Origin of the sequence: Idiomarina sp. UBA3162 (assembly GCF_002364475.1) — a bacterium.
Lineage (GTDB): Bacteria > Pseudomonadota > Gammaproteobacteria > Enterobacterales > Alteromonadaceae > Idiomarina.
On sequence record NZ_DEYI01000054.1, the window covers coordinates 510 to 53,390 of the forward strand.

General features: G+C 47.3%; 55 protein-coding genes, 1 pseudogene and 1 riboswitch. Of the genes and pseudogenes, 32 read left to right on the forward strand and 24 right to left on the reverse strand.

What is annotated here, in order from left to right:
- Nucleotides 1–673 (forward strand): annotated as a pseudogene (locus B2X00_RS06470) (glutamine--tRNA ligase); the annotation flags it as partial.
- Nucleotides 674–715: 42 nt separating this feature from the next.
- On the opposite strand, the gene B2X00_RS06475 reads toward B2X00_RS06470, so the two are convergent.
- The 6 genes from B2X00_RS06475 to B2X00_RS06500 form a co-directional block, all read right to left on the reverse strand.
- A complete protein-coding gene (locus tag B2X00_RS06475; protein WP_290486594.1) occupies nucleotides 716–1,759 on the reverse strand; it encodes a saccharopine dehydrogenase family protein in 1,044 nt (347 codons plus the stop codon).
- A gap of 2 nt (nucleotides 1,760–1,761) precedes the next feature.
- Nucleotides 1,762–2,205, reverse strand: coding sequence for a ferric iron uptake transcriptional regulator (gene fur / locus B2X00_RS06480; protein ID WP_071462575.1), 444 nt, complete (start codon nucleotides 2,203–2,205; stop codon nucleotides 1,762–1,764).
- A gap of 62 nt (nucleotides 2,206–2,267) precedes the next feature.
- A complete protein-coding gene (gene fldA / locus B2X00_RS06485; protein ID WP_290486595.1) occupies nucleotides 2,268–2,795 on the reverse strand; it encodes a flavodoxin FldA in 528 nt (175 codons plus the stop codon).
- A 3-nt stretch (nucleotides 2,796–2,798) separates the two neighbouring features.
- Complete coding sequence (gene ybfE, locus B2X00_RS06490; RefSeq protein WP_071462577.1) at nucleotides 2,799–3,122, reverse strand: LexA regulated protein; 324 nt, start codon at nucleotides 3,120–3,122, stop codon at nucleotides 2,799–2,801.
- A 15-nt stretch (nucleotides 3,123–3,137) separates the two neighbouring features.
- Nucleotides 3,138–3,353, reverse strand: coding sequence for a DUF2788 domain-containing protein (locus tag B2X00_RS06495; protein WP_071462578.1), 216 nt, complete (start codon nucleotides 3,351–3,353; stop codon nucleotides 3,138–3,140).
- A 59-nt stretch (nucleotides 3,354–3,412) separates the two neighbouring features.
- Nucleotides 3,413–4,201 (reverse strand): alpha/beta fold hydrolase, encoded by a 789-nt coding sequence (locus B2X00_RS06500; RefSeq protein WP_290486596.1) that lies wholly within the window; start codon nucleotides 4,199–4,201, stop codon nucleotides 3,413–3,415.
- A 101-nt stretch (nucleotides 4,202–4,302) separates the two neighbouring features.
- On the opposite strand from B2X00_RS06500, the gene B2X00_RS06505 reads away from it, so the two are divergent.
- Together B2X00_RS06505 and pgm are read left to right on the forward strand one after the other, a co-directional pair.
- A complete protein-coding gene (locus B2X00_RS06505) occupies nucleotides 4,303–4,791 on the forward strand; it encodes a replication initiation regulator SeqA (RefSeq protein ID WP_290486597.1) in 489 nt (162 codons plus the stop codon).
- Nucleotides 4,791–6,422 carry a phosphoglucomutase (alpha-D-glucose-1,6-bisphosphate-dependent) gene (gene pgm, locus B2X00_RS06510; protein ID WP_290486598.1) on the forward strand — a complete coding sequence of 544 codons (1,632 nt, stop codon included), beginning with the start codon at nucleotides 4,791–4,793 and terminating at the stop codon, nucleotides 6,420–6,422. The genes B2X00_RS06505 and pgm overlap by 1 nt, the downstream gene beginning before the upstream one ends.
- Nucleotides 6,423–6,443: 21 nt before the next feature.
- On the opposite strand, the gene B2X00_RS06515 is transcribed toward pgm, so the two are convergent.
- Entirely contained in the window at nucleotides 6,444–7,733 is a 1,290-nt protein-coding gene (locus B2X00_RS06515; protein WP_071462582.1) for an MFS transporter, read from the reverse strand.
- 187 nt (nucleotides 7,734–7,920) lie between these two features.
- Here B2X00_RS06515 and B2X00_RS06520 point away from each other — a divergent pair, with 187 nt between their 5' ends.
- Nucleotides 7,921–9,021 (forward strand): DUF2066 domain-containing protein, encoded by a 1,101-nt coding sequence (locus tag B2X00_RS06520; protein WP_290486599.1) that lies wholly within the window; start codon nucleotides 7,921–7,923, stop codon nucleotides 9,019–9,021.
- Nucleotides 9,021–9,749: a DnaA regulatory inactivator Hda gene (gene hda / locus B2X00_RS06525; RefSeq protein ID WP_290486600.1), complete on the forward strand. Its 729-nt coding sequence runs from the start codon at nucleotides 9,021–9,023 to the stop codon at nucleotides 9,747–9,749. The genes B2X00_RS06520 and hda overlap by 1 nt, the downstream gene beginning before the upstream one ends.
- On the opposite strand, the gene B2X00_RS06530 is transcribed toward hda, so the two are convergent.
- Genes B2X00_RS06530 through arsC form a run of 3 tightly spaced genes read right to left on the reverse strand, consistent with a single transcriptional unit; the run spans nucleotide 9,742 to nucleotide 11,076 of the window.
- Nucleotides 9,742–10,146 carry a DUF2069 domain-containing protein gene (locus tag B2X00_RS06530; protein ID WP_290486601.1) on the reverse strand — a complete coding sequence of 135 codons (405 nt, stop codon included), beginning with the start codon at nucleotides 10,144–10,146 and terminating at the stop codon, nucleotides 9,742–9,744. The genes hda and B2X00_RS06530 overlap by 8 nt on opposite strands.
- Before the next feature lies 1 nt (nucleotide 10,147).
- Entirely contained in the window at nucleotides 10,148–10,729 is a 582-nt protein-coding gene (gene wrbA, locus B2X00_RS06535) for an NAD(P)H:quinone oxidoreductase (protein ID WP_290486602.1), read from the reverse strand.
- Entirely contained in the window at nucleotides 10,726–11,076 is a 351-nt protein-coding gene (gene arsC / locus B2X00_RS06540; RefSeq protein ID WP_290486603.1) for an arsenate reductase (glutaredoxin), read from the reverse strand. Before arsC ends, wrbA begins: the two co-directional genes overlap by 4 nt.
- 57 nt (nucleotides 11,077–11,133) lie before the next feature.
- On the opposite strand from arsC, the gene B2X00_RS06545 reads away from it, so the two are divergent.
- Nucleotides 11,134–11,601: a TlpA family protein disulfide reductase gene (locus B2X00_RS06545; protein ID WP_290486604.1), complete on the forward strand. Its 468-nt coding sequence runs from the start codon at nucleotides 11,134–11,136 to the stop codon at nucleotides 11,599–11,601.
- On the opposite strand, the gene B2X00_RS06550 is transcribed toward B2X00_RS06545, so the two are convergent.
- On the reverse strand, nucleotides 11,593–13,062 hold the full coding sequence (locus tag B2X00_RS06550; RefSeq protein WP_290486605.1) for a M48 family metalloprotease: 1,470 nt from the start codon (nucleotides 13,060–13,062) through the stop codon (nucleotides 11,593–11,595). The genes B2X00_RS06545 and B2X00_RS06550 overlap by 9 nt on opposite strands.
- A gap of 136 nt (nucleotides 13,063–13,198) precedes the next feature.
- On the opposite strand from B2X00_RS06550, the gene B2X00_RS06555 reads away from it, so the two are divergent.
- Nucleotides 13,199–14,275 carry an AI-2E family transporter gene (locus B2X00_RS06555; RefSeq protein ID WP_290486606.1) on the forward strand — a complete coding sequence of 359 codons (1,077 nt, stop codon included), beginning with the start codon at nucleotides 13,199–13,201 and terminating at the stop codon, nucleotides 14,273–14,275.
- Nucleotides 14,276–14,317: 42 nt separating this feature from the next.
- On the opposite strand, the gene bcp is transcribed toward B2X00_RS06555, so the two are convergent.
- The gene (gene bcp / locus B2X00_RS06560) at nucleotides 14,318–14,788 is read right to left on the reverse strand and encodes a thioredoxin-dependent thiol peroxidase (protein WP_290486607.1); all 471 of its coding nucleotides are present in this window, start codon (nucleotides 14,786–14,788) and stop codon (nucleotides 14,318–14,320) included.
- Nucleotides 14,789–14,947: 159 nt separating this feature from the next.
- Between bcp and dapA the strand changes: the two genes are divergently transcribed.
- From dapA to purC, 3 genes are read left to right on the forward strand one after another with little or no spacing between them, the layout of a single operon-like run.
- Nucleotides 14,948–15,826, forward strand: a complete 879-nt coding sequence (gene dapA, locus B2X00_RS06565; protein WP_290486608.1) for a 4-hydroxy-tetrahydrodipicolinate synthase — start codon at nucleotides 14,948–14,950, stop codon at nucleotides 15,824–15,826.
- A gap of 11 nt (nucleotides 15,827–15,837) precedes the next feature.
- Nucleotides 15,838–16,935: an outer membrane protein assembly factor BamC gene (gene bamC, locus B2X00_RS06570; protein ID WP_290486609.1), complete on the forward strand. Its 1,098-nt coding sequence runs from the start codon at nucleotides 15,838–15,840 to the stop codon at nucleotides 16,933–16,935.
- A 14-nt stretch (nucleotides 16,936–16,949) separates the two neighbouring features.
- Nucleotides 16,950–17,663 carry a phosphoribosylaminoimidazolesuccinocarboxamide synthase gene (purC, locus tag B2X00_RS06575; RefSeq protein ID WP_290486610.1) on the forward strand — a complete coding sequence of 238 codons (714 nt, stop codon included), beginning with the start codon at nucleotides 16,950–16,952 and terminating at the stop codon, nucleotides 17,661–17,663.
- Nucleotides 17,664–17,683: 20 nt separating this feature from the next.
- On the opposite strand, the gene B2X00_RS06580 is transcribed toward purC, so the two are convergent.
- The 5 genes from B2X00_RS06580 to B2X00_RS06600 are packed head-to-tail and all read right to left on the reverse strand — an operon-like array spanning nucleotide 17,684 to nucleotide 20,475.
- Nucleotides 17,684–17,836, reverse strand: coding sequence for a DUF2897 family protein (locus B2X00_RS06580; protein ID WP_290486611.1), 153 nt, complete (start codon nucleotides 17,834–17,836; stop codon nucleotides 17,684–17,686).
- A 2-nt stretch (nucleotides 17,837–17,838) separates the two neighbouring features.
- On the reverse strand, nucleotides 17,839–18,528 hold the full coding sequence (locus B2X00_RS06585; RefSeq protein WP_290486612.1) for a M15 family metallopeptidase: 690 nt from the start codon (nucleotides 18,526–18,528) through the stop codon (nucleotides 17,839–17,841).
- A complete protein-coding gene (dapE, locus tag B2X00_RS06590) occupies nucleotides 18,525–19,676 on the reverse strand; it encodes a succinyl-diaminopimelate desuccinylase (protein ID WP_414653706.1) in 1,152 nt (383 codons plus the stop codon). Before dapE ends, B2X00_RS06585 begins: the two co-directional genes overlap by 4 nt.
- Nucleotides 19,664–20,008 (reverse strand): Spx/MgsR family RNA polymerase-binding regulatory protein, encoded by a 345-nt coding sequence (locus tag B2X00_RS06595; protein WP_290486614.1) that lies wholly within the window; start codon nucleotides 20,006–20,008, stop codon nucleotides 19,664–19,666. Before B2X00_RS06595 ends, dapE begins: the two co-directional genes overlap by 13 nt.
- Nucleotides 20,005–20,475 carry a PTS glucose transporter subunit IIA gene (locus tag B2X00_RS06600; RefSeq protein ID WP_290486615.1) on the reverse strand — a complete coding sequence of 157 codons (471 nt, stop codon included), beginning with the start codon at nucleotides 20,473–20,475 and terminating at the stop codon, nucleotides 20,005–20,007. Before B2X00_RS06600 ends, B2X00_RS06595 begins: the two co-directional genes overlap by 4 nt.
- Before the next feature lie 214 nt (nucleotides 20,476–20,689).
- On the opposite strand from B2X00_RS06600, the gene yfbV reads away from it, so the two are divergent.
- Nucleotides 20,690–21,121 carry a terminus macrodomain insulation protein YfbV gene (gene yfbV, locus B2X00_RS06605; RefSeq protein WP_290486616.1) on the forward strand — a complete coding sequence of 144 codons (432 nt, stop codon included), beginning with the start codon at nucleotides 20,690–20,692 and terminating at the stop codon, nucleotides 21,119–21,121.
- Here yfbV and B2X00_RS06610 read toward each other — a convergent pair.
- Both B2X00_RS06610 and xthA read right to left on the reverse strand, forming a co-directional pair.
- Complete coding sequence (locus B2X00_RS06610; RefSeq protein ID WP_290486617.1) at nucleotides 21,118–21,753, reverse strand: energy-coupling factor ABC transporter permease; 636 nt, start codon at nucleotides 21,751–21,753, stop codon at nucleotides 21,118–21,120. The genes yfbV and B2X00_RS06610 overlap by 4 nt on opposite strands.
- A gap of 25 nt (nucleotides 21,754–21,778) precedes the next feature.
- On the reverse strand, nucleotides 21,779–22,588 hold the full coding sequence (xthA, locus tag B2X00_RS06615; RefSeq protein WP_290486618.1) for an exodeoxyribonuclease III: 810 nt from the start codon (nucleotides 22,586–22,588) through the stop codon (nucleotides 21,779–21,781).
- A 147-nt stretch (nucleotides 22,589–22,735) separates the two neighbouring features.
- Here xthA and B2X00_RS06620 point away from each other — a divergent pair, with 147 nt between their 5' ends.
- Nucleotides 22,736–23,059: a DUF3392 domain-containing protein gene (locus B2X00_RS06620; RefSeq protein ID WP_290486619.1), complete on the forward strand. Its 324-nt coding sequence runs from the start codon at nucleotides 22,736–22,738 to the stop codon at nucleotides 23,057–23,059.
- A gap of 18 nt (nucleotides 23,060–23,077) precedes the next feature.
- Nucleotides 23,078–24,145, forward strand: coding sequence for an alpha/beta hydrolase (locus tag B2X00_RS06625; protein WP_290486620.1), 1,068 nt, complete (start codon nucleotides 23,078–23,080; stop codon nucleotides 24,143–24,145).
- 1 nt (nucleotide 24,146) lies between these two features.
- Here the strand turns inward: B2X00_RS06625 and B2X00_RS06630 are convergent, their stop codons facing one another.
- Entirely contained in the window at nucleotides 24,147–24,608 is a 462-nt protein-coding gene (locus B2X00_RS06630) for a tetratricopeptide repeat protein (RefSeq protein ID WP_290486621.1), read from the reverse strand.
- A gap of 65 nt (nucleotides 24,609–24,673) precedes the next feature.
- Here B2X00_RS06630 and B2X00_RS06635 point away from each other — a divergent pair, with 65 nt between their 5' ends.
- The 5 genes from B2X00_RS06635 to B2X00_RS06655 are packed head-to-tail and all read left to right on the forward strand — an operon-like array spanning nucleotide 24,674 to nucleotide 30,166.
- Complete coding sequence (locus B2X00_RS06635; protein ID WP_290486622.1) at nucleotides 24,674–26,641, forward strand: PAS domain-containing sensor histidine kinase; 1,968 nt, start codon at nucleotides 24,674–24,676, stop codon at nucleotides 26,639–26,641.
- On the forward strand, nucleotides 26,641–27,471 hold the full coding sequence (locus B2X00_RS06640; RefSeq protein WP_290486623.1) for an AAA family ATPase: 831 nt from the start codon (nucleotides 26,641–26,643) through the stop codon (nucleotides 27,469–27,471). Before B2X00_RS06635 ends, B2X00_RS06640 begins: the two co-directional genes overlap by 1 nt.
- The gene (locus tag B2X00_RS06645; RefSeq protein WP_290486624.1) at nucleotides 27,461–28,630 is read left to right on the forward strand and encodes a vWA domain-containing protein; all 1,170 of its coding nucleotides are present in this window, start codon (nucleotides 27,461–27,463) and stop codon (nucleotides 28,628–28,630) included. Before B2X00_RS06640 ends, B2X00_RS06645 begins: the two co-directional genes overlap by 11 nt.
- A complete protein-coding gene (locus B2X00_RS06650) occupies nucleotides 28,627–29,997 on the forward strand; it encodes a phospholipase D family protein (protein WP_290486625.1) in 1,371 nt (456 codons plus the stop codon). The genes B2X00_RS06645 and B2X00_RS06650 overlap by 4 nt, the downstream gene beginning before the upstream one ends.
- Nucleotide 29,998: 1 nt before the next feature.
- Nucleotides 29,999–30,166, forward strand: coding sequence for a DUF2256 domain-containing protein (locus tag B2X00_RS06655; protein ID WP_290486626.1), 168 nt, complete (start codon nucleotides 29,999–30,001; stop codon nucleotides 30,164–30,166).
- On the opposite strand, the gene B2X00_RS06660 is transcribed toward B2X00_RS06655, so the two are convergent.
- Together B2X00_RS06660 and B2X00_RS06665 are read right to left on the reverse strand one after the other, a co-directional pair.
- Nucleotides 30,163–31,971, reverse strand: a complete 1,809-nt coding sequence (locus B2X00_RS06660; protein ID WP_290486627.1) for a DUF885 domain-containing protein — start codon at nucleotides 31,969–31,971, stop codon at nucleotides 30,163–30,165. The two genes, B2X00_RS06655 and B2X00_RS06660, sit on opposite strands and share 4 nt — an antisense overlap.
- A 2-nt stretch (nucleotides 31,972–31,973) precedes the next feature.
- Nucleotides 31,974–34,886, reverse strand: coding sequence for a ligand-binding sensor domain-containing diguanylate cyclase (locus B2X00_RS06665; RefSeq protein ID WP_290486628.1), 2,913 nt, complete (start codon nucleotides 34,884–34,886; stop codon nucleotides 31,974–31,976).
- A gap of 144 nt (nucleotides 34,887–35,030) precedes the next feature.
- Between B2X00_RS06665 and B2X00_RS06670 the strand changes: the two genes are divergently transcribed.
- The 11 genes from B2X00_RS06670 (at nucleotide 35,031) to B2X00_RS06720 (ending at nucleotide 47,584) form a co-directional block, all read left to right on the forward strand.
- Nucleotides 35,031–36,083 (forward strand): NAD(P)-dependent alcohol dehydrogenase, encoded by a 1,053-nt coding sequence (locus B2X00_RS06670; RefSeq protein WP_290486629.1) that lies wholly within the window; start codon nucleotides 35,031–35,033, stop codon nucleotides 36,081–36,083.
- A gap of 83 nt (nucleotides 36,084–36,166) precedes the next feature.
- The gene (locus B2X00_RS06675; protein WP_290486630.1) at nucleotides 36,167–37,258 is read left to right on the forward strand and encodes a GGDEF domain-containing protein; all 1,092 of its coding nucleotides are present in this window, start codon (nucleotides 36,167–36,169) and stop codon (nucleotides 37,256–37,258) included.
- A riboswitch (Lysine riboswitch) is annotated at nucleotides 37,252–37,421 on the forward strand. (Overlaps the previous gene by 7 nt.)
- A gap of 66 nt (nucleotides 37,422–37,487) precedes the next feature.
- Nucleotides 37,488–38,870: a lysine-sensitive aspartokinase 3 gene (gene lysC, locus B2X00_RS06680; RefSeq protein ID WP_290486631.1), complete on the forward strand. Its 1,383-nt coding sequence runs from the start codon at nucleotides 37,488–37,490 to the stop codon at nucleotides 38,868–38,870.
- Between the two features lie 95 nt (nucleotides 38,871–38,965).
- The gene (locus B2X00_RS06685; RefSeq protein WP_290486632.1) at nucleotides 38,966–39,766 is read left to right on the forward strand and encodes an undecaprenyl-diphosphate phosphatase; all 801 of its coding nucleotides are present in this window, start codon (nucleotides 38,966–38,968) and stop codon (nucleotides 39,764–39,766) included.
- A 32-nt stretch (nucleotides 39,767–39,798) separates the two neighbouring features.
- On the forward strand, nucleotides 39,799–40,644 hold the full coding sequence (locus tag B2X00_RS06690; RefSeq protein WP_290486633.1) for an ion transporter: 846 nt from the start codon (nucleotides 39,799–39,801) through the stop codon (nucleotides 40,642–40,644).
- On the forward strand, nucleotides 40,619–41,320 hold the full coding sequence (locus B2X00_RS06695; protein ID WP_290486634.1) for a M48 family metallopeptidase: 702 nt from the start codon (nucleotides 40,619–40,621) through the stop codon (nucleotides 41,318–41,320). Before B2X00_RS06690 ends, B2X00_RS06695 begins: the two co-directional genes overlap by 26 nt.
- Nucleotides 41,289–42,464, forward strand: coding sequence for an alpha-hydroxy acid oxidase (locus B2X00_RS06700; protein ID WP_290486635.1), 1,176 nt, complete (start codon nucleotides 41,289–41,291; stop codon nucleotides 42,462–42,464). Before B2X00_RS06695 ends, B2X00_RS06700 begins: the two co-directional genes overlap by 32 nt.
- Before the next feature lie 12 nt (nucleotides 42,465–42,476).
- Nucleotides 42,477–44,213 carry a thiamine pyrophosphate-binding protein gene (locus tag B2X00_RS06705; protein WP_290486636.1) on the forward strand — a complete coding sequence of 579 codons (1,737 nt, stop codon included), beginning with the start codon at nucleotides 42,477–42,479 and terminating at the stop codon, nucleotides 44,211–44,213.
- Between the two features lie 78 nt (nucleotides 44,214–44,291).
- The gene (gene gloA, locus B2X00_RS06710) at nucleotides 44,292–44,732 is read left to right on the forward strand and encodes a lactoylglutathione lyase (protein ID WP_290486637.1); all 441 of its coding nucleotides are present in this window, start codon (nucleotides 44,292–44,294) and stop codon (nucleotides 44,730–44,732) included.
- Nucleotides 44,733–44,805: 73 nt separating this feature from the next.
- The gene (locus tag B2X00_RS06715; RefSeq protein WP_290486638.1) at nucleotides 44,806–47,031 is read left to right on the forward strand and encodes an NADP-dependent isocitrate dehydrogenase; all 2,226 of its coding nucleotides are present in this window, start codon (nucleotides 44,806–44,808) and stop codon (nucleotides 47,029–47,031) included.
- Nucleotides 47,032–47,104: 73 nt separating this feature from the next.
- The gene (locus tag B2X00_RS06720; protein ID WP_290486639.1) at nucleotides 47,105–47,584 is read left to right on the forward strand and encodes a hotdog fold domain-containing protein; all 480 of its coding nucleotides are present in this window, start codon (nucleotides 47,105–47,107) and stop codon (nucleotides 47,582–47,584) included.
- 53 nt (nucleotides 47,585–47,637) lie between these two features.
- Here the strand turns inward: B2X00_RS06720 and B2X00_RS06725 are convergent, their stop codons facing one another.
- Nucleotides 47,638–49,200 carry a peptide MFS transporter gene (locus B2X00_RS06725; RefSeq protein WP_071462620.1) on the reverse strand — a complete coding sequence of 521 codons (1,563 nt, stop codon included), beginning with the start codon at nucleotides 49,198–49,200 and terminating at the stop codon, nucleotides 47,638–47,640.
- Between the two features lie 117 nt (nucleotides 49,201–49,317).
- Nucleotides 49,318–50,088 carry a TerC family protein gene (locus B2X00_RS06730; RefSeq protein ID WP_290486640.1) on the reverse strand — a complete coding sequence of 257 codons (771 nt, stop codon included), beginning with the start codon at nucleotides 50,086–50,088 and terminating at the stop codon, nucleotides 49,318–49,320.
- 142 nt (nucleotides 50,089–50,230) lie between these two features.
- On the opposite strand from B2X00_RS06730, the gene B2X00_RS06735 reads away from it, so the two are divergent.
- The 3 genes from B2X00_RS06735 to B2X00_RS06745 form a co-directional block, all read left to right on the forward strand.
- The gene (locus B2X00_RS06735; RefSeq protein WP_414653707.1) at nucleotides 50,231–50,929 is read left to right on the forward strand and encodes a GntR family transcriptional regulator; all 699 of its coding nucleotides are present in this window, start codon (nucleotides 50,231–50,233) and stop codon (nucleotides 50,927–50,929) included.
- A 2-nt stretch (nucleotides 50,930–50,931) separates the two neighbouring features.
- On the forward strand, nucleotides 50,932–51,813 hold the full coding sequence (gene prpB, locus B2X00_RS06740; RefSeq protein WP_006955443.1) for a methylisocitrate lyase: 882 nt from the start codon (nucleotides 50,932–50,934) through the stop codon (nucleotides 51,811–51,813).
- Nucleotides 51,814–51,906: 93 nt separating this feature from the next.
- The coding region (locus B2X00_RS06745) for a citrate/2-methylcitrate synthase (protein WP_290486641.1) at nucleotides 51,907–52,881 on the forward strand (975 nt) is incomplete at its 3' end.

The window sequence follows — 52,881 nt, forward strand, 5'->3', positions numbered from 1 at the left end:
CGAAAATGCACCGCGTGCGATGGCGGTAATGGACCCCATTAAACTGGTTATCGAAAACTATCCAGAAGGTCAGCAGGAGCTACTGGATGCGCCTAATCATCCGAATAACCCGGATATGGGGAGCCGCCAAGTGACTTTCTCACGTGAAGTCTACATTGAACGTGAAGACTTCCGTGAATCGGCGAACAAGAAGTTTAAGCGATTGGTATTAGACAAAGAAGTCCGCCTTCGAAATGGCTATGTAGTTAAAGCTGAACGCTGTGATGTTGATAGTGACGGGCAGGTGACCACCGTGTACTGTACCTATGACCCTGATACTTTAGGCAAAGATCCAGCCGATGGTCGTAAGGTGAAAGGTGTTATCCACTGGGTCTCCGCAGACACAGCGAAAAAAGCTGAGTTTCGTATCTATGACCGCCTATTCCGTGTGCCGAATCCTGCCGCGGAAGACGACTTGTTTGCTGCGCTAAACCCTGACTCACTGGTAGTTAAGCACGGCTTTGTTGAAGCCAACTTAGCCGAGGCGAAAGTTGAGCAACCGTACCAGTTTGAACGTTTAGGTTATTATGTATTGGATAGTGACGCTGAGAAAGAACAGCGCCTTATCTTTAACCAAACGGTTGGTCTACGTGATAGCTGGGCTAAAATCGAGCGGCAGGGCGACGCTGCATAAGTGTGTTTATCAATAAAAAAGCCGGCTCATAAGCCGGCTTTTTTAATGTTCAATGAACTGATCAAGTAGTTTAGCGCCACATAGACGGGATGGCGTGTAGTAGCCACCCGGTTGCGCCTCGTGTTGCAGAACATAAAGGGCGACCTCAACGGCTCCTTCGGCAGTGACGGTGTATCCATTTCGGATTTTGAAGCGCATCGACTTCGTGTCACCGCGTTTATTTTTGACCTCTCCCCAAATATAGGTTGGATTGGCTTTTCGTGCGTCTTCATCTGGACCCGCGCTACTGCGTTGATCGACTTTTGCTTTCAGTTGGTTCTGTACCCAGCGTGACTTAAACAACCAACGTAACCAGTTCACTCTACGAAGTCGTTTAATTAACTTAGGTGGGGCTGGAATATAAACTTCAATGTTGGGTATCGACGTGGTGTAAAATGCGGTCGCCACATCGCCCCATGGAATGGTCATCGCCGACTTAACACCGTTGCCAAAGTCAATACGGCGCTCTTTCCATGCTAATGGCACTGAGCTGACAATACCATCGATACGCGCTGCGCCTCCATGTCCCAACCGTTCAATACTTGTTTTGGCGGTACCGCGGCTCATTCTTGAGGTCGAATCAAACCCCAACGCGAGATGTGTTGCGTCAGGCATTTGTGCATACAGACGAGCTGCCAAGCAGTCCGTAGGAATGACATCAAAACCTACACCTGGACACAACACGACACCTGCCTTTTTGGCGGCCTCAGACTGCGAATGTGCATATTCAAACACGTCGATCTCGCCTGTAATGTCGAGATAATGCGTAGTGGTGCTTATACACGCCTGAATAAGCGGCGCGGCGGTTTTGCTAAAGGGACCCGCGCAATTAATCACGAGGTCGACGTCGTGCAGCTGTTGTTTGACGTGAGAGGGATCTGAAAGAGAGAAAATGCGATGCTGGAGCTCAAGTGCTCCAGCAATATGTTCGATTTCCGACTTATTACGTCCTGCTAGAACAGGATGATAACCGCGGGCGACTGCTTTACGGGCAATGAGTTTACCGGAGTATCCATTGGCACCATATATCAGCCAGCGCAGCGCCATAATCAGGCTTCCTCAGCTGCTTTATACTCGCAGTCTTCACCTCGTTGACATTCACCGTACAGATATAAACTGTGGTTAGTCAGCTTGATTTTATTCTGCTCAGCAATACGCACCTGACGTTCTTCGATAACATCATCTTCGAACTCAAATACATGACCACAAGTCAAACAGACAAGGTGATCATGATGTTCTTTAGCGCTCAGCTCAAAGACCGAGCGACCGCCTTCAAAATGGTGACGGGTGATTATGCCCGCATCATCGAATTGGTTTAACACGCGGTAAACCGTGGCGAGACCGATTTCATCTTTTTGCTCGAGCAAAATTTTATAGACGTCCTCGGCACTAATGTGCTGATTCTCTGGTTGCTTAAGAATCTCCAGAATTTTTACGCGTGGAGACGTCACTTTAAGACCAGCTTTTTTCAATTGTTCATCATTTGTCGCCATGGTGCTCTTCGCTTTCTTGTTTAGTTGTTCAGTAGCTTTGCTCAAAATAGCGCAAAACTATCCTAGTTGGCTAGCTCTGCGAGACACATCTCTTCATAAACCTGCTTACACCATTGTGTAACTCGGTCTTTAGTTAGTTCAGGTTGACGGTCTTCGTCAATGCCTAAACCTACAAAATGGCTCTCATCGACTAAGCCTTTTGAAGCTTCAAAATTGTAGCTCTCGGTTGGCCAGTGACCGACAATGATTGCACCCCGTGCTTCAACGATATCGCGCACCATACCCATCGCATCTAAGAAGTACTCAGCGTAGTCTTCTTGGTCACCACACCCAAAAATAGCTACTAGCTTATCGGTAAAGTCGATCTCTTCTAACTCGGGAAAGAAGTCATCCCAATCGCACTGAGCTTCACCATAATACCAAGTGGGAATTCCGAATAAGAGAAGGTCGTAGCTCGCGATATCTTCTTTACTCGATTTTGCGATATCTTTGACCTCAACAAGCTTCTTGCCCAGTTCTTTCTCGATCATGTGGGCGACCGCTTCGGTATTACCCGTATCACTTCCAAAGAAAATTCCAACAGTTGCCATAAATCAACTTTCACCTGATTTTACTAAATTAACGACAGCTGGCAGCAATTGTTCTGGGTTTGCCAGCGAGATTTTAATCATCGCCTCGACTAAATCGCTACGGTTACAGCCGGAGGATGACGCGACCTCATTCAAATGCTCGTGCACCGATTGGTCGACTTTTAATTCAATACGCTTTCTACCTTGGCGTCGGTCTCTTTGCAATTGCCGACGTTTGTTAATTTTTAACTGCTCATTACGCGGTAGCGGATTTGTTCGGGGTCGTCCTTTGCGAGGCTGATCAACGAACAAATCGATTGTTACTTTATCCGTGTTTTCTTTTGCCATGTGTTTTCGGTCGATTTAGACACCGACCTCCCAAACTACTTGGATGATACCTTTGGCAATAAAGCCAAAACAGCCCAAAAATAAAACCATCCACACGATGACGCGTCCAAATTTGGGAACCGACGAACGCTTGAGTACGTCACGAATGGCTAAGCCTATTAATAAGAAAAGTATACCTAGCGTAATATTAGTAACGAGTACTTCTATTTGCTCATAATATTCAGCCAACATCCTTAAGATACCACCTTATAGGCCGATAGAAACGCTGCTTATAATAGCACAGTCGACGGTTAAAGACGACCTTGGCTCGCTAGAAAATCCTTGACCAAACGGTTAAAAATACGTGGTTTTTCAGCGTGTAACCAATGGCCTGTGTTTTCAACAACTTTGACCTGTGTATTGCTAAAACGCTGAGTCACTTGCGCTCTGTGCTGTTCGGTTAGGTAGTCTGAATTTCCGCCCTTAATAAACAAACAGGGGCCTGAATAATGACCATCGCTCACACCGTCAGCGATCTGTTGGTATCGCTCAGTAATCGCAGTTAAGTTGAGCCGCCACGCGAAATGGTCACCGTCCTTGCGGAGGTTCTTCAGTAAAAATTGGCGTACGCCTTTTTCTTTTATAGCTGAACTCAGTTGTTTATCGGCTTCGGTGCGGCTGCCTATTTGGTCTAGGTCCAAACCTGCTAGGGCATCTAGAATGCCATTGTGATGGGCAGGATAAGCGACGGGCGCAATATCAGCGAAAACAGCTGCTTGTACGCGATCTTCATAGCGCATAGCCACTTCCATGGCGATTTTGCCGCCCATGGAATGACCAACTAATGAAAAGTGTTCTAAAGCTAATTCATCAGCAAGGGCCACGATATCGTCTGCCATTTCCGTGTAAGTCATACTTTCACGATGAGGAGATTCACCGTGATTGCGTGCATCGGGGAGTACGCAGAAATAGTCAGGCGTTAAATCGCGAGCAAGACTCTTTAGGTTATCTCCATCTCCGAACAAACCGTGAATGATAATAACGGCGGGGTTCTGCTTGTCACCCATGGTTTCGTAATGCAGTAATTCTGACTCTGCCATCGTTGTGCCTTTAGTGTTAAACTTTGCTAATATTTTCCGAGCTTTAGTGGTCGGTTGCAAGTCAACCCCGCGAATCGATAACAATGAGGAATTAAAAACCGATGAAACGCATCGAAGTTGAAGACGATTTATACGCGTATATCGCGAGCCACACGCAGCAAATCGGTGAGAGCGCATCAGATATTTTGCGCCGTTTATTGGGCTTCGACAGTGTAGCTCAGGTTGAACCGGTTCAGGTCGAAGAGAGCGCTACTGACTCTGTGTTTAACCGTTTAAATCAGCAAGATGTTAATGTGCAGAAAAGCGTAGTGGCACGCTTTCTCTACATTTTGAGTATGCTGTATAAGACTCACCCTGAACAGTTTGAAACCGTGTTGACTATTCGTGGCCGTGATCGTCAATATTTTGCCCGATCGGAAGAAGCGCTGCTGACCAGTGGTAATAGTACGAATCCAAAGGCGATTCCTTCGTCACCATTTTGGGTGGTGACGAACAATAACACAACCAAGAAGAAATCGATGTTGACCCAGGTTGCGCAAAAGCTTGGATACAGCAAACCTGAAGTCGAGCAAATTAGGGACTTTTTATAATGACGGTGCATGAACGCGCGGGGCAGCCCGCCACCGCTAAAGATAGCGTAAACATCGCGCAATTGGTCAGTGCATATTATGTATATGAGCCGGACCCACGTAAAGCTCATCAAAAAGTGAGTTTTGGAACGTCGGGCCATCGCGGTTCCGCGCTGGCGCGAAGTTTCAATGAAGCACATATTTTAGCGATTGCCCAAGCTATTTGTGCCTACCGCGAAGAGCAGGGCATTGACGGACCGATTTTACTTGGCAAGGATACCCACGCGCTATCAGAGTCGGCTTACATCTCGGCACTCGATGTGTTTCTAGGTAATGGGTTAGAAGTGCATGTGCAAACAGAGCATGGGTATACGCCCACACCTGCATTGAGTCACGCTATTTTGACGCACAACGCTAAACAGCAAAAGCAATGTGACGGAGTGGTGATCACGCCCTCACATAATCCGCCTCAGGATGGTGGCTTCAAATATAATCCGCCTCACGGTGGACCGGCCGATTCTGATGCCACACGGGTGATTGAAAAATACGCGAATGCGTTACTGTCGTCTGGGCTACAAGGTGTTAATACCTGTGAACGCGAAGACGTGTTATCACATCCAAAGTTAGTTTTTGTCGATTGGCGTAAACAATATATAGACGATTTGCCGCGCTGCATTGATATGCAACGCATTAAAGCGGCTGATCTGCGACTTGCGATTGACGCAATGGGTGGCGCAGGTGCTGACTATTGGCACCAAATCGCTGAGACTTATGAGCTCAATATCGATATTTTCAACGATCACGTCGATCCAGGTTTTCAGTTTATGAGCCTCGATAAAGACGGCAAGATACGCATGGATTGCTCTTCGCCTTATGCGATGGCAGGCCTTTTGGCTTATAAGGACCGATATGACTTAGCCGGCGGAAACGACCCTGATTACGACCGTCACGGTATCGTTACGCCGGATGGCCTAATGAATCCTAATCACTATCTTGCCGTTGCTATCGATTATTTGTGTAAGTCGCGGGAATGGGGAGCTGATGTTGCTATTGGTAAGACACTCGTTTCCAGCCAAATGATTGATCGCGTTGTACAAGATAATCAACGTAAGGTTTATGAAGTGCCTGTTGGCTTCAAATGGTTCGCTCAGCAGCTACGTGCGGGCGATATTGGTTTTGCAGGAGAGGAGAGTGCCGGCGCCACTTTGCTCGATCGCCACGGCGATGTTTGGACCACTGATAAAGACGGCATCGTGATGGTATTGTTGGCTGCCGAAATACAAGCTGCCACCGGTAAATCCCCGAGTGATTACTACAAAGAGTTATGTGCACAGCACGGCGAAGCCTTTTATCAGCGAGTCGATACGGCATCGTCTTTAGAGCAGAACGCGCGCTTCAAAGATATTCGAGCTTATAAATTGAAATTGGCCACGTTAGCTGAAAGTAAAGTTGTCGATATCTTCACAAAAGCGCCGGGTAATGACGCTCAATTTGGCGGTGTTAAGGTCGTGTTAGAAGATGGCTGGTTTGCCGCACGACCCTCAGGCACTGAGCCGGTTTATAAAATCTATGCGGAAAGCTTTAAATCAGCCGCACACCTCGAGCAAATCATTGCTGAAGCGCGCGACTGGGTCGCTGAGCTCATTCAGTAATTGTTAAAGTACTGGAGCGCGTTAGCGCTTCAGTACCGCCGTACCATCCACCTCTTCTTCGGTATCGTCCTCTTCATCTGGCGCTTCTTCCGCCATGGAAGTTAATAGCTCATCAGAGGTTTGCGACGGTGCTAGAATAGCAAAGTTACTATGTAACTGTTCCTCCGCTTTAGCACGACGCGTGATGCGGTACAGTGCGTAACAACCCACAAAAGCGGTGAGGCCGCCAAGCAGTAGAAAGAAGTAATTAATCGCACCGAACTGCATTAAAGCAGCGACCGCGGGCGCACCGATGATACTACCTGCACCACCGATTTTGATGATAGCGCCAGTGGCACCAACCATCTGGTCTTTCTCGAGGTAATCGTTGGTGTGTGCCATGCCAAGCGAGTAGAGTGGCAGAATGAAGGCACCGAGCACTGCAACGACCAGATAAATTAATAAAGCATTACCTGCACCGAGTTGTGCCAATACGATAGCGGCTGCTGTTCCGCCTGCCGCACAAATTGCGATGACGATACGTCGATCGATACGATCGGATAGCAAGCCAAACGGTGTCTGTGAGAGTAGCCCACCGACAATGAAGGCCGACATAAAGAATGTAATTTGCAATACGGAGAGACCGATATAGGATGCGTACATTGGGCCGATACCGTAAAACATGGCGTAACATGCCTGCATTACGAACGCGTTAATAACACCCAAAGGTACTGTATTGAGTAGCATTTTTACGGGTACTTTGCGATTTTCATGCGTGGTCGGCTCAACGGTGACGCTTACCAATATGGGGATGAGTGCTAAATTGATAAGCAGTACCACAATGGCAAAGGCGATAAAGCCACCGGGATCTGCGACACCGAGTATTAACTGACCGGCAATCAGACCACTGTAAATAATAACGAGGTAGATGGATAACAAGGTGCCACGGCTCTTGTTATCAGCCATGGTATTTAGCCAACTTTCAACAATGACGAAGATACCTGAAATAGCGAAACCGGTAATAAAACGCATGACAAACCAGACCACCGGGTCAATCCAAATGGCTTGCACCAAAACGCTGGCAGCGGCGAGGGCGGCCAGTCCGCCAAACGAGCGTATATAGCCGACTCGACGAATATCTTTGGGCGCGCGAGTCGAGCCAAATAAATAGCCAATGAAGTAGGCCGACATAATAAAGCCAGTGACCAGGGTGCCAAAATCTTCAATCGTGGCGCGTAAACTGAGTAACGTACTGGTCATACCGACACAGACGCCAATCAAACTGATACTCGATAATAACGAGCTAATGCCACGTAATTGTTTTTTAAGCATAATGTTCCTGATCACGAAGTTTGCTTTATTCTAGCGATATGACCCGATTTTGACTAGGTTATCGGCGAATTACTTCAATTTGTGTTGTTGAATGCATTCCCACAAGGTTATCCACAAGTTGTCACTTGCCGTGTTGCGCTTGGGTGTTTAACATGCATTTTATGACCGATTTTTTTAAGGCTAACTTATGACGCGCGCAATAGTTCGACAGATGATCTGTGTAGTCAGCTTATTACTTTGTTTCTCAGCTCAAGGTCGACTTATCGATGACCTGTTTTCGGCAGAAATAGAGGTGGCATCACAGACTTCAAGTCAGCGTGATGATGCCTTGCGCGCGGCCTTTGAACAAGTAGTGATGAAAATATCGGGCACCGCAGAGACCTTAAACAATAGTGCTGTCCGTAATGCCATGAGACAACTACAGGACTATCTGTTGCAGTACGGCTACCGTCGCGATGGCGGGACGTTGTATCTCACTGCCAATTTTGATGGTCGTAAACTTGCTGAATTATTTAAAGTTAATCAATTGCCCTACTGGGGCAGTCGCAGACCTGAACTACTGATGTGGATCGCGAATAGCGACGAACGGGGCAGGCGAAACATTTTGGCGGCTAACGACGAATCCATTTTCATTCAGCAAGTTCGCCATCTAGCGCGTCAACGTGGGTTGCCTTTACAATTTCCTCTAATGGACTTAACCGACGCAACCTCAGTTTCTGTTTCTGATATTTGGGGTCGATTTCTTACGCCGATTGCTAATGCTTCGCAACGCTATCGCGCGGATGGTTATCTTGTAGCCAAGGTCGTCGATCTTGGCGTCCCAGACGACGAAACACAGCAACAAGAAGGTCGCTGGCGCCTTGATTGGGTGGCACGTGTCGGTGATATGCGTAAATCGGGTGAGGTGTATGCTAACTCAAAAGATTTTTTAGCAACCCCGTTCATAGAGCAACTCCACGAAACACTCGCCAGTGAGTTCGCACTCGTGGCCTCGGGCGAAAGTAAAGCCATTCAATTTCCGATTCGCATCGAGGGTATCGAGGGTTGGCAAAGTATTTTGGATGTGCAACGTTTTTTCGGCAGTGTGACTTCGGTGCAACACGTCAAGCTGACCGACTACAGTCCGACGTTCAGTCGTTTTGAAGTGACGCTTACCGATACGCCGGATCATCTATTACAAGCTATTGAGCTTGATGGTCGCTTACAGCAAAAACACCGAGACCCTTTCGCAGCTGTTAAACAAGATACCGATGATGAAACGATTTATCGGTGGGTGGCAAATCAATAATGACACTGGGAAAGCAGCAACCACAGCAACTAACGCTCGCCGTCCAGTTGCCCGATGACGAGAACTTTACAACGTATCTTGAACAGCAGAACGATAGTGTGGTGCGTTGGTTGAAACGTATTGCGGATAAAGACGTTGATGAAACTCAAGGTGTGCGACTGACCTTATTGTCGGGCCCCTCAGGTGCAGGTAAAAGCCATTTGTTACACGCAGTGGTATCGCAAGGTAGTGAAAATACGCATGTTATGTACCTGCCGTTGGCTGAGTTAAAACAAAGTGATGCAGAACAGGTGCTCGCCGGGTTAGATGCGTTTGATATTATTTGTTTGGACGACATTGACGCTGTGCTGACCAGTCCCGACTGGTGTTATGAACTGTTTAAATTGATCAACCGAGTTACTGACGAGGGACGCTGTCGTCTGGTGATGACGGCGTCAGCAAGTGCCAGTCAACTGGATATCGACCTGCCGGATCTGCGATCTCGTTTGCAATGGGCAACCGCATTTCAGTTAAGTCCATTGGACGACGATGGAAAGGCAAAAGCGTTAACGTTAAGAGCCCAATGGCGAGGGTTACAGTTACCACATGACGTCGCAATGTTTATGTTACACCGACTAGGGCGAGATACGGGAAATCTGTTGGCGCACCTCGATCAGCTTGATAAGGCATCTATCGCACACCAACGTAAACTGACTATCCCTTTTATTAAGCAAGTCTTAGCTATTTAGCGTTCTTTTGCTTTTTAAGACCCAATCCCAACTCACGTCCTCTATGACGTGCAAACCCCGTTGCACCAATAAAGGCAATAGTCGTAAAGATAATCTCTAACACCGACCACAGACGCTCATCTGGGTGCGTATACACTGTTGTCAGACCATGCAAGAAATAGAACATCAGAATAAAGTTAAACCAAGCGTGGGTGTATGGCTTTCCCTTAACAAGCCCGAATAGTGGGAAAAGCATCGGAAGTACCCAGAAAATTAATGATAAATAGGTCGGTAGAGCCGCCTCGTCAGTTTCTGGCATGACGCCATGCCAAATAACCAATAGCGCCAACAATAACCAGTAGCCCAGTTGAGTCGCGATCCGGAAAAAACGTGTTTTAGGTGCCATGTCGGCTGCCATATTATGCATCCTTGGTTGATTTCAACTGTTGCGCAACTTTCGCCACACGCTGGCCTAACGCTACTGCGCTGGCGCGTTCGTTAGCTGTGAGCTTGCCATTCGGCGTTTCATTTAGCGCACCTGCGCCATAGGGGGACCCGCCCGCGTCTGCATGGTGGAGACTGGGCTGGTCATATGGAATACCCGTCAGCAACATCCCGTGATGAAGTAGCGGCAACGCCATATTGAGCAGGGTACTTTCCTGTCCTCCGTGCAGCGAGCTTGAGGTAGTAAACACTGCGGCAGGTTTGTCGATGAGTTGGCCATTGAGCCATTCGCGACTCGTTGATTCCCAGAACTTCTGTAGTGTAGCGCTCATATGACCAAACCGCGTAGGGCTACCCATAATGAGCCCATCGCAGTCGATCAATTCCTCTTTGCTTAGCGGTAAGTCTCGCATACTCGCGGCGTCGTTATCGGTCTCGACTGTACGCATGAGTACTTCAGCTCCAGTCGCTTGCACGCCCTCGGCGATAGCATCGGCGAGCGCTCGTGTATGACCGCCCCGACTAAAGTAGAAAATAATCAGAGTACAGGCGCTCACTTGATGAGCTCCAATACATTTTCTGGCGGACGGCCTAACACGGCTTTATCGCCTTTAACCACAATCGGGCGCTCAATCAGCTTTGGGTTGTTAACCATGGCTGTCAGCAAAACGTCATGATCTGATTCATCTGCCAAATTCAGTTCTTTATAGACCGCTTCTTTAGTGCGCATCAGTTGACGGGGGCTAAGGTCAAGCTTTTGAAGTAAGTTGCTGAGTTCAGCTTGGCTTGGCGGTGTATCTAAATATTTAATGATGGTCGGTTCAATACCTTCGTTTTGCAGTAGCTCTAGGGTTTGGCGCGACTTTGAACAACGAGGATTATGGTATATGGTAACTGCAGTCATCTCAGTTCACTCTATTAGTCAAACGATGAAACTTATAATAACGAATACGGGGCAAATATGAAATTGTCATTGCTAATTGCAAGTGTTTTAACGTTGAGTTTAGTTGCCTGTTCCAAGGCACCCGATATTCAACTGAATGATGGAAGTGAGATCGATTGGCAAGGCAGCCAAGGCAATACGGTTGTTGTGAACTACTTTGCAGAGTGGTGCGCGCCGTGTTTACGTGAATTGCCGGAGCTCAATGAGTTCCACCACGACGTTGTGAGCAATGACAGTCAACTGACGTTAGTGGGTATTAGCTTTGACCCGATGAATAATCAACAAATTAACGCGTTGGCAGAAAAGCATGGCATCGATTTTCCACTGGCGTTGAGTCAACCTGCACCTCAGTTGCCATTCGATAAGCCCAAAATGTTACCCGCAACTTACATTGTTGGCCCGGACGGCAAGGTCACAGGACCATTGCTCGGTGAGCAAACTCAAGCGACACTTAACAAAGCAGTCGCAGAGGCGCGCTCAGAGTAGCCTTTTTAAGCGCTCTTTCTCCGCCCTAAGTTGATCAATACGCGCGTTAAGACGTTTTTCCGTTAACTTGTTTTGTGTGTGGTTTTGCGCGGTTTGTAGTTGATCGATTGCTAAATCAAAACGGCCACGCAAGGCCAGTGCTTCAGCTCGTGTTTCGTACATGGCAGCGCGATCCGCTGTTCGCTGATAGGCGTCTGTCAGAAGATCCATAGCAGTTACAGAATCAGGTTCAGTCAACAGGTAGTTGCGGAGCAATTTCACGCCGAGTTCCGCTTCGCCCGAGCGGATAGCTGCGTTGGCATAGTTCAGAGTGATGACTGGGTCATCAGGGCTCCGCGTGTACTCACGTTTGAGCATGTCCAGTGCCTTTTCATTTTCATCCAGTGCAAGGTAGATGTCGGTTTGTACGTCAATATAAAAACGATTTCGTGGGTTGCGTTCAATTAAAGGCGCCAGCCATTGTTGTGCCGTTGCTGGATTACTTGAGTCAAGGGCTCTTATGGCCAAGGCATAGCCACCTGCTTGCTGGTTTATTACGTTCTCGCTCTGGGCCATTTTGACAAACTCACTATTGGGCGTTGTGCGGGTATAGCGTGCGTCAATACGAGCCTTTGCCAGTTCAAAATCTAAACTTTGTGGTACGTCGCGACGGCCCATGGCTTCGGCACGGGTACGTGTATCCGCAATACGTGACTCGGGGACAGGGTGCGTCAACAACATTTCAGGGGGCTTAGATACATAACGATACTGATCGGCTAGGCGACCAAAAAAGTTGGGCGCACCCATGGGATCAAAGCCGGCATTAGCCAACGTTGTGATGCCGATGCGATCGGCCTCTTGTTCAAACAAGCGGGTGTAGTTTATTTGTGCTTGGCCAGTAGCGCCGAGCGTCGTGTAAAGACCTGCGGCTCCTGCTTCTGGGTTGGCGAGCCCCAACAAAATCGAACCAACAACACCGGCAATGGTAAGTGGCATATTCTGCTGTTGTTCTTCCATGCTTCGCACAATGTGTCGCTGTGTAACGTGCGCAATTTCGTGTCCCAACACGGCAGCCAGCTCAGACTCGTTGCGAGCTTGTTGAATCAGCCCGGTGTGCACACCGACGTAGCCCCCCATAAAAGCAAAGGCGTTTATTTCGTTGATGTTGAGCCAAAAAAAAGAAAACGGATACCGTACGTTATCGGCATTACGGATAAGGCGTTGCCCGACATCCTTCAAGTAACTATTTAATACCGGGTCTTGAATGATAGGCGCAGAAGCGCGCAGCTGGCGCATGTAATAATCGCCAACCACTTTTTCGCGCTCAATACTCATAAACCCAGCACCCGTGGTACCAATTTCTGGTAGGTTCCGTTGTTGAGCGTATGCTTTAGGTACTTCGAACGCGGTTGGCAGCGCCATCATGAGCGCTAGGGTAATACCACTTGTCATTGAGCGCTGAAATTTTTTTAGGTACAACATTCGCATTAACCGCTGTTATGACGCAATATGCTACGTAGAGTCATTAATTTACAATAAGTTCCTTTTCTACTCTATGGTGTTACCGTAAGATTGCAAGCATCGTGAGTCATTAATCACACCGAACAGGAAGCTCGGCATGTTCCAATATATTCAGCAGTGGTATCGGAATAAGTTTTCAGATCCGAATGCGGTTACATTATTTTTGTTACTGGTCGTTTCGGTTTTACTGATTGTATTTTTCGGTGGGATTTTAGCGCCCATATTAGCGGCGATTGCCCTGGCGTATCTGCTCGATTGGCCCGTTAATCGCTTAATCGATGCCGGCGTTGGGCGATTACCAGCGACCATTATCGTGATGAGCTTCACCGTCTGTATAGCAACCTTGTGCCTACTCACCTTAGTACCCGTGGTATGGCAACAAAGTACTACACTGATACGCGAGATGCCAGATATGCTTGCCAACCTGCAGGTCTGGCTACATAAGCTGCCAGAGCTGTTCCCTTCAGTCATCGATGAGGCGCAAATTACTGAATTGATGCAAACCGTCAAACGGCGTGTTGTCGGGCTCGGTGAGCAGCTATTAACGAGTTCATTGACTTCACTCGTCAATGTAATGGCGATGCTGGTGTACTTAATCGTTGTACCGTTGCTGGTGTTCTTTATGTTGAAAGACAGAGACGTACTGTTAGCTCATGTCAGCCGCGTGTTACCGACCAACCGCCGTCTAATCACGCAGGTCGGTCAAGAGATGAACTTGCAGATCATGAATTACATTCGAGGTAAGGCGATTGAAGTGATCGTGGTCGCCGTGACTTCTTTTGCTGTATTTTTCGCATTCGATTTACGTTACACCACATTGCTCTCGATTCTGGTTGGGTTGTCAGTACTGATTCCCTATATCGGTGCTGTTGTGGTGACTATTCCAGTCGCTTTAGTCGCGTTATTCCAGTTTGGTGCTACGGGGCCATTCGTCTATGTGATGATAGGTTATCTTATCATTCAAGCGCTCGACGGAAACGTATTGGTGCCATTGTTGTTCTCTGAAGCGGTCAGTCTAAACCCGGTGTATATCATTGCAGCTGTACTGGTTTTCGGCGGTATTTGGGGATTTTGGGGTGTGTTCTTTGCGATACCGCTAGCCAGCTTGGTGAAGGCTGTGATTACCGCGTGGTCGAGTCGCGATGCGTTATTTCAGCACGATGAGGTGCAGTAGAATTGCAGGCAAAACGCTGGTTGCGTCTTGCCTGCACCGAATTTAGCTTTGCTCTAAATGGTCAAGTACGACTTGGTGGTGCTCTTTAGTTTTGAATTTATCAAATACGTGGCTGACGGTACCATCTTGCTCAACTAAAAAGCTAATGCGGTGGATGCCATCGTACTCTTTACCCATAAACTTTTTCGGTCCCCAGACGCCGAACTGATCAGCAACGGCGTGATCCTCGTCACTGAGTAAGGTGAAGTTAAGTTCATCACGCTCGGTAAACTTGGCCAAACGTTTCGGTGCATCAGGACTGATACCGATTGATACGACATTGTGCTTGAGTAGACTTTCTTTCTCATCGCGCAGATTTTGCGCTTGCACAGTGCAGCCCGGTGTCATTGCCTTGGGATAGAAATACACCAACACGCGATGCTCTTTCAGCAAGTCGTGTAGAGATACTTTTTCTTCATTTTTATCTAAAAGTTCAAAGTTAGGTGCTTTGTCACCTGCTTGCAATCGTTCCATTTTCGACTCCTGCGAATGAATATCCAGTGTATATATGATAGCGAAGCTAAGTTTGGATTAAAATGAAGGGAACAAATTGCTTGCTATGTGTTCCTAGTCTTGTGTTTATTTGGGGCTACCAGTAACATTAGGCCCCATGATTAGGAATTTGGAGCCTATATGTTAACAGGTAGTATTGTTGCCTTGGTGACGCCGCTAACTAAGCATGGAAATATTGACTATAACGAACTCGAAGAACTCGTCAATTTCCATGTAGAGTCTGGTACAGATGCGATCGTGGCGGTTGGGACGACAGGAGAGTCAACGACACTTAGCCATGAAGAACATATTGATGTGGTTGCAGCGATGGTTGAACTTGCCGATGGCCGCATTAAAGTGATTGGTGGAAATGGTTCGAACTCAACCTCGGAAGCCGTTCAACTCACAGAAAAAATGACTCACTTTGGCGTTGATGGGTTTCTCAACGTTACACCTTACTATAACAAACCCTCAGTAGAAGGCCTTATTGCGCATTATACAGCGTGCGCTGAGGCATCCGATAAACCACAAATTTTATATAATGTCCCAGGCCGAACGGCTTTAGATATGCCCCCAGAAGTGGTTGAAAGATTAGCTGAGATTGATAATGTCATTGGCATTAAAGAAGCAACGGGCGATGTAACGCGCGTTGAGGAATTGAAACGCCGTTGTGGCAATCAGTTTATCTTGTTGAGTGGGGATGATCCGACTGCGTGTGAATTTATGTTACGCGGAGGCCATGGTGTTATTAGCGTAACGGCTAACGTCGTTCCCTCACAGATAAAAGCCTTAGTTGATGCGGCAACGCGCGGTGAGCGCGAAAAAGCGGAGCAGATTGATGCCCAGCTGCGTGACCTAAATAACGCGTTGTTTATTGAGTCCAACCCTATTCCAGTAAAGTGGGCTTTGGCTTTGATGGGAAAATGCAGCGCCAATTACCGCTTGCCATTGACCCCACCAAGCGAAGATAGCCAGCTTGTTATAGAACGCTCACTGAATCAATTACACCTACTTAAGTAGCAGGAGTGGAAATGAATTTTCGCCGTACAGCCATCGTGACGTCGTTGGCGACGATAACCCTCGCATCGTGTAGCTCGATCGAAAAAGAGCAGCCGAATGGCGACTTTGAATACGTAGAGCTTAACCAACGCCAAGAGTTGACGGTGCCGTCTAACTTAGAGACTCCAGATTACAGCAACACGTATAACATTCCACCTGCTGACGTTGCGGGTCCAGTAGGCGAGGATGTTCGTGTGGTATCGCCTCGACAGGTTCATCCAGTGGCTTTAGGTAGCCGTGTTTTAGAAAATGAAGACGAGCCTCGTGTCTATTTCGACCTCGTTGAAGGCATGCCTGATACCGTCGCAAATACAGTGTGGAAGGCGGCAGACCAAGTATTGCAGCGCAAAGGGTTAACCTATACGCAAACCGGCGAGAATCAATGGACGACAGAATCGCTCACGATTCAAGATGAATACGAAGTTGAAGGTGAGGATAGCTCTTGGTTTTTTGGTGATGACGAAACAACAGTATCGTTACAACAAAGTTTCCGTTATGTGCTGACACAAGCACCTGAGAGTCACGGAAGAACGACTGCGTTGGAAGTGGCGTTGGATGATGTGTCGCAAACGGTCAATGGCGAGAGCGTCGATATGTCAGAGCTGACGCAACATAACTTAGCAGTTGATTTAGTGAACAAGGTTGTATCTCAAGTCAACCGTGTGCACCAACAGTCAATCCAGCAGATTCGAGAGGCGGGTGTGCCTATTTCGGTAGGAAGCAATGCGAAACAGCAGCCTGCTTATATTGTTGAGTTGGACTTTGACGATGCATGGGTATTAACAGGTCAAGCGTTGGAGCAAATTGGCTTAGCGATTGATGACTTGAACCGTGAAGCGGGTACGTATTTCGTTGAATATTCAGAACCTGATTCAGGCTTCCTATTCATCGGGGGCGATGATTATGATTCGCTGAATATCCCAGAGGGTGAATATGAAGTTCGATTAGTCGAGTTTGGTGACGATACCGCAATCACCGTTTGGTCAAACGATGAAGTAGTCGATCAAGCGTGGCTCGAGTCGGTCAAGCCAGCTTTTGAGAAAGCATTAAAAGTAGCAAGTCAACAGTAAAGGCGACACAACCTATGGAAAAACGTAACGAGCTGTATCGTGGTAAGGCAAAAACCGTTTATACAACGGACGACCCATCACGGTTGGTGTTGGAGTTCCGCAATGACACGTCCGCATTTGATGGGGAAAAAGTGGAACAACTTGAAGATAAAGGAATGGTTAATAATCGTTTCAACCATTTCATCATGACGCAATTGGAAAACGCAGGCATTCCAACACAGCTGGATGAATTACTAAGCGATACGGAATCTCTGGTCAAGAAACTCGATATGATTCCGGTCGAGTGCGTTGTTCGTAATGTTGCCGCGGGCTCGTTGGTTCGTCGCTTAGGTGTGGAAGAGGGCAAAATCTTAAACCCGCCGACTTTTGAGTTCTTTTTGAAAAACGACGCTTTGCATGATCCGATGGTCAACGAATACCACATCGAAGCATTTGGTTGGGCAACCAAGGCACAAATCGAGCAAATGAAAGCACTGACGTTTAAGGTCAACTCGGTACTGAAGTCACTGTTCGAGCAAGCTGGTCTTTTGTTAGTTGACTACAAACTTGAGTTCGGCGTATTCGATGGTGAACTGGTGTTAGGTGACGAGTTTACTCCAGACGGGTGTCGACTGTGGGACGCTGAAACTCGAGAAAAACTAGATAAAGACCGTTTCCGTCAAGGGCTCGGCGGTGTCGTTGAGGCCTACAAAGAAGTCGGTCAGCGTTTGGGTGTCCAGTTCTCATAGGTTAGACCGCTGACCCGAATTTACTGTTTAGATGAGTCGTCCTTAGAATCTTCTTTGGGCGACTCTTTTTTGGTCGGCCACTTAAATTTACTGCTGTACTTGAGTACCATGAGGTTACTCAGTACAACGCCAACAACTAATAAGATAATTAACCACACCCAATGGTCTTGCATAATTAGCCTCCCTGACTACTCTCACAGATGGTATCAAAATAACGCCGCTTAATGGTTTCTAGGTGCGTAAGGATGATTGTTTTTCCCTCAATATCAGCGCGTTCTATGGCTTCCGCAAGCTCGCCTACTGTAAGTAGGTCCTGTAATTGTTGAGCCAGTGGTTGATAGCTAAGATGCCACGGCTCGCGTGCAACGCCCCCTTGATATACTCGGTATGGGAAGAAAAAGCCATAGTCATGGGCGTGTGCTTTCAACCAACTCCAGAGCTGATAACACGGCGCATTGATATCTTCGTATTCTGCCGGAATTAACTGCAACGGACTATCCTCTGTAAAACCCGATGGATCCCATATGTCTATATCAGTCCCCCAGTGGTGTCGACTTGCACCTGGTAAAGCGGACCAATGCAAAATCGCATGGAGCTTTTCTTCGTCATTCAGTTTGTCAGTCTTTAAGGGCTGACCGTCGATATCGTTGATGACGCGTTCACCGCGCCATTTTCGGTTCCAAATCATGCGTTGACGGTCAAAGCTACGGAAGGCCGAGGCAATCGCTAAGCTAATGCCGTCGTGCTTAGCAGCAGCCTGCATATTTAAAAAAGCCTGTGCGGCTAATGGATGTAGCAAATGACCCTCGGGCATTCTCTGCAAATGGTCTTCCATCAAACCAAGACGCTGCATCACAGTCATCATAAGGCGCTTCCCATTCTTTTTAAAATCGCTTGATACACATCAGTTAATTTCTCCAAGTCGCTGATCTTAACGCACTCATCGATCTTATGAATGGTGGCATTAACCGGACCGAGTTCAACCAGTTGTGCACCTGTTGGAGCAATAAAGCGGCCATCGGAGGTACCTCCCGCTGTCGACAGCTGAGTTGAATATCCGCAGATTTCCGTGATTGCATACTGTACGGTATCAATTAATGAACCTTTTTCGGTTAAAAATGCGGGACCGTTCAGTTTCCAGTTGAGTCGATAGTTAAGGTGGTGCGCTTCGAGTATCGCTTCCACTCGTTGCTTTAATTGTTCAGCAGTCGACTCAGTCGAAAAACGAAAGTTAAACTCAACATCTAACCGATCGGGGATCACATTGCCTGCGCCGGTGCCCGCATTAATATTAGAAACCTGAAAGGTAGTGGGGGGAAAATAGTCGTTGCCATCATCCCAGTGTGTTTGCACCAATTCTGCCAGTGCACTAGAAGCCTTGTGAACGGGGTTTTCAGCGAGGTGTGGGTAAGCCACATGACCTTGCACACCGATAACGCTGAGTGAGCCTGACAGACTCCCTCTGCGACCATTTTTAACGACATCACCCAGTTTTTCAGTGCTTGAGGGCTCGCCGACGATACACCATGTGATTTTTTCGTTACGTGCCTCGAGCGTTTCCATGACACGTTTAGTGCCATTAATAAATGGACCTTCCTCATCACTTGTAATTAAAAATGCAAGATCAAACGGCGGCTCATCAACCGCTTTTAGATAACGTTCAACAGCAACAATCATTGCTGCCAGACTGCCTTTCATATCCGCAGCGCCGCGACCATATAGGTAACCCTGATGTTCAGTTGGTTCGAATGGTGGAAACAACCAATCATTAGGATCGCCCGGCGGCACAACGTCAGTATGGCCAGCGAAGCATAGCACGGGTTTGCCTTGACCGTATCGAGCCCATAAGTTGGTGGTATCATCAAATACCATCGTTTCGAGTTCGAACCCGAGTGCCTTTAGCCGATCACCTAATAGTACTTGGCAGCCCTCATCGGCAGGCGTAATCGATGGACGCTCCAATAACGATTTGGCCAGTTGTAACGTTTCGCTGCTAGACATTAGGCTAACCATGCCTCCCACTGTTGCGCATTAAATCCAACTTGCATCTCGTCGTCTGCTTCAACGAGTGGGCGCTTAAATAGCGTGGGTTGCTCGACGATAAGTTGACTGACGGCATTGTGGTTACTCAGGTCGCGTTGCGATTCATCGAGTTGGCGCCAACTTGTACTGCGTTTATTAACTAGTTGCTCAGCGGGGATCTTTGCCAACCAGCTTTCCACCTCTTCGGTGCTCAGGGGAGTTTCACGAACATCACGAAACTGATATGCGATGTGATTTTGTTCAAGCCACTTTAATGCTTTTTTTACCGTGTCACAGTTTTTAATGCCATGCACTTTGATCATGATACGTCCTTTTGAATAACTAACTCTGATTCTAACGCGGTGACAGCACCACTATTACGTAACGCAAGTGTATCGAATTCGATGTTGGGCTGCAGTATAACGGCCATTAAATTGTATAAGTTTGCCTGTTGTCTTAGTAACGTTTGATTAAGCGATAAGAGTGGTGCGCCACGCTCAACTTCATCGCCACTACTAATATGACGCTGAATAGCGGGTATTTTTGTTGACTGCTCATGTGCGCCGAGGAACAACATGATCCGTCCATGCTGAGTACTGAGAAGGTGAATAAAGTTTCCCGCCGGCGAAACGTAGTCGACTTTCGCAGCCGTTGGAGCAAGCAACTGATTGCTCGATACATCGATACAGGTGGTATGCCCTAGCCAATGCGAACGAATAAGTGGGCTTGGGTGGTGGCTTGAGTCAACTACACGACCCGAGCAGGGTGCAAGTAAAGAGAAAGCGGGCATGAACTCTCCAATGAACTATGATATCTGGTAGCTTATCTGAATTCGCCGGACAGGTGCAAAACAAACCTCAAGTTGATTATAATACGTCCAGTAAGCAAAAGCGTATATAGCTAGGGCGGTGTGAGTTAATGAGTACACCCTATCAACAAAGTTATCCACAGAAAACGTTGATAACTTGAATAACTGCAGCGCAGTTGCAACTAAGGAATAAAGTGTGAAAGTCAGTGTATTCCGATTATTTAAAGACGGACATCAATATGCCAAACGTTGGCCTCGGCATGCAGTTGTTGCTGCATTCCGTGAGACACGCTTGGTGCCTTTACTGCGCTTAATGGAAAAGTGGGTGCCCGCGATTGCAGTAGTCAACGCCGTTTTGCATTGGCAGTTTTTACATGCTTACTGGCAACAAGGATTGATGACTTCTTTGGTGATTCTCAGTATGCCACTGCAGTTAATGGCTTGGTTTGGTTGGCGCGCCAATCAACCGTTGCCGATACGGTTGAGAAGCTGGTACTGGGAGCTACGCGATAAACTTAAACAAAGTCGTGCTGTGTTAGAGCGGCCTTCGACAGGCGGGCCCACGTATATGGATTTAGCCACAGTGCTCCAAAAAGCACTCGCCGTTCTCCCACCTGAACAGCATTAATTCGGGTCAATATATTGTTTGTCATTAAACGTCACTAACCAATTAGGACGGTAGACAACCATTAAGGTAACGGCCATACCGTTGAGAAGCGCTTCTGGGAACATCACTAATGGCGTTATCATTAAGTAATTTTCCCATACTTGCTTTGGGGTTAACATTGCTGTGGTGAGTGCCCACGCGGCATGAGCCAAATGAGTGGCGGCAATAGCAACCGCTGCGGCAATAAATGCATTTAAAAAAATGTAGATGAATGGATGTCTCGGTAGCCGGTGATAGATTACCGCATAAGCGACATAGGTCACTGCCGCGGGTATCACGATATGGCTCAGGTAAAGTGCACCGACGCTAGCGATAGGGTAGTTACTGTGCAAACTATTAACAGCGACAATAGCGACACCTGCGAGCAGCGCGTAGCGAAAGCCAAGCATCAGTGTGATGGTGGTGATTAGCAGAAAATGAATGCTTAACCCTTGTTCCAGCTTGGCTGAGAATAACCAGATAAACGAAATGATGGCCGCCGAGCCAAATAGCAGGTGCTGTAGAAGGCGGCTGCGTCTCAACATTCGCCAATTGTCGTTCATCCATGTGGCGATGAGTATACATAGAGCGACAATGTTAAGAAGCAGCGCCATGATTGCGATCCTCTATATTAATTAACTAAACCGAAAACCGACTCCAGATCGGAGCGTGATCAGAGGGTTTCTCAATACCGCGCAGTGCGTAGTCGATACCGCTTTCTTGGCACTGCTCGGCCAACTGTTGAGTCGCAAGAATAAGGTCGATACGAAGGCCTCGATTGTCATCAAACCCGCGTGAACGGTAGTCAAACCAGCTGAACTCATTGTTCTGCTCTGGGTTCAATTGGCGATAGGTATCCACCAGTCCCCAGTCTAACACTTCGTTCAACCAATCACGCTCCTCGGGTAAGAAGCTGCATTTGCCAGTGCGCAGCCAGCGTTTAGCATTTGCGTCACCGATGCCAATATCGCAATCTTGATGTGAGATATTCATATCACCCATGACAATAACAGGTTGATCTGGGGATAAGTCATTATTCAGATAATCGATCAAGTCACGATAAAACTGTTCTTTCATCGGGAATTTGGTGGGGTGGTCACGGCTCTCGCCTTGTGGGAAATACCCATTTAAGACACGCACTGACGAACCATTCGATAATGGATAGTCACCCATGATCATGCGACGCTGGGCATCTTCAGGTTCGTTTGGAAAACCTTTCTGCACATTCGCCAGTGGTTTTTTGCTCAGCAGTGCGACACCATAATGGCCTTTCTGACCAAAGAAGTTTACGTGATAGCCCATGTCTTCGACCGCTTGCTGCGGAAATTGGTCATCGTGAACCTTCGTTTCTTGTAAACCGATCACGTCTGGCTGATGTTTGTCTATCATAGCCTGCAACTGGTGCAGACGTGCTCTGATTCCATTGATATTAAATGATATGAATTTCATGGATTACCATAGTTTACTGTGATTGATGATAGTTTGAGGATACCAAAGTTGACGCGGAGCTGCGAGAGGGAAAGGGGCTTCGGGGGATGTTTGAGAAAGTAAAAATCGGTATACTCTTGAGTTACGAAAAGCTTGAGGAGAATTCGATTGCTGCAATTGATGAATCAACTAGGCATGATGCTTCGGCAACATACCTATGAAATTGCCATGATGATTATGGCAACATTGCTTGTTATTTATGGTGACGAAGTAAACCGACTGGTAAAAAAGATGGTTGGAAAATACCCGTTTATCGTTCGAGCACTGGTATTTGTTGCTTTGTGCGCATTTGGGTATGGCTATCTGTTGATTGGCTTCACGCCACTGTTGGCAAGCTGGATTCATCTTATTCCGCTTCACCTGCTTGGACCGGCTGTACTTATTACACTAGTAGTACTGGGTGTGTTGGCAGAACGAAAAAAACAATTATAAGAAAAAGGATAGGGTGCCATGACACAATCTTTTGTCTCGCTCCGAGCCGGTCATTCCGCGTTGTCGCATATTCAGAATAACGGGTTGAAAGCCGATGACGTAGGCTTACTGATGGGCGCTTCGGGAGGACCTAAATGGTTTGTACTTCAAGGTATCGATGAATGGCTATTCGGCGAGTTTTTTGCCAATAAAAAGGCTCCCCTTAATACTCTAGGGACCTCTGCTGGCGCATGGCGGTTCGCGTCGTTAGGGCAAAACGATCCCGTTGCTGCGAGTCGTCTGTTCGCCCAACTTTATAGCCATCAGACGTACAGTGCAAAGCCTGACCAACGCGAGATCACGTCGGAGGCAGAAAAGCTATTGCACAAATATGTACCTGAGTCTGCAGTATCAGACATTTTGTCGCAAACCCGAGTACATCATCATTTTATTGCCGTACGTTGTTTGCGCTCAACGGCGTCGGAAGGGCGTCGACAAGCGTTAGGTCTGCTGTCTTCAGCGCTGGCTAATAGTGTCAATCGACGCTGGTTAGGGCGCTATTATGAGCGTGTGGTTTTTCACCATCCTGCATCCGACTTGAAGATATCAAAGCATTGGTCAGACTTGCCGACACGCCATGTGGCGTTGACCGAACAAAACTTTCAGCCCGCGCTGTTAGCAACGGGCTCCATTCCTCTGGTGCTTGAAGGTGTGCGCGACATTCCCGGCGCGCCTAAAGGTGTTTATCGAGATGGTGGAATCACTGATTATCATTTTGATATCGATTTATCGCGCGTAAACGGACTGACACTCTATCCGCACTTCCATCATCAAGCGATCCCAGGTTGGTTCGATAAGCGTTTGAAGTGGCGACGCAGTACCGGGCGTGACTGGCCGAATACGTTATTTATTAGCCCGACCGATGCATTTTTGCAGAAATTGCCGTATCAGAAAATTCCAGACCGTAAAGACTTCGCGCAGCTTGATGCGCCGCAGCGTATTGATTATTGGCAGAAGGCAATCGATGCGGGTCGTTGGATGGCTGATGAATTGCAGACATTGATAGCCAATGGACGTTTGGGTGAACGTACTCAGTTGTGGGACTGAGTTAATCGATATCACACATTTGTTCAAACCGCTCAGCGGCCAATCGCGCCGCTGCAATGATTAACACGGTTGTTAAACGCTGTTTAAGCGCATCGAGCATGTCACTTGCGTGGCTATCGCCCGCTTTGCTGGCAAGCAGCATCCATGCGAATGCGTGAAAATCACTCTGTGGCAAATGCTCTCCTGACTGATACATCTGACCTAAGAAGCGCATGGATTTACTGTGACCGAGCATCGCCGCGCGCCTAAAATGCTTGGCGGCTCTAAATGGTGCATCCTGATAACATCCCGCTGCTTTGACGTAGTGATATTTAGCGCGTTTAGCAACCGTCGGACGTTTAGCCGGACGCGTATCGTCGACAGACTCAACCGCCAGAGCAGGCTGTTGCTGTAAGGTGGCTATTAGGGAGTCGACCCGAGCGAGCAAGTCAGTCTGCCATTGGTTAATGTCGTTGCGGCTCATAGGCTGTCAGTCACGCTTTTTTATGGTTAGAATGAAACGCATGTTTCTATGTTATGCGTAAATCAATGAAAAACCAATTAAGTGTTCCAAACCCCAAACAAATTGGCAACCAAAACTTTGCTGAACTGCTCGCGGCGGGTAATAGTATGTGCTTGTTTGTTTGGCAAGACACTGACCTCTGGCCTGTTCGTTATGTTTCTGAAAACGTCGAATCAATTTTTGGCTATACAAAGCAGCAATTCCTCGATAGAGACGTTCATTTCAAATTCCTCGTTCATGAGGATGATTTACCGCGTGTTAATGAAGAGGTTAAGCGGTTAAAAAGTGGCGAAACTGGCTATCGCATAACTCACAACGACTATCGTATCCGACACAAAAATGGTCGCCATGTATGGGTTTCGGATACGTCAATTATCAAAATGGATACCGAAGATGGCGTGCCGTTGCTGTTTGGCTATTTGATTGACATTACCGAGCGGAAAGAGCTTGAGATAAAGTTAGAGACGGAACGTAATCGCCTACAACTACTGCTGGATGCAACGCGCTTGGGTACATGGGAATGGAACCCTCAGTCAAACTTAACGGTGTTTAATGACCGCTGGGCGCAAATTTTTGGTTGGTCAAGGGAGGAGCTGGAGCAGAGTCCTTACAGTTGGTCGAGCCGACTTCACCCAGACGACTACGATCGCGTCTGGCGTGCGGTAAAGGATCATCTTGATGGCATCACTCCCTTTTATGAGAGCCAGCACCGTATCCGTCATCGTGACGGACATTATGTTTATGTGCTTGATCGCGGTCGCGTTATCGAACGTGATGAGCATGGCAATGCGACGCGCTATGCTGGCACGGTGACTGACGTAACCGAACAAAAACAAGCGGAAATCAATGCTAGGCGGGCGGCCAGCGCTAAGAACGTTTTTCTGGCTAATATGTCGCATGAGGTGAGAACGCCACTGCACGGGATACTTGGGCTGGTTGGTGTATTAGAAGGAACCGAACTCAATGAACATCAGCGACAATTGTTGCTCACGGTAAAAGAGAGCGGTGACCACTTATTACAAATGTTGAATGACTTATTGGATCTTACGCGGGCTGAAGAGGGACAACTTAAGCTCAATAAAGATGTCTTGTTGTTGCCGCGGATAATGCAACATATTGAGGCAATGTATCGACCTGCTATCGAAGATAAAGGTGTTAACTTCGTTATTAGACAAAGCAAGCAATTGCCGGAGCGCATATTCAGTGATCGCGCGCGCATTGTCCAGATACTGACTAATTTACTTAACAACGCGGTCAAATTCACTGATACGGGAACCATCACGCTAAAAGTCGATTGGCAAGCTGTGGAACAGGGTGAACAACCCGCCAGAGAACAGGGTAATTTGCTCATTGAAGTCCGTGATACAGGCTCAGGTATTCGAGACACACAGCGTATTTGGCAACTGTTTGAGCAGGAGCAGCAAGGCTTAAGTAAAAAGCAGAGTGGTAGCGGGCTCGGCTTAGCGATAGTGCGAAACCTCGTGCAATTATTGAATGGTTCAATTTACGTTGAGAGTGAACCCGAACAGGGCGCATGCTTTAGTTTAAGACTGCCTATGTACGCGGTGTATACTGACCAAGTTAATCCGGAAGCGCTCGATAAGCCGAAACTACCCGAGTTAGCGCCACGGCGAATATTAGTCGTGGATGACAATCCGATTAACCAATTGATTGTCAGTGAAATGCTCACTTCACTCGATCAGCAGGTGATAAAGGTGTCGAGCGGGCAAGAGGCGGTTGAAGTTTTGAAACGCAATGCCGTCGAAGTGGTTTTTATGGATCTCCATATGCCGACAATGGATGGTATGGAGACAACGCAGCGTATCCGCGACCTACCTGTTAACCAACCTCATATTGTGGCTTTGACTGCGAATGCGTATCCTGAAACTCGTACACAGGCATTGAGGTCAGGAATGGATGACTACCTGACGAAACCTTTCGTCAAAGCGGACTTAGCCCGAATTTTAAACCGACTGGATAAGGTAAAAAGTTAATGAGTTTTAAAAGCACAGAGCGTTATATTGTATCTGATGGTTTGTCGCAGGCGGTTAACGCTGCGGTAACATTAGAAAAGCCGCTACTATTGAAAGGCGAACCCGGCACCGGTAAAACACGACTGGCGATGGAACTTGCTGAAACACTGGAGGCGCCTTTTTTACAGTGGAATATCAAGTCGACGACCAAAGCACAGCAGGGGCTTTATGAATATGATGCGGTTTCGCGCTTACGTGACAGCCAACTCGGTAGTGAGAAAGTCCATGATATTTCAAACTATATTAAGCCAGGAAAGCTTTGGCAGGCATTTACCGCGGATAAGCGACCTGTATTACTCATTGATGAAATAGATAAAGCCGATATTGAGTTTCCTAATGACTTGCTGCAAGAACTCGATCAAATGGCATTTCACGTCTACGAGACGGGCGAGCAAGTTGAGGCAAAGCAACGCCCCATTGTCATTATTACCTCGAATAACGAGAAGACACTCCCTGACGCCTTTTTGCGTCGTTGTTTTTTCCATTACATTCAGTTCCCTGACGAAACGACATTGAGTGAAATCGTGCACGTTCATTACCCAAACCTTCAGCCCCGTTTGCTCGATGAGGCTTTAGCGGTATTCTTCGGAGTGCGCTCTATTTCAGGACTCAAGAAAAAGCCATCGACATCTGAACTACTGGACTGGATTCGGTTGTTGCTAACTGAAGATATTTCGCCAGAGCAACTAGCTGAGTATCGCGAGCGACCGTCCATGCTACCGCTCGCTGGAGCGTTGTTAAAACACGAACAAGATATTGAATTAATTGAGCGGGCATCACGTGCTTACTGAGTTTTACTTCACGCTTAGAAAACATGGATTGAAGACGTCGATCACAGAATACTTAACACTGCTAGAAGCGCTAGAGCGCGGTGTTATTTGGGGTAGTATCGATGATTTTTACCAATTATCTAGGGTTATGTTGGTAAAAGACGAGCGCTATTTTGACCGTTTCGATCGTGCATTTGCCGAGTATATCGATAAAGTGTCAGAGGTTGATGTCGCAGAACAAATCCCAGAGGACTGGCTCAATAACCCGCTGATGCGGGAGTTATCTGAGCAAGACAAGCAGAAGTTGAATCAGTTGGGTGGTCTCGATGAGTTGATGAAGGCGTTCAAAGAACGGTTAAAAGAACAACAGTCTCGTCATCAAGGCGGCAACAAATGGATTGGAACAGGCGGTACATCGCCGTTTGGCGCTTATGGCTATCATCCTAACGGTATCCGTATTGGCCAGGATGGGAACCGTAATCGCAGTGCGGCTAAGGTCTGGGACAAACGCCAGTTTCGTGATTTGGATGAAGATGCGGCCCTTGAACAGCGGTCGTATCAATTAGCACTGCGTTCGTTGAGGCAGTTTGCTCGGGCGGGGGCTCAGACCGAACTCGATCTCGACGAAACGATTCGCGCGACGAGTAAGAAGGGAGGGCTCCTCGATTTACAGTGGCAGGCTGAACGTCACAATGCAGTGAACGTATTGCTGTTACTTGATATTGGTGGGTCAATGGATGATCACATCTATCAGGTGGAACAGTTGTTTACCGCACTTAAGGGCGAGTTTCATAACTTAGAACGTTTTTATTTTCATAACTGTGTTTATGAAGGGGTCTGGCATGATAATGCGCGTCGACGTTCGAGTTTTGTAAGTACAGAGTCGCTGATAAAACGTTTTGGTGAAGACTACCGCTTAATTATCGTGGGTGATGCCACCATGGGGCCTTATGAGATCGCGTTCTCAGGAGGTAGCGTAGAGCACTGGAACGAAGAACCCGGGAAGGTATGGCTCGAGCGTCTCCTAGCGCGGTTTGAGCGCGCGGTATGGTTGAACCCCCAAGCGCAACAGCACTGGAAGTACTATCCATCTATTCATTTGATTAAGGAGATCATGTCGAATCGTATGGAAACGCTGACTCTCGCTGGCATACAACAGGCGATTGAGCATCTCCGATGAAATATCAAAATCAGTTTGCCTTGCTAGATGATGCACGGGAAAGCTTGCTGCAGCGTGTTGCGCTTATTCGTATGGCGCAACACAGTATTAAACTTCAGTACTACCTGTGGCGAGATGATGCCAGCGGTTTAACGTTATTAAATGAGTGCAAGCAAGCGATCGAACGAGGCGTCCAGGTTTATTTGCTGTTAGACGACTTTACCAGTAAGCCTACTGAACGCTTATTGCGTGATTTGAGTCAGCATCCAAACTTTCAGGTAAAATTCTTTAATCCGTTGGTTCATCGAAAACTCCGTTGGTTAAACTACTTTACTGATTTTCGTCGAGTGAATCGACGCATGCACAATAAGGCGTTTATTGTTGATGATCAGTATGCCATTGTTGGTGGGCGTAACATCGGTGATGAATACTTTGGCACCCATTCAGGACAGTTATTTTCCGATTTAGATGTTCTCATGAAAGGCCAGGGAGTCAATGAAATAGCCAATGACTGGTTGAGCTACTGGCAGTGTGATCTGGCTGTATCAATTGAAAATATTGCAGGTCGTAGTCTTACTGAGGCATTCATTGAGCGCTGGCAGCAGTTCAGCAAACAAGCGCATGCGGAACAGTTGAATGAATACGTATTTGGCGGTCTGTCAGAAGAGACCCTTGATTTGAGCCGAGTAAATTGGCATGAGGCAGAAGCTCAGTGGATAAGTGATGACCCCTATAAAGCATCGTTGTCGCATAAGCCATCGCGCTTGGTCGTTCAACAAATGGTCAAGGTGTTAAGCAAGGCAACCCAACAAGTCCGCATGGTCTCACCTTATTTTGTGCCGACGCAGAATGGTGTGCAGCAGATTGAGTCGATGCTGGAACGCGGCATTCAGTTTCAAGTGTTGACCAACTCATTAGCCGCTACGGATGTACCGGCTGTACATGCCGGTTATCAACGTCGGCGTCGACGTTTACTAACGGCCGGTGCCAAGCTTTATGAGTTACGGCGTACGCAAGAGTCACCACAAAATCGCGTGCTACCATACTTTCGCAGGTCAGCAACAAGCTTGCATGCCAAGACGGTAACGGTTGATGAGCGTTCAGTCTTCGTCGGCTCATTTAATTTTGATCCTCGTTCAGCACAAATAAACACCGAGGCTGGACTCATCATTGAATCACCTAACTTGGCTCAACGTATTATTGAAATATTTGATCATGAACTACCACTACGCGCGTATCAGGTAAGGTTGAATCGTTTTTATAAGCTCTATTGGGTGGATCGAAGCCATGTACCTGTTAAACGTATATATCGCGAGCCTGATGCTGGGCTCAGACGACGTTTTGTAGTCTGGCTAACAGCTCGCTTACCGGTTGACCATTTACTTTAATATGACGCATAAGAAACCCCACTTACCAACAAAGTGCTGTGCTCATTGTCAGCGTCCCTTTACTTGGCGTAAAAAGTGGGCGCGTGACTGGGAGCATGTTAAATACTGCTCCAAACGTTGCGCTGGGCTGGCACGCCAAGCGGCGCGCCAGCAGCCTGATGGCAATTAAAGTTGTTGAGCTATCCAGAGCCGAACCTTTTTTTCTAGTAAAAACAAGGGTAAGGCTCCGTCCTCGAGTACCACGCGATGAAACCGCTTAATATCGAATTTAGCGCCAAGTTTTTGCTCAGCCATACGACGCAGCTCGGCAATCTTCAACTGACCTATCTTATAGGCCAGTGCTTGACCTGGGAGCGCCATGAAACGCTCAGCCTCGGATACTGCTCGCGCTTCTGCGACCGGCGCGTTGTCATACATGTAATCGAGCACTTGTTGACGTGTCCAGCCTTTATCATGAATACCGGTATCAGTGACTAGACGAATAGATCGCCACAGCTCAGCAGCCAAGGCACCAAAGCGTTGGTACGGGTCTTCATATAATCCTAACTCATCGCCTAATGACTCGGCATATAATCCCCAACCCTCAGTGTAAGCTGTTTCGCGGCCGTACTTACGAAACAACGGTAAGTCTTTGAGTTCTTGCTGAATGCTGATTTGAAAGTGGTGACCAGGAGCCGCCTCGTGAAGAAATAGCGCAGTCTTAGCCCACGTAGGTCGCGAGGATAGATCGTAAGTGTTCAAATAAAATACAGCGGGGCGAGCATTATCTTGAGGGGCTGACTGATAACTGCCTGAACTGGCTGATTGCTCGCGGAAACGTTCGACCGGTCTTACTTCGTAATCTGCTTTAGGAAAAATATTAAACAGTTGCGGTACGCGCTCGTCGACCTTAGCGCGCAGTGAGCGATAGTCCTCTAACATAGCTTGACGGCTCGGATAAATAAACTGTTCATCGTTCGTCATGAAATCGAAAAACGCTTTTAAATCGCCCTCGAAGTTGATTTCTCGCATTATTTTGCGCATCTCGTCATGAATACGAGACACCTCTTGTTTGCCAAGTTGGTGTACTTTATCGGCGCTGATATCGATCGAGGTATTGACCTTGATTTGATGTTGATACCAAGCTTTCCCATTGGGGAGTTGGCCAATACCAAAAGTTTTGGTGCGCGCGTGAGGAAGATAATCTTCTTCTAAGTAGTCAGCCAAACGCTGGTATGCAGGAAGCACCTCGTCACTCAAAATCCGATTATATTGTGCTCTTATAGTTTGTTTTTGTTGCTCTGATAGTGTTTGTGGTAATTCATCAACAGGGCGCCAAAAAATGCTTTCTTTGATATTACTGACTTGTTGCGCTCTAATTTGCGCAATGGCCTTTTCGATAAGAACGTGAGGTTGTACAACACCTTTTTCTACACCATTTTGCATATTTTCAATCGCTTGATCGAAAATGACAGGGATTTGATGCATACGCTCTGCCCAGTTGGCGTAATCTTCGGCATTATTAAAGGGCTGAGCTGAGGTACCCGAGCCCAACATCGCGTACTGGTTAGCAATATTATAAAACTGATTAATCGGTATTAGATGAGAAGGAAACTTGCTACCTTCAATGGCGTCGATGCGGTCTTGACGGAATATTTGGTAACTGATTTTTTGCCTTTCTGTCAGTGAATCGATGTCAATCGAGTCAATCTTATCAAGATATTTTTGCTCTAATTCAAGTTGCTGTTGTCGGTGCGCTGGTGAGAGAAAGTTCGGCAGTTTATCGTTATAACCCGTGCGTCCGATATAGGTGGCTGTCAAAGGGTTTAAACTCAAATTTTCGTCAAAATAATTGCTGTAGAGCTCATCAAGCTTCTGTGATACCGAGACACTTTTAATTGATGAAGATGCCTTTGTACTTTGCGTTTGCTGGGGGGCGTCACCGCAACCAGCCAATACACCTGCTAACGCTAATACAATTAAAGAATGTTTCATAACTAGGCTAACTCCGTTCTATTTCTACCGTTTTGTTTAGCTTCATAAAGTGCCTTATCGGCCGCCACTAGCAATGCACTGTGATTTGGATAGTGTTCACTCGACGCAACGCCAATACTGACCGTGACCGATAGCTCGTTGGCAAGATGATTAAACGATGTGTCTTCCACTGTTTGTCGGATGCGCTCAGCCGCTTTGAGTGCCTCTTTGGCATTAGTTTCAGGCATTAGAAGGGCAAACTCTTCACCACCCCAACGGGCGATATAGTCGACATCTCTAAGCATATTACTGAGTAATGCTGAGAGTTCGATAAGCACTTGGTCACCGATGACGTGCAAGTAACGGTCATTAATTAGTTTAAAATGGTCAACATCGATAATCGCAAGAGACAGTGGTTGGGCAGAGCGTTCACAACGCTTAACCTCATATTGCAGTTGCTCATCGAACGCGCGTCGGTTGCCCAACTGCGTCAATGAGTCTTGCCGTGCCAAACCTTTCAGCTCCTTGGTTTTTTCAGCCACCATTAACTCCAGTTGTGTGCGCTGGTTACTTAAGAAACGGATGCGCGCTCTGACTAATATCGTGGTGATGGCAATGCCAGCTAAAGCAATGGTGAGCCAAAACCACGACTGTTGCCAAGGGTGCTCTGAACGGGTGAAAGCAAAGCTAACGGGCTCGCTCCAAGCGCCGCCAGGATAAGCTGCTCGGACCTGAAACACATAATCATTGGCAGGAAGCGAGGTGTATTCTGATGTTGTCATCGACCCGCGAGGTAGCCATTGGTCATCAAAACCCACCAAACGTACCTGATACTCAATGTGATCAGCCATCAAGTAGCCCAACCCAGCATAGTTGACCACTAAGCGTTGGGTATCTGCAGGAATTCGACTTCCATAACTTACTCGTTTTCCATCAGCAGTGACTGAAGCAATAACCGCTGGCGGGGCAATTTGCACCATTGCTTTTAAATCAGAAGGTGCAACCGAAGATACTCCCCGAGCGGTGCTCATCCAAACGCGACCACTATCACTGCGTATCATCGAGGGGCCGCCGCTATTGACTTGTGAGCTGCCCATGCCATCGACCTCGGTAAAGCGTTGATAGCTGAGTTTATTGATAGTGCCTTCCAGAAACTTTCCAAATACGTCGTGGGCGATAAAAATCGCTCCACGGTTCGAACCTAACCAAATGTTGGCGTCTCCATCGAACGACATCGCAAGATAGTTATCAAACGGTAAACCTTGATCACGGTTAATAATTTGCCAGGTGTTATTTTTCTGGTGGTGATATATAAGCCCGCGATCGGTAGCCAAAAAGACATAAGGACCTTTATGAGTAATTTGGAAAGTGAGTTGCGCATTATGTAAATCAGAGAAGTCGAGTTGTTTTACCGTCCACTTTCCATCCATTGAAGTCGTTAAATCAACAACTGAAACACCGCTGACCGAAGCGATCCACAACTCGTCATTAATAACCCGTAGCGCGGTAATATAATTGTTCTGTATCCCATCTTGTGTCGTAATTGTGCGCGTCTGCCATCCCTGATCGGTTTTTATGAGGTGCGTTACGCCTGTCGGGGAGCCAAGAAAAATGCCATATTCATTGGATGTTGTTAGAGCACGAACTTCCTCAGAGTGAAGCACAGAGTCCGCGGTTAAGTGTTGCGTGACACGCTCACCATCCCACATAAATAATCCGTTCGTGTAGGTACCGATGAGCAGTTGATCTTGGTATTGTTCAAAGGACAACACCGATTGATTAGCTAAGGGGTGGGGCGCCTCGAAAGTAGTTAAACGAGACTCGGTCAGTTGGCTGATACCGCTACTGGTTCCGACGTAGAGTTTATTTTTGAATTCATAAACGGTGCGAACAAAGTCTCCCGCTAGCCCGTTATGAGACTGCATGGTGGTAAACAATGAGCGACGAAATTGCATTAAGCCACCATGGGTCGAGACCCATACGCTGCCCTCTTGATCCTCTAAAATATCAAGCACGTGATTATTCGGAAGACCGGTTTCGGTGGTGACCTGTTGTAACTCACCTTTAAAAAAACGCAGTATACCGTTGCGGTAGGTTCCTAGCCACAGGGCACCGTCCTGTGTTCTGTTAATTGCGCTAATAGTATAGTTAATATCCGGCAATAGTTTTTTGAACGTGAAGCTTTCGCCTTGTTGTTGAAACAGACCACTCCCTGTACCAACAAGCAATCGTCCATCGTGATCGAGAAACAACTTGCGAATGCGATTATCCGGTAACCCCTCCACTCGCTGAAACTGCGTTGCGCCTGACTTTTTAACCATCAGCCCGCCCGCAGTTGCGGCCCACAAATTGCCCTCCGTATCGACTCGCGCCTGATACACATTATTAGAGGGCAAGCCATTGTCGGTAGTAAACTGCGACACGCGCTCGTTATTTTCGTAGTTAATCAGCCCTTGCTCACTGCTCGATACCCAAATCGTGCAATTGCTATCGATTTCAACCTCATTAACGAACGGTGGGGCGGGCTCAAGTGGTAACCATCGGTTATCGTGAAAGCGGCTTATACCGCCCCGGGCGCCTGCAACATAGATACTATCGTCACACGGGTTGAGTGCGATTGAGAAAATACCAATATCGGGTAATCCAGTGACACGAATATCATCGTAAATATCAAAGTCTTTGCCATCAAAACGCACCGGACCTTGCCATGTACCAAACCAAAGAAAACCTTGTTTATCTTGGGCAATGGCATTAATTGAGTTGTGCGGCAGACCGTCGCGCGTCGTCCAACTTTGGCGAGTCATGTAGTGTATCGATTGATCAACGGGCAACTCAAAGTCGATAGTATTGATGGCAGAGCCTGCAGGTGCGCTTTGCGCGTGGCTGTCTATACTGAAGAGCGAAACAGCGATAACGAATGAAAACAGTTTAAGCATGTTGGGTATCACGTGTTTGACCATTAATTCACGACTTAAAGGATTGCTTGCATTCAAATGGTACGTGAATTGTAAATTGATTACCAATACTTACAACATTCGTAATAACTGAACCTGAAAATATATCAACCTTGGAGATTAAGCATGACTAAATCTTATGCGGCACAATCTGAAACCTCGGGTATGGCTCCCCATACTATTGAGCGCCGTGAGCCTCGTGCTGACGATGTAGCCATCGATATTTTGTATTGCGGTGTCTGCCATACCGACATTCATTATGTACAAAACGATTGGGGTGGCACGATTTATCCGGTGGTACCGGGGCATGAGATTATTGGGCGTGTCACGCGAGTGGGTGCTGATGTGAAAGACTATAAAGAGGGCGATATTGTCGGCGTGGGTTGCATGGTTGACTCTTGCCGAAGCTGCGAAGCGTGCGACCAAGGTCTTGAGCAATATTGTTTAAATGGCATGGTGCCGACATACAACGGTGAGGACAAACTTGACGGCTCAATAACCTACGGCGGCTACTCAGAAAATGTGGTTGTCAGTGACCGTTTCGTTGTGCGCGTTCCCGATAGCCTCGATCCTGCCAAGAGTGCTCCTTTGTTATGCGCAGGGATAACCACCTATTCGCCGTTACGCCATTACGGTGTTAAAAAAGGCGATAAGGTTGGCGTCATTGGTATGGGTGGCCTGGGTCACATGGGCGTCAAATTTGCTAAAGCGATGGGGGCTGAAGTGACATTGTTCACTCGCTCAGAGAGCAAAGTAAAGGAAGCGAAAAAGCAAGGGGCAGATCATGTCGTAATTTCTACCGATCCCGAACAGATGGAAGCCGTTGCCGAAACATTTGATTTCATGCTCGACACCGTGCCCGTTCAGCATGATTTGAACCCTTATTTGAACTGCCTGAAATTTGATGGAACGCATATTTTGGTCGGTTTGCTTGAACCAGTAGACCCCGCATTACAGGCAGGACAACTGGTAATGAAGCGTCGCGTATTAGCGGGTTCTTTGATTGGTGGAATGCCTGAAACGCAGGAAATGCTCGATTTCTGTGGTGAGCATGGTATCCACTGTGATGTGGAAATGCTTGATATTAAAAATATCAATGAGGCCTTTGAGCGAATGAAGAAGGGCGATGTTAAGTATCGATTTGTAATTGATATGGATACTTTGAAGCAATCTGCTTGATTTAACTAATCTTCAATCAAAAAGATTGACGGACATTGATTTTTCCGTCAATCTTTTTTTATTTGGACGGTTAATCAATCCCCGTGAAACAGTTACTTCGTCCTACCTATATTACCGGTAAGCTTGACCCGAACTTCCGTCGCAACCAGTTGTTGGAAGTGTGTCTGGTTATTGGGGTTATTGCATTGTTGTCATTGGCGGCATTAAACGCTTTTTTGTTTAATGATCTGGACCTTGCGCTCATGGACGCCATAGGTGCCGGTATTGCCGGCGGCTTACTTTACTTGCTCAAAAAGCGCTATTTGATAGAGCTCGTCAGTTGGTTGTTTGTGGTAATGATAGGCTTGTTAATTTCAACATTCTTGTTGTTAGCTGCAGGCAATAATAACGGTTATCTCTGGACTGCTTTATTCCCTCCTTTTGCTTTTTTTCTTCTAGGGAAAAATAAAGGTCTTTGGGTTACTGTATTGTTTTTTTCTGTATTTATGTTTCAGCTGTACACGACAATATTTATTAATAAAGCCCCTCATTTATCTTTAGGAGCCTTTTTAAACACGCTTGAGGTGTTTGTTATAAGCCTTCTTTTGTATCGCTTTTACGAAAAGACACGGACTGAAGCCAATCAATTATTACATGAACAGAGTGTACGATTGGAGAAAATGGCAAAAACCGATAAGTTGACACAGTTATTTAATCGGCAGTACCTCGATTCGACGTTATTTAGTTTGTACAAGAAACGTCGGTCACTACCGATTTCAGTGCTGTTACTTGACGTTGACTTATTCAAGGCAATTAATGATGAATACGGTCACTTATTCGGTGACGAAGTACTGATAAAGCTGTCTAAGCGCTTGGCCGAATCTGTAAGAGATTACGATGTGGTGGGTCGCTGGGGTGGAGAAGAGTTTTTAATCATCGCGCCTAACACATCCCAGCTTGATGCACTGGGTTTGGCTGAGCGTATTCGCAGACAACTTAACATGCAGGTTAATGAGTCGGTGACGACCAGTGTCAGTATAGGTGTATCTAGCACTGATAGAGTTAAGAGCCCTGAAGAATTGATATCACAAGCTGATAGAGCCCTGTATCAAGCGAAATCGAATGGGCGGAATCAAGTCCGAAGTTTTGTTTCGGCGGTTGAATCTGAACATCGAAAAGTCAATAATACGGCTTAGGAAGAGGTGCGGTTGCTAGGTAACATTACTGACTGAGTTCCAACACGCAAGTAATGTGAGGGAGTTAACCGCCGAGGTAGTTCATTGGTTGGACAATGTGTTACCGACTGTTGGGTTTGAAAACCTGCAGTTGTCACCTATCGGGTGGAGAGCTTCTGGCTGCATTTTTGAGTCATCTCAGCGTGGACCAAGCTCTCTGAACATTGTTGTAATTTGTTCAGAGGATCAAATGAATCAACTTCAGAATAATCTCAGTATCGCCAAATTCGGCGGCACCAGCGTTGCAACTTATGACGCTATTTCCGCAGCTGTAGCCAATGTACAGCAACAAACTCAACGTTTAATCGTAGTGGTCAGTGCCTGTGGTGGCGTGACCGACGCGCTGGTTAAAATCGCACATATGGCGAGCAATAGTGCGGATAGTTTGGCACAGATAGAGCAGCGTCATCAGACGATTCTTTCTCAAGTCTCTCGGTTGAGACAACCCCGTTTACTCTATTGGCAGACTGCGCTTGAGTGTATTCATGCTGATTTGCGTCAGCATTTAGAGGAGAGACCGGGTGAAACGTCGACGCGCTTTTCCCAATGGCGTGATCGATTGTTGAGTTTTGGGGAGCGCTGCTCAAGTTTGTTATTTTGTGCTGTGTGGGAAGAACAAACTCAAACGATGGCTGAGGTGATGACCGCTGAAACGTGGTTGGTTACTGATGAACGCTTTGGCCATGCGCGTCCGAATATGGACGCAACCCGCACCAAAACAGCTCAACAATTGCTTACCTTAAACTCGGACATTCAGTATGTCACGCAAGGGTTTATTGGCGCCACCGAAGCGGGCTTGACAACGACGTTAGGAAGAGGGGGGAGTGACTACAGCGCAGCGCTGCTTGCAGTGGCGACAGGGGCCAGTGAAGTGCAAATTTGGACCGATGTCGCGGGCGTCTATTCCACCGATCCTCGCCTGTGTAAGGAAGCGTTCCCTATTCCAGAAATGAGCTTTGACGAAGCGGCAGAGATGGCAACTTTTGGCGCAAAAGTGCTACACCCAGCAAGCTTGATTCCCGCAATCGAGCACAATATTCCGGTTTTTGTGGGTCATAGCCAGTTTCCAGAGCGTGGCGGCACTCGACTGGTGAAAAATACCGTTTTTCGCCCTGACGTACGTGCGATTGCTGTGCGTAAAAAGCAAACGCTGATGACGGTGCATAGTATTGATATGTTCCATGCATCGGGTTTTTTGGCGAAGCTTTTTGGCATTTTCGCTAAATACGACATCAGTGTTGATTTGATTACCACATCGGAGGTGAGTATCGCCCTGACCTTGGATGAAGGCGGCAGTCAAGCCAATAACCAAGTCACTTTACCCTCGGCTGCGATTGACGAGATTGAAGCCTTCGCTCGGGTCGAGCTAGAACAGGATTTATCGTTAGTGGCACTCATCGGTAACCAAATTGGACGACAGTCCCAGCTCAGCCAGTGGGTTTTTGACGCTGTATCACCTACACCGGTGCGTATGATATGCCAAGGTGCAAGTGCTTATAACCTGTGCTTTTTAATTCCGTCATCCGATACCGATTCGGTGGTTAATCGGTTACATGAACGGATAAAGCGATAAAGCTTAGAAAAATTCAGCTTTGGCTGATTAAAATAACCAGGGTTATGGGTATAATGCCTGCGCAATTACAATAACGACGAGACGCGGGCATTTACATGGATTTTTTACACGCTATTTGGTTGGGTATTTTACAGGGAATCACAGAGTTTCTACCCATCTCTAGTTCAGCTCACCTCATATTGCTACCGGTACTGACCGGTTGGCAAGACCAGGGGGTTGCTTTTGACTTGGCTGTTCATGTTGGAACTTTACTCGCTGTAGTAGGCTATTTTCGTAAGGAAGTGAGTACGCTGTTGTTTGATGGTTTACGTTCGATTCCTAAGGGTCGACATGTCGGTGACAGCAAACTTGCCTGGATGGTTGTAGTAGCCACGATACCCGCGTGCGTGGCAGGTTACTTCCTTATTGATTACGTCGACTCCGTATTGCGTGCTGTTGCCGTGATCATTACCACTACGGTTGTGTTTGCCATCTTACTAGCTGTGGCAGATAGGTACTGCCGTGGCGAACGCACGTTGGCGCAAATTGGCTTAAAAGACGCGCTTGTTGTTGGCCTGTTTCAAGCTATTGCACTTATTCCAGGCACTTCACGTTCGGGCTCAACGATCACGGCGGGTCTCTTTCTTGGTATGACGCGTGAGACCGCATCAAAGTTTTCATTTTTTATGGCCATCCCGATCACCGTAGCAGCTGCCACGCTTAAGTTACTGGATGTTGTCAGTGAGGACGTATTAATCGACTGGACAGCATTTGCTATCGGAACATTAGCATCATTCATCACTGCGATTACCGCTATTCATTTATTTTTGAAATGGTTAAACCAAGTCGGCATGTGGCCTTATGTTATTTATCGTTTTTTGCTGGCCGGGTACTTAGTTTGGGTTTTCTATCTGTAAGTGTGTTTCGCTATTTAAGGTAAAACAAACGTATGTATGAAGCACTAAAAGGGCGCTTAGCCACGCTAAAAAACAACCGTTTATTCGAGTTTGCGGTGATTACGGTGATCATCATCTCAGCACTGGAGATTGGTGCGAAAACATACGAACTCCCGAGCTTGGTAAATACGATGCTGGTGGGCTTGGACTGGTTCATCACTATTTTTTTCGTGGTTGAAATTGCCATACGGTTCATCGCCGATAGCGATAAAAAGCACTTCTTTAAAAATGGCTGGAATGTGTTCGATACGCTGGTAGTCGTGGTCAGTCTCATTCCAGTGAATGACTCTGAACTTGCCTTGTTGGCTCGCCTTGTGCGTGTATTCCGAGTGCTCCGAATGATATCGATCATTCCCGAATTACGAACGCTCATCACATCCTTGCTAAAAGCACTGCCGCAGATGGGTTACGTCGTGTTGTTGATGTTCATTATCTTCTACATCTACGCTGCGCTGGGGAGCTATCTATTCAAAGATATTAATCCGTTCCTATGGGAAAACATCGCACGTTCGATGCTCACTCTGTTCCGTGTGATGACGTTCGAAGACTGGACGGATATCCAATATGAGACGATGGAAGTCTACCCATGGAGTTGGTTGTTCTATATGACGTTCATTTTCTTGACCGCTTTTGCTTTTCTGAACATGGTGATCGGTATTGTTGTCAATGTAATGGACAAAGAAAGCCGACTTGAACTGCAAGCGTGTGAGCAAGAGCTTGAACAAAGTCGCGAGCAGCAGTTAAACGAGCAAATCGCTGGTTTACGGTCAGAGATCACCGAGTTAAAGCAGCTTATCGTCAAACAAGGTGGGCATGGAACAAGTAACGACGCCTCTTAAAGTTAACATTCTGCGTAAGCCGATAAAGCATATTTATTTGCGCTTACGCTCGGCTGATGAGCTAGAGGTGAGCGCTCCTAAACGCTGTCCTCAAAAGTTTATTGATGAACTCATTGCAGAGCGGCATGACTGGATTACACAACGTCGAGAACAGTTGCGTGATACGGCGCGCTCGCCCAGCGTGCCTTTACTCAGTACGGAGCGCGTTTTGCTCGCGGGCCACTGGTATGTGTGCCAGCCTTGCCGACGCGCTAAAGAGGCTGGCCCTGAGGCTGATTCGGCACTGTTCAACGTGACTGTACGGGGCGATAAGCGGCTGACTGAACAACACGTCGAACGACAATTGCGCCGTTACTTAAGTGAGCGGATCACGGTGCTCCTTGCTTATTGGGAACCCATAATGGGTGTCAAAGCAGGTTGTTTCGGCATCCGCAAAATGCATACACGATGGGGCACTTGTAACACAAGAACCGAGAAGATTTGGCTAAGCTTTCAGTTAGTTCACTTTCCGTTAGAGCTGCTTGAGTACGTTGTTGTTCATGAGCTTACGCACTTATTTGAGCGCTACCATAACAGGCGTTTTTATGCGTTAATGGACTCATTTCTGCCGAATTGGCGTTCATTAAAACAACGTTTGAACCATTATGAGATACCCGATTACCCCAGCGGGCAGTGAGGATTTTAGGCAAGCTGCTAAGCGGCGTTTGCCACGTGCACTATTTGATTATATTGAGGGTGGTGCATTTGCTGAACAAACCGCACACGCTAATGTCCATTCGTTTTCTCGCTGGCGCTTACAACAACGTGTGCTGCGTGATGTTGAACATATAAACCTTGCGGTTAATCGACTGGGCCAGCCTTATGCAGCGCCGCTTGCGCTAGGACCTGTGGGCTTAGCAGGCATGATGGCGCGTCGTGGCGAAACACAGGCATACCGAGCTGCTCAACACGAACACATTCCTTTCTGCGCATCCACCGTGTCACTGTGCGGTATTAATGAAATTCATCAGCATCGTGACACTCAACCGGCATGGTTTCAATTATACATGATGCGCGATCGCGAATTTGTTGCACAGCTACTTGATCGCGTGCAAGCACAAGGTGTTGAAGTGCTCGTTGTGACGGTTGATTTGGTGGTGTTGGGTGTGCGCTACCGTGATGTCAGGAATGGCTTTGAATCAAGCACGGGGCTAGCTAAAATAAAGCGATTCTATGACTTTGTATCACATCCCCAATGGTTATGGGATGTGGGTATAAAAGGCGGCCCCCACGTTTTTGGTAATCTCACCGACGCGGTGCCCAATGCACGACAGTTGACAGACTTCAAAAGCTGGGTCGACGCACAGTTTGATCCTCGTGTCACGTGGGATGATATTGCGTGGATTCGCTCCCGTTGGCCCGGCAAGTTAGTAATCAAAGGTATCTTGCATTCTGATGATGCACTGCAGGCTGTAAAAGTCGGTGCCGACGGTTTGATCATTTCTAATCATGGAGGGCGTCAACTCGATGGTGCGCCGTGTCCGATTGATATATTACCTGAGGTTCATCAACACCTAGTTAATCAGGGGTGTCGTGATCGCATTGAACTTTGGCTCGATGGCGGGCTGCGTAACCCACAGGATTTGTTAATTACACTGGCACTGGGCGCCGATGGTGGGCTTTTAGGGCGTGCATGGATTTACGCACTGGCTGGCTATGGCGAGTTGGGCGTGACACAACTACTGAAACAGTGGCAAAAAGCACTCTCCGTTAGCTTGGCGTTGATGGGGTGTAGCGACATTAATCAACTGAATGAATCGCACTTAATAAGAAACCAATAATAAGGAGCGGGTGTGAGAAAAAATGCAGCACAGTTAGCCGTAGCAGCGCTCGAAAAGCTGGGTGTGACACACACGTTTGGTATTCCCGGTGTTCATAATACAGAGTTTTATGATGCATTGAACGCCAGTGATCAGATTACGCCTGTCTTAGTCACCCATGAGGGCGGTGCCGCGTTTATGGCCGATGGCATGAGTCGCGTTCGGCAAATAACTGAGGGCATTGGTGTGCTCGCCATTGTGCCCGCAGCCGGTTTTACCCACGCCGCGAGCGGTATTGGTGAAGCGTACCTTGATGGTGTTCCGATGCTTGTGATTTCGGGTGGGGTGCGCACGGATACCGAGTTTGATTTTGTATTGCATGGTGTTGACCAATTGGAACTGGCAAAGGGAATTACCAAAGGCGCGTTTCGTGTTAATCATCAAAATGATGTGACCGATGTGTTGTATCAGGCTTACCAACTGGCGACCGAGGGAAAGCCCGGTCCCGTGTTAGTCGAAATCCCCGTTAATTTGCAGCTATTTGACGCGACCGTTGATCAACCTCAACAGCCACCTCAACCCACTAAGCCGGCTATCGATGAGCAAGCCATTCAACGGGCTGTTGAGCTCATATCAGCGGGTAAGAGACCGGGACTGTTTGTCGGTTGGGGCGCGCGTCACGCGCAACGGCAGTTGATTGATTTAGCTGAACGTTTGCAAGCACCGGTGGCGACCACTTTGCAGGGCTTGTCGACTTTTCCTCATGACCACCCGTTGCACGCAGGCTTTGGTTTTTCAGCTTCGGCAGTACCCGCAGCGCAAGCAAGCTTCGAAGACTGCGACTTAATGATCGCGATTGGTACACGCTTTGCCGAGATCCCAACAGGCAGTTTCAGTGCGAAAGTGCCTGAGAACCTGATTCATATCGATATTGATGAGTCAGTATTCAACCGTAACTATCCGAGCAAAGTGAGTATCAAAGGAGATGCCACAGAGGTACTGAAGTTGTTAAACAACGCGCTGAGCGGTCAGGTTGCACGAGCCGATGGTACGTCGCTCAAGGCTACAATTAAGCAGTTAAAACAGGATTACGCCAACGAATGGCAAGCGTATGACAGTGGCGAACGTATTAATCCATACACGTTTTTTACGTCACTCGCCGCGCAATTAAGGGACGATGCGGCCATTGTCCTAGATGATGGAAATCATACGTACTTGGCGGCTGAGCTATTGCCACTAAAAGCCGATATGACGTTACTGACCCCCACTGACTATAATGCGATGGGCTACGCTGTACCCGCGGCTATTGGTGCAAAGCTGGCGCATCCCGAACGACAAACGATAGCCATTGTAGGAGACGGTTGTTTTGTTATGACGGGAATGGAATTGCTGACTGCACAACAGCAGGGGATTGGTATTGTCTGTTTTGTATTTAATGACGGCGAACTATCACAAATCGCGCAAGCGCAGCAAATGCCGTATGCGCGGAAACCCTGTACGACATTGGTGGGCGCGAAATTTGAAGGCATGGCATTAGCGACCGGAGCGCATTATGTACGTATTGAAACCGAAGCGGAACTCGATGCGTATATAGCACAGGCGTTTGACGTCGCAGCGCAAGGACAGAGTGTACTGGTTGATGTTAATATTGATTACAGTAAACCAACGCGCTTTACCCAAGGTACGGTAAAGTCGACTTTTAAGCGCTTTCCGGCCCGTCAGAAGCTGCGCATTGCGGGTCGTGCGGTGAAAAGAAAACTGTTTGGCTGAACCCTTCGCCAAAGGTCGAATCGTGTTGTATTAACGATATGATTAAACTGAAGTAAATACTGTTTTAGGGAGTTAACGTTGAGATATTTACACACCATGGTTCGAGTCGAGGATCTCGACGCGTCATTGCGTTTTTATTGTGACTTGTTGGGCCTTAAGGAAATGTATCGGAAAGAGGTTGAAGCCGGTCGTTTTACACTGGTTTTTCTAGCTGCACCCGAAGACGAAGACGCGGCGAACGAAAACAAAGCGCCGATGGTGGAGCTCACATATAACTGGGATCCAGAGTCGTACGACGGTGGTCGCAATTTTGGCCATTTAGCCTATGAAGTCGACGACATTTATGCGCTGTGCAAAAAGCTACAAGATAACGGTGTGACGATAAACCGTCCGCCACGTGATGGACGCATGGCATTTGTCCGTTCTCCGGATGGTATTTCGATCGAGCTGCTGCAAAAAGGTGGCGCACGTGAACCACAAGCACCTTGGGACACGATGGAAAACACGGGTGAATGGTAATTAGAGGGTAGATCCCGTATAATTCGCCCACAGTTCAACCTATTACGAAGTCTGATAAACGATAGGAATCATTATGTCTAACGACAAATCGAAGATTATTTATACAGAAACGGATGAAGCACCACGTTTAGCAACATACTCGTTGCTGCCTATCATCCAAAGCTTTACTAAAGCAGCAGGCGTTAAAGTTGAAACGCGTGATATTTCACTTGCAGGTCGAATTATTTCTCAATTCCCTGAGTATCTTACTGAGGAGCAGCGCCAGTCAGACGCATTGGCCGAGTTAGGTGAGTTGGCGAAAACGCCTGAAGCGAACATTATTAAATTACCTAACATCAGCGCATCCATTCCTCAGATGACTGCGTGTATTAAAGAGTTGCAAGCTCAAGGCTACAAACTGCCTGACTTCCCATTTGATCCGCAAACTGATGAAGAGAAAGACATTCGCACGCGCTATGATCGTGTTAAAGGTAGTGCGGTTAACCCTGTGTTGCGTGAAGGTAACTCAGACCGCCGTGCACCGATGGCGGTTAAAAACTTCGCTAAGAAGCACCCACACCGTATGGGCGCTTGGAGCCAAGATAACCAAGCTCACGTTGCGCACATGGAAGAAGGCGATTTTTACGGTTCAGAAAAATCAATGACTTCAAGCCAAGACGATACTTTTAAAATCGTGTTGGAGAGTAACGGTGAGCAAAACGTACTCAAAGACGGTATCAAAGTGCTGGCAGGCGAAGTTGTTGACGCTGCTGTTATGAGCCGCAAGAAGCTACAAGCATTCTTCGAGAAAGAGACTGTTGCTGCTAAAGAGCAGGGCGTTTTACTCTCATTGCATTTAAAAGCCACCATGATGAAGGTGTCTGATCCGATCATGTTTGGCCACGCGGTACGCGTATACTTTAAAGACGTGTTAGAAAAGCACGCTGACTTGATGAAAGAAATCGAGTTTGACGCCAGCAACGGTATTGGCGACTTGTATTCAAAACTCGATAAACTGACTGATGAACAGCGTCAGGAAGTCGAGAATGACTTGAATACCGTCTATGCCAAACAGGCTGAGTTAGCAATGGTCAACTCAGACAAAGGTATCACCAACCTACACGTACCAAGCGACGTTATTATTGATGCTTCAATGCCTGCCATGATTCGTGACTCGGGCCAAATGTGGGACCGTGAAGGCGGACAGAAAGAAGCTAAGGCGATGATCCCCGATCGTTGCTATGCGGGTGTTTACCAAGAGACGATTAGCTTCTGCCGTGAAAACGGTGCGTTTGATCCAGCAACCATGGGTACAGTCCCTAATGTTGGTTTGATGGCGCAAAAAGCAGAAGAATATGGTTCGCACGATAAAACCTTTGAAATCCCGGCGGATGGCACGGTTAAAGTACTCAACCAAGCGGGTGACGTGGTATTTGAACACGCGGTTGAAGAAGGCGACATCTGGCGTATGTGTCAGGTTAAAGATGAGCCTATCCGTGACTGGGTTAAACTTGCCGTTAATCGCTCACGTTTAAGTGGCATGCCTGCCGTATTCTGGCTCGATAAAAACCGTGCCCATGATGCGCAATTGATCAGTAAAGTTGAGGCTTACTTAAAAGAGCACGACACCGATGGTTTGGATCTTCAAATCATGTCGCCTGAAGAAGCAACACGCCACACGTTGAAGCGCGTGAAAGAAGGCAAGGACACGATCTCAGTCACGGGTAACGTATTACGTGATTACTTAACGGACTTGTTCCCGATCCTTGAGTTGGGCACTTCTGCGAAAATGCTCTCGATTGTCCCATTGATGAACGGTGGCGGCTTATTCGAAACTGGCGCGGGTGGTTCAGCACCTAAACACGTACAACAATTTGTGGAAGAGAACCACTTACGTTGGGATTCATTGGGCGAATTCCTTGCGTTGGCTGCTTCACTTGAGCATCTCAGCCGTGCGACCGACAACCGTCGTGCACAGATTTTGGCTGATGCGCTTGATAATGCGACCGCGAAGTTCTTGGAAGAGAACAAATCGCCTTCGCGTAAAGTGGGTGAGATTGATAACCGCGGCTCGCACTTCTACTTAGCGATGTATTGGGCTGAGTCTCTGGCTAAGCAAACTGAGGACAAAGAGCTTCAAGAGCGCTTTGAGAAACTCGCTGCTGCGATGCAGAAGAACGAGCAAGCCATTATGGATGAACTGAACGGTGTTCAAGGTAAGCAAGTCGACATCGGTGGTTACTATCAGCCAAACGCTGATAAGGTATCTGCTGCAATGCGCCCATGTTCTGTATTGAACGAGACGCTGGCAAGCTTATAATAAGCATCAAGTTGTGATAAAAAGCAGGCTTCGGCCTGCTTTTTTTATGTCTAACTGTTGAGGAAAAAAACACGTGAGTGAACAAAATTATTTATTAAAACTAAGAGCGCAGTGTTTGAAGTTGCCGTTTGGAGCGCGCCTTTTCTCTATGATGTTTGCTCGCAAAGCGCCTTATTTTGCGTCGATAAAGCCGCTAATCACTGAACTCGAGCCTAACTTTTGTCAGCTGACGTTTAAAAAGCGTAAAGCCGTGGAGAATCATATTGGTACCGTACATGCGATTGCCGTATGTAATGGAATGGAAATGGCGATGGGGGCATTAGCTGAGGCGTCCATTCCTAAGCACTTACGTTGGCTGCCTAAGGGGATGCAGGTCAATTACTTGGCAAAGACCAATAGTGATGTGCGGATTGAAGCGAAAGCGACAGAACAAACCTGGCAAGTCGGCGATCAGCCTATCGAAGTCACAGCCTATCGAGACGATGGTACTGTGGTGGCCGCAGGGCATATTACGATTTATGTTTCGGAAAAGCCGGCAAAGCCTCAGTCGTAACGCACTAAAAAAGGGGCCGAAGCCCCTTTTTTAATAATGCGATACATCTCCCTTTACGGTTTATTGACTGGCTCATTAGCGTCAATAACCGCACCTGGATGATCATCGTTGTCAGCTTCACCGTCGTCTGGTGGCAGCTTTTCCCACTTACGAGTGAAGAAGGCGAGAACGAATACTACTGCACCCACACTGACACCGAATAGGAATATCGTCCAGTAGAGCTCTGGCATGGCTTGAGGGTTTTCAGGATCAAGACCACCTGCTAACAAGCCAGCAATTAAGTTACCCATCGCATAGGTCAGTACGAATACACCCATCAACTGGCCTGCCATGCGCTTTGGTGATAGCTTGCTGACCGCACTTAATGCGACAGGGCTCAAGCATAGCTCACCGACGGTGTGAATAAAGTACACAGCCACTAACCAATAAGGCGCTACTTTAAGGCCACTCGCAGCAGCTTGCGAGGCGAAGAACATGACGATAAAGCCGGTTGCCATGATCATAAGACCGATTGCACTCTTAAAGCCGTAAGAAGGGTTAATCATGCGTTTACTGAGGTTAATCCAAAGCGCCGCGAAGAATGGTGACAACGTGACCAGGAAAATTGAATTTAACGATTGGAACCACGTGGTTGGAATTTCAAAGTCGCCAATCATACGATCGGTTAAGTCACGTGCAAACAAATTAAATGAAGAACCGGCTTGCTCGAAGCCTGCCCAGAACATGGTTGATGCAATACAAACGAGGAACAAGGCGCCAAGGCGTTTCATTTCATTGCGTGTCAGTTTACCAAACAGGAAAATACTCAGGTAATACACGAAGAAAATGATAGTAAAGATAACGGCCACGTTGCCAGCTAATACCACTGGATCAATAACAATAATATTGTTTAGCGCTAGATAGGTGACGGTTGCCAGACCCGCCAATAGCAAATAAATTACTGCCCAGCTACGCTTTGCAGCACCTGCGCTCATCGGTTTAGCTGGCTTCTCGCCAACGCCTTTTAATTTAGGCTGGGTTAACTTGTATTGAATTAGACCCAATGCCATACCGACTGCTGCAGCACCAAAGCCCCAGTGATAACCGGCATTTTCTTGCAAGTAACCGGTAACGAAGTAACCGATAATGGAACCAATGTTGATACCCATGTAGTACAAGGTGTAACCGCCGTCACGACGGTCATCATCTGAACTATACAGTTGACCGACCATGGCGGTAATATTCGGTTTTAATAGACCCGTACCGAGTACAACGAGGATCATACCAATAAAGAAGCTGGCTTCGCTTGGGATTGCCAGTACGATATGGCCCAGCATGATGATGATGCCACCGTACCAGGTTGCGCGTTGGCCACCTAAAAGACGGTCAGCAATCCAACCACCTGGAAGACCCATGAAATAGACAGCACCGGTATAAAGACCGTAAATTGCAGTTGCTGAAGCTACGGTGATAGCAAGCCCGCCTTCTTGCATTGAAGCGGTCATAAATAGCACGAGCAACGCGCGCATGCCGTAGTAACTCATGCGCTCCCACATTTCGGTAAAGAACAGGGTTTGAAGTCCCCCTGGCTGTCCGAAAAAACTAGCGTCTTTGTCGACAATATTTTTTGGATCCATTTTAATTATCCGTTTGTTATAAAAATTAATGTTGACCCATTCGACTTTGGTCGAAGTCGAAAAAAGTGGTCATACTTTACTAGCCAATGCCCATGATTAAAACCTTTAGCGATGAATTTATTGGTTTTTGGGTTGGCTGTCCCCCGGGATAGACTTTCTCAATTGCACAGGTTCTGCAGAGCTTTTTTTTGCGCGTACACGGATGTTTAAAAACTCAACTGCAAGCGAGAATGCCATGGCGAAATATACGTAACCTTTTGGTACATGAAAGCCCATTCCCTCGCCAACTAAAGTCATGCCAATTAAAATGAGGAAACTTAAGGCCAACATTTTAATGGTGGGATGTTTGTCGACAAAATCGGAGACCGACTTAGCCGCAATCAGCATGACGCCAACGGATAGAACAACGGCAATCACCATGACCGAAAGGTGATCGGCTAATCCCACCGCGGTTATCACTGAGTCAAGCGAGAACACGATGTCTAGCACAGCAATTTGAACAAGTATGGCAACGAAGTTAGCTTGCACGGGGCTCTGGCCCTCGCTCGACTCCCCCTCGAGCGCGTGGTGTATCTCTAAGGTACTTTTACCGAGTAAAAATAAGCCACCCAAGAGCAAAATAAGATCGCGTCCCGAAATCGACTTTCCTAAAATTTCAAATAAGGGTGTTGTTAATGACATCACCCAGGTGAGTGAGAATAGCAGTAATAAGCGAGTACCCATTGCAAGCATTAGACCAATGGTGCGGGCACGATTACGCTGATGTTCGGGTAGGCGACCAACTAAGATAGAAATGAAAATGATGTTATCGATGCCCAATACGATCTCTAGTGCAGTCAACGTGGCTAAAGCGATCCATGCCTCAGGCATAGCAACCCATTCAAACATAGTGTGGTCCTCCATAAATCGTTGAAATATAGTGACGGGCATCTTACTGAAAAGCAATCTTTCCATTATTGTCGACAATAAATCAGTTACCCCCCTTGTAAGTAGCAATATTTTTGGTGCAAAATAATGCCAACGCTTAATTATGTCGACAATTCATATGGAAGTGCTATCACCGATTGCCAAACCTGCTGTTACCTCTGCTGACCGTGTTTTGGTGCAGATCCAACGCGCTGTGGTCGAAGGCGAAATTGCTGCTGGCAGCAAAATCAGCGAGCCCGAGTTAGCGCGCAAGTTCAATATTAGCCGCGCGCCGTTACGCGAGGCTCTAGCGCGTTTAGAACGTTGTCACCTTATTGAACGTATTCCCAATGCTGGTGCCCGAGTGGTGCGGCTGTCATACGAAGGCCTCATTCATTTATATCAAATTCGCGAAGAACTCGAAGGGCTGGCCTGTCGTTTAGCCGCGGAATATATGCCGACTGAAGAAATCGAACAATTACAAGGGCTGCTTGACCAACACTTATCGCATCAGCGCGTGCGCGAAGGTGAAAGTTACTATCAAGAAGCGGGCGATTTGGACTTTCATTATCGTGTCATCTTAGGGAGCAAGAATCCCTATCTGATAAATATGCTCTGTGATGAACTTTATTATTTGGTCAGGATGTATCGCGTCCAAATGGGGATGAATGGACCTCGTGTTTCACGCGCCTTTGATGAGCATAAAGCGATTTTGACCGCCATTGGCAATCGTGACGGTGAACTCGCGGACTTATTGATGCGGCGTCATATTAGCGCGTCGCGTAAAAACATCGAAATTAAACTAGCACAACAGGAGAAGTGATAATGAGTAACGGAATCCAAAGTGCGGGCGCAAAACTGCGTCGTGCAATTGAACAAGAAAATCCTTTGCAGATCGTCGGTACGATTAACGCTTACACAGCCATGATGGCTGAAAAAGTGGGCCACAAAGCGCTTTATTTGTCGGGCGCAGGTGTTGCTAATGCCTCTTTTGGTTTACCTGACTTGGGTATGACTTCACTGAATGACGTGTGCGAAGATATTCGCCGTATTACCGGCGCTTCAGACTTGCCATTATTAGTTGATGCCGACACAGGCTGGGGTGGTGCATTCAATATCGCACGCACTGTTAAAGAAATGACGCGTGCAGGTGCAGCGGGTATTCATATTGAAGACCAAGTTGCGCAAAAGCGTTGTGGTCATCGCCCAAATAAAGAGATCGTTACTCAAGCTGAGATGGTTGACCGCGTTAAGGCGGCCGTTGATGCCCGTATTGACGACCAGTTTCTAATTATGGCGCGTACTGACGCGTTGCAGCAACAAGGCTTAGATGCTGCCATTGAGCGCGCGCAAGCGTGTGTCGATGTGGGTGCGGATGCGATTTTTGCAGAAGCGGTACATACGCTGGAGCAATATCAAGCCTTTACTGAAGCGCTTGATGTGCCGGTATTGGCTAACATTACCGAATTCGGAGCAACGCCATTGTTCAATAAGCAAGAGCTGGCTGACGTCGGTGTCGATATTGTATTGTATCCGTTGAGCGCATTCCGTGCGATGAACAAAGCAGCGTTAAATGTCTACAATAGTATTCTTGAGAACGGCGATCAGAAAGCGGTTGTTGATGATATGCAAACGCGTGCAGAACTCTATGAGTTCTTGAACTACCATGAGTTCGAAGAAAAACTAGACAACCTATTTAAAAAATAAGCTCGGTAGCTTGCGCCTTGGGCGCAAGAATTGATTATGTAGCTTGCGCCTTGGGCGCAAGTCAATCACAACAAATTAAGAAGGGATAAAACCATGGCAGAGAAAAAACTAGGTGGTGCAGGATTACGTGGCCAATCAGCGGGTGAAACCGCGCTATGTACCGTGGGTAAATCAGGTTCAGGTCTCACTTATCGCGGCTATGACATCAAAGAGTTAGCGGAGAAGGTGAGCTTTGAAGAAGTCGCGTATTTGCTAGCGAAGGGTGAATTGCCCAATCAAGCTGAATTAGATGCATACCGTAAGCGTCTAAAATCAATGCGCATCCTGCCGCAGGAAGTCAAAGACGTATTAGAGCGTATTCCAAAAGAAGCGCATCCGATGGACGTGCTACGTACAGGCTGCTCAATGTTAGGCAACCTCGAGACTGAAGAAAGCTTCGATGAAGCGGACGATAAAATTGAACGTATGATCGCAACTTTTCCAGGTATGGTGTTGTATTGGTACCGCTTTACGCACGATGGCGTGCGTATCGATACTGACTCTGAAGAGCAGTCCACTGGAGCGCACTTCCTACGCTTATTGCATGATGAATCACCGTCTAAATTACATGCTGACGTGATGAACACGTCGTTGATCTTGTATGCAGAGCATGAGTTTAATGCATCAACCTTCACAGCGCGTGTATGTGCATCGACGTTGTCTGACATTCACTCGTGTGTGACCGGTGCGATCGGTTCATTGCGTGGTCCACTGCACGGTGGTGCCAACGAAGCAGCAATGGAGCTTATCGAGGACATGAAAGATCCAGAAGATGCTGAGCAAACACTCATGGGTATGCTCGAGCGTAAAGAAAAGATCATGGGCTTTGGTCATGCGATTTATCGCGAGTTTGACCCACGCAATGACATCATCAAAGCATGGTCTAAGAAGCTTGCCGAAGAGAATGGCGATTCTCGCTTGTATGATGTTTCAGTGCGCTGTGAAGAAGTCATGTGGCGTGAGAAGAAGCTGTTCCCGAACGCGGACTTTTTCCACGCGTCTGCATACAACTATATGAACATTCCTACA

Bases quoted from the DNA above. Each gene is read 5' to 3' on its own strand.
- B2X00_RS06475 (WP_290486594.1), bottom strand. From the start codon at position 1,759: ATGGCGCTGCGCTGGCTGATATATGGTGCCAATGGATACTCCGGTAAA.
- fur (WP_071462575.1), bottom strand. From the start codon at position 2,205: ATGGCGACAAATGATGAACAATTGAAAAAAGCTGGTCTTAAAGTGACG.
- fldA (WP_290486595.1), bottom strand. From the start codon at position 2,795: ATGGCAACTGTTGGAATTTTCTTTGGAAGTGATACGGGTAATACCGAA.
- ybfE (WP_071462577.1), bottom strand. From the start codon at position 3,122: ATGGCAAAAGAAAACACGGATAAAGTAACAATCGATTTGTTCGTTGAT.
- B2X00_RS06495 (WP_071462578.1), bottom strand. From the start codon at position 3,353: ATGTTGGCTGAATATTATGAGCAAATAGAAGTACTCGTTACTAATATT.
- B2X00_RS06500 (WP_290486596.1), bottom strand. From the start codon at position 4,201: ATGGCAGAGTCAGAATTACTGCATTACGAAACCATGGGTGACAAGCAG.
- B2X00_RS06505 (WP_290486597.1), top strand. From the start codon at position 4,303: ATGAAACGCATCGAAGTTGAAGACGATTTATACGCGTATATCGCGAGC.
- pgm (WP_290486598.1), top strand. From the start codon at position 4,791: ATGACGGTGCATGAACGCGCGGGGCAGCCCGCCACCGCTAAAGATAGC.
- B2X00_RS06515 (WP_071462582.1), bottom strand. From the start codon at position 7,733: ATGCTTAAAAAACAATTACGTGGCATTAGCTCGTTATTATCGAGTATC.
- B2X00_RS06520 (WP_290486599.1), top strand. From the start codon at position 7,921: ATGACGCGCGCAATAGTTCGACAGATGATCTGTGTAGTCAGCTTATTA.
- hda (WP_290486600.1), top strand. From the start codon at position 9,021: ATGACACTGGGAAAGCAGCAACCACAGCAACTAACGCTCGCCGTCCAG.
- B2X00_RS06530 (WP_290486601.1), bottom strand. From the start codon at position 10,146: ATGGCAGCCGACATGGCACCTAAAACACGTTTTTTCCGGATCGCGACT.
- arsC (WP_290486603.1), bottom strand. From the start codon at position 11,076: ATGACTGCAGTTACCATATACCATAATCCTCGTTGTTCAAAGTCGCGC.
- B2X00_RS06545 (WP_290486604.1), top strand. From the start codon at position 11,134: ATGAAATTGTCATTGCTAATTGCAAGTGTTTTAACGTTGAGTTTAGTT.
- B2X00_RS06550 (WP_290486605.1), bottom strand. From the start codon at position 13,062: ATGTTGTACCTAAAAAAATTTCAGCGCTCAATGACAAGTGGTATTACC.
- B2X00_RS06555 (WP_290486606.1), top strand. From the start codon at position 13,199: ATGTTCCAATATATTCAGCAGTGGTATCGGAATAAGTTTTCAGATCCG.
- bcp (WP_290486607.1), bottom strand. From the start codon at position 14,788: ATGGAACGATTGCAAGCAGGTGACAAAGCACCTAACTTTGAACTTTTA.
- dapA (WP_290486608.1), top strand. From the start codon at position 14,948: ATGTTAACAGGTAGTATTGTTGCCTTGGTGACGCCGCTAACTAAGCAT.
- bamC (WP_290486609.1), top strand. From the start codon at position 15,838: ATGAATTTTCGCCGTACAGCCATCGTGACGTCGTTGGCGACGATAACC.
- purC (WP_290486610.1), top strand. From the start codon at position 16,950: ATGGAAAAACGTAACGAGCTGTATCGTGGTAAGGCAAAAACCGTTTAT.
- B2X00_RS06580 (WP_290486611.1), bottom strand. From the start codon at position 17,836: ATGCAAGACCATTGGGTGTGGTTAATTATCTTATTAGTTGTTGGCGTT.
- B2X00_RS06585 (WP_290486612.1), bottom strand. From the start codon at position 18,528: ATGATGACTGTGATGCAGCGTCTTGGTTTGATGGAAGACCATTTGCAG.
- dapE (WP_414653706.1), bottom strand. From the start codon at position 19,676: ATGGTTAGCCTAATGTCTAGCAGCGAAACGTTACAACTGGCCAAATCG.
- B2X00_RS06595 (WP_290486614.1), bottom strand. From the start codon at position 20,008: ATGATCAAAGTGCATGGCATTAAAAACTGTGACACGGTAAAAAAAGCA.
- B2X00_RS06600 (WP_290486615.1), bottom strand. From the start codon at position 20,475: ATGCCCGCTTTCTCTTTACTTGCACCCTGCTCGGGTCGTGTAGTTGAC.
- B2X00_RS06610 (WP_290486617.1), bottom strand. From the start codon at position 21,753: ATGGCGCTGCTTCTTAACATTGTCGCTCTATGTATACTCATCGCCACA.
- xthA (WP_290486618.1), bottom strand. From the start codon at position 22,588: ATGAAATTCATATCATTTAATATCAATGGAATCAGAGCACGTCTGCAC.
- B2X00_RS06625 (WP_290486620.1), top strand. From the start codon at position 23,078: ATGACACAATCTTTTGTCTCGCTCCGAGCCGGTCATTCCGCGTTGTCG.
- B2X00_RS06630 (WP_290486621.1), bottom strand. From the start codon at position 24,608: ATGAGCCGCAACGACATTAACCAATGGCAGACTGACTTGCTCGCTCGG.
- B2X00_RS06635 (WP_290486622.1), top strand. From the start codon at position 24,674: ATGAAAAACCAATTAAGTGTTCCAAACCCCAAACAAATTGGCAACCAA.
- B2X00_RS06640 (WP_290486623.1), top strand. From the start codon at position 26,641: ATGAGTTTTAAAAGCACAGAGCGTTATATTGTATCTGATGGTTTGTCG.
- B2X00_RS06650 (WP_290486625.1), top strand. From the start codon at position 28,627: ATGAAATATCAAAATCAGTTTGCCTTGCTAGATGATGCACGGGAAAGC.
- B2X00_RS06655 (WP_290486626.1), top strand. From the start codon at position 29,999: ATGACGCATAAGAAACCCCACTTACCAACAAAGTGCTGTGCTCATTGT.
- B2X00_RS06660 (WP_290486627.1), bottom strand. From the start codon at position 31,971: ATGAAACATTCTTTAATTGTATTAGCGTTAGCAGGTGTATTGGCTGGT.
- B2X00_RS06665 (WP_290486628.1), bottom strand. From the start codon at position 34,886: ATGCTTAAACTGTTTTCATTCGTTATCGCTGTTTCGCTCTTCAGTATA.
- B2X00_RS06670 (WP_290486629.1), top strand. From the start codon at position 35,031: ATGACTAAATCTTATGCGGCACAATCTGAAACCTCGGGTATGGCTCCC.
- lysC (WP_290486631.1), top strand. From the start codon at position 37,488: ATGAATCAACTTCAGAATAATCTCAGTATCGCCAAATTCGGCGGCACC.
- B2X00_RS06685 (WP_290486632.1), top strand. From the start codon at position 38,966: ATGGATTTTTTACACGCTATTTGGTTGGGTATTTTACAGGGAATCACA.
- B2X00_RS06690 (WP_290486633.1), top strand. From the start codon at position 39,799: ATGTATGAAGCACTAAAAGGGCGCTTAGCCACGCTAAAAAACAACCGT.
- B2X00_RS06695 (WP_290486634.1), top strand. From the start codon at position 40,619: ATGGAACAAGTAACGACGCCTCTTAAAGTTAACATTCTGCGTAAGCCG.
- B2X00_RS06700 (WP_290486635.1), top strand. From the start codon at position 41,289: ATGAGATACCCGATTACCCCAGCGGGCAGTGAGGATTTTAGGCAAGCT.
- B2X00_RS06715 (WP_290486638.1), top strand. From the start codon at position 44,806: ATGTCTAACGACAAATCGAAGATTATTTATACAGAAACGGATGAAGCA.
- B2X00_RS06725 (WP_071462620.1), bottom strand. From the start codon at position 49,200: ATGGATCCAAAAAATATTGTCGACAAAGACGCTAGTTTTTTCGGACAG.
- B2X00_RS06730 (WP_290486640.1), bottom strand. From the start codon at position 50,088: ATGTTTGAATGGGTTGCTATGCCTGAGGCATGGATCGCTTTAGCCACG.
- B2X00_RS06735 (WP_414653707.1), top strand. From the start codon at position 50,231: ATGTCGACAATTCATATGGAAGTGCTATCACCGATTGCCAAACCTGCT.
- prpB (WP_006955443.1), top strand. From the start codon at position 50,932: ATGAGTAACGGAATCCAAAGTGCGGGCGCAAAACTGCGTCGTGCAATT.